Here is a 57409-nt window from a genome sequence, read left to right as displayed (position 1 = left end):
AGGGGCCGATCAACTATGTCGGCACCATCTACAAGTACTACGTGGCCTATCGTTTCAGCTTGCCCCAGATCGAGGGCAAGGCCGCCGCTATCGAAGCGGCTCAACCCTGAGCCGGTTGACCGGCAGGGTCGCCTGCACGGTCGGCAACTGCCAGCTACCGTCCCTGTGTTGCAGGAACCAGTGGGCGGGGCCGGTGGCGGGGATGAGATCTGGCTGGCTGAGCTGGCCCAGATAGCGCAACATCGGGGTATCATGCAGTTCCATCAGCAACTCCTTGTTGGATATGTGAAGAGGCTCGCCAGCGTTATGACACCCGGCCATGACAGCAGGATGACACCATGATCTCCGGATCCTTTGCCCTGATCGATGATCCACTGCTGGCACTCAAGGTGCGCTGCCACTGGATCCGCCATGCCCGTGAGCGGATCCAGGCGCAGTACTACAGCTGGGAGGAGGACAGCAGCGGCAAGCTGCTGCTGAGCGAGCTGCTCCACGCCGCCCGGCGCGGCGTCAAGGTGCAGCTGCTGGTGGATGATCTCTATGCCGGTGACAACCGCTTTCTGGAGATGGTGGCTCACTACCCGGGGATCGAGGTGCGGCTGTTCAACCCCTTCTGGCTGCGGGGCTGGCGCCCGCTGGCACTGCTGCTGGAGGGGCTGCTCAGCTTTCGCCGCATCAACCACCGGATGCACAACAAGCTGCTGCTGGTGGATGGCAAGCTGGCGCTGATTGGCGGGCGCAACATCGGCGATCGCTACTTCGGTCTGGATCCGCAGGCCCCCTTCGTGGATCTCGATCTCGCCTGTCAGGGTGGCCTGTGCCAGCAGATGGCGCAGGGGTTCGAGCAGTTCTGGCACAGCCGCTGGAGCCACCCCATCCGCCATCTGCTACGCCGTGAGCTGCTGCCCGCCGAAATTCAGGTGGTCAACGACTTCCTGTTCACCATGACGGATCCGGCGGTGGCAAGGGTCTACGATCTGCCAGCGGAGCTGTTTGATGAGGCTGACGTGCCGCTGCAGTGGCACGAGGGGCGGGCCGAGGTGTGGTTCGATCGTCCCGGCAAGGGGCTGATCTCCCGTCCCACCACCGCTCGCCAGCTGTGGCGCCAGTTGGCAAATAGTCCCCACCGCTTGGCGTTGGTCACCCCTTACCTCATTCTCACCCGTGGATTTCGCCATCGTCTGGCGCGACTGCGCCAGCAGGGGGTCGCCATCGACATTCTCACCAACTCGCTGGCCAGCACCGATGTGCCACTGGTCTATGGCGCCTATCAGCGTTATCTCGGCTGGTTGCTGCGCCAAGGGATCCGGGTCGCCGAGTTTGACCATGGCCACGGCAGCCTGCACGCCAAGCTGATCCTGCTAGGGGAGGAGCGGGCGCTGTTTGGCAGCCTCAACCTCGATCCCCGCTCGCTGTTTCTCAATACCGAACTGATGCTGCATCTGCACTGCCCGTCGATCTGCGAGGCACTGCGAACGTGGTTGGCTCGCTGGCAGAATCAGGCTGGCGGATCACCGCGCAAACCCGAGGGGTGGTCAAGGCGGCTGATAGCCCGCCTGAGCGACTGGTTGCCGCTGCGCCGCTGGTTGTGAGGCGGCCATTTTTTGTGCGAGATCTCGCAAAGCCTTGTAAGTCATTGCAGATGGCCCTTGCGGGTGAATAACCATCACTGAGGCTATCTAGCTGTTTTATAACAATTTAGTAGTGATGATAAGGCTGTTTTTTGTACTCGGATGTGAATGGAATGGGCATAAAAACGTTTTTTATTTTGTTTTTCTGCGTAATATTTCAGTTGCAAGGACAAACACGGCGGCTTGTCTGCCGTGTGGATGAGGGTTGTTACGGGTAGCTGGCCACTTGCATCGCAGCAATTGGCACACACTTCAGATGGGTCGCGAACTATCGGAAAGTGAAACAGAGACCCGGCGTGGCCGGACTCCAATATGGAACATGCTATTTGCGAGGGGGTGACATGGACATGTCACCCCACTTTTTTTGGCAGCTCGCCACCGTTTAGCTTTTTCCATGACTACCGCCTCTCGCAAAAGCCGCAGAGGGCAAGGCAATAAAAAAGAGGGCCGCAATCGCGGCCCTCTGTCTCATTTGCTCGGCGGATTAACCGGCCTTGACGCTGCGGCGACGCTGCAACCAGACGATCACCCCGAACAGCAGGAAGCCCGGGATCCACATCCACTCTTTGGTCCAGCGTTCGGTCGGCGCCTTGACGGTGAGGATCTCCTGATCGAACTCCAGCCCCATGGTGGCGGCCGGGCTGCCAAAGGCAACGTTGTCGATCAGCGTCTTGCCATCCTGCTCATAGAGGCTCAGCCCCAGATTGGCCAGCCGCTCCTCGCCATTTTCCCCATCCGGTACGGCGACCAGCAGGGTGAACTTGCGTGGCTTGCCCACCGCATCTTCACCGAGGATCCGCAGCCGCAGGGTGCTCTCCGCCTCCACTGCACCCATGGTTTGGGCCAGTTGGGCAGGCGGGCTCTCGCGATAGGGATCGTGCACCATGTCCATCCAGAAACCCGGGCGGAACAGGGTGAAGGCAACCAGCAGCAGCAGCACGCTCTCGTACCAGCGGCTCTTCACCAGGAACCAGCCCTGGGTAGCGGCGGCGAAGATCAGCATGGCGATGGTCGCCACCATGAAGATCAGCACCCCGTGGGCGAAGTCCACGTCGATCAGCAGCAGATCGGTGTTGAAGATGAACAGGAACGGCAGCGCTGCGGTACGCAAGCTGTAGTAGAAGGCGGTGATCCCGGTCTTGATGGGATCGCCCTTGGAGACGGCGGCGGCTGCGAAGGAGGCCAGCCCCACCGGCGGCGTTACATCCGCCATGATGCCGAAGTAGAAGACGAACAGGTGCACCGCGATCAGCGGCACGATCAGCCCATTCTGCTGCCCCAGCGTCACCACCACCGGCGCCAGCAGGCTGGATACCACAATGTAGTTGGCCGTGGTCGGCAGCCCCATACCGAGAATAAGGCTCAGCAGGGCGGTCAGCAGCAGCATCAGCAGCAGGTTGCCCATGGAGAGGAACTCCACCAGATCCGCCAGCACCAGACCAACCCCGGTCTGGGAGACCGCACCCACGATAATCCCCGCAGTGGCGGTGGCAATGCCGATACCGATCATGTTGCGGGCACCGGCGACCAGCCCTTCCCGCAGATCCACTACGCCGTCAGCGACGGTGCCATAGTCGTGCTTGCCGTCCTTGCGCAACCAGTTGAGTAGCGGGCGCTGGGTCAGCAGGATGATCACCAGCATCACGGTACCCCAGAAGGCCGACAGCCCCGGCGAGAGGCGCTCCACCATCAGGCACCACACCAGTACCACCACCGGCAGCATGAAGTGCAGGCCGGAGAGCAACACGGCACGGGTATCGGGCAGCTCGGTGAGCGGCGGCTTGTCAGGATCTTCCGCCGCCAGCGGTTCGTTGCTGGCGGCGATCTTCAGCAGTCCCAGATAGGCCAGCGCCAGCAGCAGGCTGATCCCCGGCAGGGCGAAGTCACCCAGCACAGGTTTGAGCCAGCCGAGGCCATAGTAGACCGCCAGCGACAGGCCGCTGATCAGGGCCGCGCCAAAGGCAAAGCCGGTCAGCCGGCGCAGCCAGGGCTTGGGCTGATGGCCACCGATGGGCTGCATGCCCAGTTTCAGCGCCTCCAAATGGACGATATAGAGCAGCGCGATATAGGAGATGGTGGCAGGCAGGAAGGCGTGCTTGATGATCTCCACATAGGGAATGCCCACATACTCCACCATCAGGAAGGCGGCCGCTCCCATCACTGGCGGCATGATCTGGCCGTTGACCGAGGAGGCCACCTCGACCGCCCCCGCTTTCTCGGCGCTGAAGCCGACCTTCTTCATCATCGGAATGGTGAAAGTGCCGGTGGTCACCACGTTGGCAATCGACGAGCCGGAGATCAGACCGGTCAGGCCGGAGGCGACCACTGCCGCCTTGGCCGGGCCGCCGCGCAGATGGCCGAGCAGGCTGAAGGCGAGTTGGATAAAGTAGTGACCGGCACCGGCCCGCTCCAGCAGGGCGCCGAACAGCACGAACAGGAACACGAAGCTGGTGGAAACGCCGAGGGCGATGCCGAACACCCCTTCGGTGGTGATCCACTGGTGGTTGGCCAGCGCGGTGAAGCTCACCCCGCGGTGGGCCAGCAGCCCCGGCATCCAGGGGCCAGCCAGGCTGTAGACCAGAAAGGCGATGGCGATGACCGCCAGTGCCGGCCCCAGCGCGCGGCGCGCAGCTTCCAGCAGCAGCGGGAGGCCGATGCAGGCGGTCACCAGATCGGCGGTGGTGAGGGTGCCGGGACGCAGGGCCAGCGCTTCGTACATCACGAACAGGTAAGACGCGGCACCAGCAGCAATCAGGCCGAGAGCGATATCGCCGAGGGGCACCCGATCTCGCGGCGAAGAGCGAAATGCCGGGAACACCAGAAAAGCGAGCAACAGGGCAAAGGTGAGGTGAATGGAGCGGGTTTCGGTGTCATTGAGGACGCCAAAGCCCACCATGAAGGGGAGTGGTGAGGCGATCCAGAGCTGGAACAGCGACCAGGCCAGCGCCAGGGCGGTGATGATCCAGCCCAGCGGGCCTAACGGCAGACGAGCGCCCACATCCTGGGCGATCAGTTCCTCGGTAGAAAGTTGGTTATCTTGCATAGGGTTAACTTGTGCCAGCGAGTACAACAAGAGCGACACCCGCCTCCGCAATCAGGCGGCAGACGGGTGTCGAGGAGAGTGACAAAGGCCCCGGGGCCAGAAATCAGAGCCAGCCGCGCTCTTTGTAGTAGCGGGCAGCCCCTTCATGCAGCGGTGCAGAGAGACCCACCTTGATCATGTCGGCCTCTTTCAGGTCGGCAAAGGCAGGGTGCAGGCGCTTGAAGCGATCCAGGTTGTCGAACACCGATTTGACCAGCTGATAGACCACTTCCGGATCGGCCTTGGCGCTGGTGGAGAGCACCGCTTTGCCACCGATGGACGGGGTCGGCTTGTCGCTGCCCTTGTAGATGCCGCCCGGGATCTCGGCCTTGCTGTAGTAGCTCTTCTCGGCCAGCAGCTTGTCGATCTCTGCGCCGGTCACCGGTACCAGCACCGCATCTGTGGTGGTGGAGGCTTCCTGAATGGCACCGTTCGGGTGACCTACGAAGTAGCTCATGGCGTCGATGTTGTTGTCACCGAGGGCTGAGGCCTGTTCAGCCGGTTTCAGCTCGGAGACCAGACCGAAGTCACCCTTCTTCCAGCCCTTGACCGCCATGATCTCTTCCATGGTGTCACGCTGGCCGGAGCCCGGGTTGCCGATGTTGACGCGCTTGCCCTTCAGATCGTCGAAGCTGGCAATCTTGGCATCGCGGCGAGCCAGGATGGTGAACACCTCGCTCTGCAGGGAGAAGACGGCGCGCATATCGTCCATGGCCCCTTCGGCCTGGAACGGTGGCAGCCCTTTCATCGCCTTGAACTGGTGGTCGGACTGCATGATGCCGAAGTTGAATTCGCCGCTACGGATGCCGTTGACGTTGGCAACACCGCCGCCACTGGCCGGGGCATTGCACTTGATTTGGTGATCGGCTGCGCCGCGATTGAGGAAGCGGCAGATGGACTGGCCCGCCACGTAGTAGACGCCGGTCTGACCGCCAGTGCCTATGGTCACGAAGCGCTCCTGCGCTTGTACCTGACCACCGAATGAGACACCGACCAGAGCCGCCGACAGGGCGCACGCCAAGGTTAATCCTTTCATCTATTCCATCCTTTTCATTGATTTATCTCACCCGTTCCACGGGTGAATGTGCGGTCAAGTCCCGTTCTGCGTCGGGCTTGCCGATAGGGCCTCATGCGAGGAATGGTCGGGCTGTTACCCCCTCCCAAAAAAAGCCACCATCATCCTGCGGTGAGATAACCGGCGTCCTGCCAGCAGAAGATAATTTGGCCCCTGAGGGGCCAAATAAAAAGCGATAACGACTTCGATTAAGCACATTACGCCAACATAAATCAAACAAAACGGCAAAAAGGCAGCGTTAAATATCGAAAAGTTTGATGTCGATCATCAATTTCTTGATCCTGGATTAATTTTGCGGGCAGGGCGCGGAACGTATGGGGAGAGTCTTATGCGGCCCTTGCATGGCAAGGGCCGGAGTCATGATGGATCAGTTGGCCGGGGTGGCCAGATCCAGGATAAAGGCGTATTCCAGCGCGATATCTTCGTAGGCTTTGAAGCGGCCCGACTTGCCGCCGTGGCCGGCGTCCATGTCGGTATTGAGTAACAACTTGTTATCATCCGTCTTCAGCTCGCGCAGCTTGGCGACCCACTTGGCGGGCTCCCAATACTGCACTTGCGAGTCGTGCAGCCCGGTGGTGACCAGCAGGTTGGGGTAGGCTTGCGCCTTCACCTGATCGTAGGGGCTATAAGCCTTCATGTAGTCGTAGTAGCGCTTCTGGTTCGGATTGCCCCACTCGTCATACTCCCCGGTGGTGAGGGGAATCGACTCGTCCAGCATGGTGGTGACCACATCGACGAACGGCACCTGCGCTACCACGCCGCGATAGAGCTGGGGCGCCTGATTGATGACGGCCCCCATCAGCAGACCACCGGCACTGCCGCCCATGGCGTAGACCTGCTCTTTGGCGCCATAACCCTGGGCGACCAGCGCTTCGGTGACATCAATGAAATCATTAAAGGTGTTCTGTTTTTTCAGCAGTTTGCCATCTTCGTACCAGTGACGGCCCAACTCTTCGCCACCGCGGATATGGGCGATGGCGTAGACGAAGCCGCGGTCCAGCAGGCTCAGTCGCGAGCTGCTGAAGTCGGGGTCCATGCTGGCGCCGTAGGAGCCGTAGCCATAGACCAGCAGCGGATTCTTGGGCGCATCGGCCTGCTCTTTCTTGAACTTGTCCTTGCGATAGACCAGCGACACCGGCACCGATACGCCGTCACGGGCGGTGACCCAGAGCCGCTCGCTGGCGTACTGATCGGCCTTGAAGCCTGCCACCGGCTGCTGCTTGAGCAGGGTGCGCTTGCCGCTCGTCATATCCAGCTCATAGGTGGATGAGGGGGTGGTCATGGAGGAGTAGCCGTAGCGCAGGGTGCTGGTATCGGGCTCGGGGTTGTAGGCGAGCCAGGTGACATAGGCAGGGTCGTCGAAGGCAATCTCCTTCTCGTCACCGCTCTGCCAGTTGATCTGGCGCAGTCGGGTCAGCCCCTTGCTGCGCTCTTCCAGAACCAGCCAATCCTTGAACAGGGCGTAGCTTTCGAGCAGCACGTCCGGATTGGGGGCAATGACCGCCTTCCAGCGATCGACCGGGCTCTCTTTGGTCTCATAGAGGCCGAAGTTCTTGCCGTCCTTGTTGGAGCGGACATAGAAGCGGCCACGGTAGTGATCCAGGCTGTATTCGTGATCCACCTGACGGGGCAGAAACAGCCGTGGCCGCTGACTCGGCACGTTGGCATCGATCAGCCGCACTTCGCCGGTGGTGGTGCTGGAGAGGGCGATGACGATGAAATCTTCCGAGGTGGTGGCGTAGAGGCTGACGTAGAAGGAGTCATCCTTCTCCTCGTAGACCAGCTGATCCTTGGCCGGATCGCTGCCAAGCTCGTGGCGATAGACCTGATAGGGCAGCAGGGTCTGCGGGTGCTTGCGCACGTAGAAGACGGTCTTGTTATCGTTGGCCCACACCAGATTGCCGGAGGTGTTTTCCAGCTTGTCGGTGGCCCACTGGCCGCTCTCCAGATCGAGGAACTGGATCTGGTATTGACGACGGGAGAGGAGATCTTCCGCCACTGCCAGCCAGCGGTTGTTGCGGCTCACCTCAAGGGCGCCGAGGGCGTAGAACTCGTGCCCTTCAGCCCGCAGGTTGCTGTCGAGCAGCAGGCTAGCCTGCTCTTCACCGAGCTTGGTGCGGGAGTAGATACCGTACTCCTTGCCCGGCTCATAGCGGGTCTGGTAGCGGTAGCCGTTCTTCACATAGGGCACCGACTCATCCTGCTGGGGAATGCGGGCGACCATCTCCTTGTAAAGCTGTTCGCGCAATGGCTGGGTCGGTTTGAGCATGGCCTCGGTGTAGGCGTTCTCGGCCTCAAGGTATTGCAATACTTCCGGCGCCTGACGCTGGTCGTCGCGCAGCCAGTAGTAGTTGTCGGTGCGGGTATCCCCGTGCTTTTTCAGGGTGTGGGGATGTTTGGCGGCCACGGGCGGCTGGATTGGATGTTCGCTTGTCAGCATGGCGGGCTCTTCATTGGCATAAGTGGGGGGGAGAACTGTCAGAAAGGCTAGCAGCAGAACTCCTCGGGAAAAGGTAAACATGTCGCATCCTTGGCGCTGGAAAGGGTTGGTTGACCTGAGCATCGGCTCCATGAATTGGCGTTAAATCTGCCCCTTGTTGCCGGTGGTTGCAAGCAATCCCTTGTTATTGCAAGAAATGTAATCAAAAAAAGCCGCTATCTCGCGATAGCGGCTCTCTTTCTGGCCATGAGCGGCAAAAGTCCGTTCAGGTGTGCCTCACATGATATGGGAGTGCCCTCTCATGACCAGTTTTCGTCAGCCGGGGTAGCTCGACCAGCGGTTGGTCGCGCCCTCGTTGCTGATACTCAGTACCTCATAGGGATGGCCCGGAATATCCATGCCCGGCGCACTCTGGGGCATGCCCGGAATGGTCAGGCCACGGATTGCCGGTTTTTCCCTGAGCAGCTTCTGCACATCGGCGGCCGGTACATGCCCCTCGATCACATAGCCATTTACGATACCGGTATGGCAAGAGGCCAGTTCCGGCGCGATACCGTATTGCTGCTTCACTGCGCCGAGCTGTTCGGTTTCGATGACTTCCAGTTCGAAGCCATTCTGTTCCATGTGCTCGTTCCAGCTTTGGCAGCAGCCACAATATTTGGATTTGTAGACGGTCATCTTCTCGGCCGCGAGGGCCGAAAAGCTGACGGTACCGACCAGCATGGCCAGTAACAGGGGTTTGTACATCACTCACCTCAGATTTAAAGAAAAGATGCCCGATATGGGATGGCTTTCAGATCTGGGGGCGAGGGGGACGTTCGAGCCGCTCGCGCGGGGCGTCCGGCATATAGAGAGAGGGGGAAGAAAAATCGGGGGTATCCGGTTCCAGCACGGCGACCGTCAGGCTGTCGCTGCTTACCAGCGTCATCGAGAGGGCGGTGGTAAAGCTGCCGCAGGGCATCGCTTTTTCCAGAGTACGCTCGCTTTGGCTGCAGTGAGGGGTCAGGGTGCAGAGGTCGGTTGCGGCCCGGCTGCCAAACGACATCAACACCAGCACCAGACTCCACAAGGGGAGCCAGCGACGGGCGTGAGCAAGTTGGCGACGGGTGAGTACCATGGAATGACTCGAAAAGAACAAGAGGCACATGGTAACCCTGTGCCCCGGGGGAGGGTCAAGCCCTCCCCATGGTGTCAGTTAGCGCAGATTAAGGTTGCTGACGGGTGGCTGCCAGCACGATCTCGCGCACGCAGACGTTGGCAGGCTGGTTCCAGGCGTAGAGCACGGCATCGGCGATCACTTCTGGCGCAATGACGCCGCCCATCTGATCTTTCCAGTCGTGGTAACCGGCCTTGATGTTCTCGTCAGTGGTATGGCTGAGCAGTTCGGTCTCGACCGCACCCGGGGCAATGGTCACCATCCGCACGCCGACATCGGCCACCTCTTCCCGGATGTTCTCGGTCAGGGCGTGCACGGCGAACTTGGTGGCGCAGTAGGCGGCATGGTTCGGGAAGGTCTTGCGACCGGCGATGGAGCTGATGTTGATGATGGTGCCGCTGCGGCGCTCCTTCATGCCCGCCAGTACCGCATGGACGCCGTTCAGCACCCCCATCACGTTGATGTTGAGCATCTGCTGCCACTCGGCGGGATCCTGCACATCGGCCTGACCCAGCAGCATGACGCCGGCGTTGTTGACCATGCAGCCCACCGGGCCAAATTTGGCTTCCGCTTGCTGGACGGCGGCCTTCATGGCGGCGGTGTCGGTTACATCGACCCCGATGCAGAGGGTATTGGGCAGGTTCAGAGCCTGCATCGGCTCGACCCGACGGGCCAGCAGCAGCAGCGGATGACCGGCAGCAGAGAAGGCTCGGGCGATGGCGGCACCGATCCCAGCGGAGGCGCCGGTGATCACGACGAGAGATTTGGACATGGGTCTTTCCTTCTGATTCAAGAGTCGGTTTGAGCAAACAGGTGGCTGGCCAGCACGGAACCCAATCACTATAGTCACTGCATCTATAAGTGATAAATATTGTTTTCCGCTGGTTATCATCTGAAAAAACTATGGTTGGGCTTATGCTGGATCTGAGATTGCTGCGTTTCTTCATCGCCATCTATGAAGAGAAGAACATCACGGTGGCCGCCGAACGCTGCCACGTTAGCCAGCCTTCCCTCTCGGCGGGGCTGCGCCAGCTGGAAGAGGCGCTCGGTGACAGCCTGTTTGTCCGGGGCAAGAAGGGGGTGGTGGCGAAAGACCCGGCTCACTATCTCTATCCCCACGCGGTCAAGCTGGTGGAGGAGGCGCGCCGTCTGCCGGAGCTGTTTCGCCAGAAAGCGACGCGTGCGCGGCTCAATATCGCCATCATGCCGGACTTGAGTCGCCGCCGGGTGGCCGGGCTGCTGCAGCAAGTACAGAGCGTGTTGCCGCAGCTGGATCTGACCCTCTCCGACTACACCACGCCCGCCGACTGCCGTTTGACGCTGGATGCCTTGCGGCGGGAGGACGAGATCTTCCTGCCGCTATGGGAGGAGGATTACGTGCTCTGCGTGCCGGTTGATCATCCCCTGGCGAGTCGCGAAAGGATCGAGCTGGCCGAGCTGCAACATTATGATTTTATTGAGTGCCCGCCCTGCGAAGCCCATCAGCAGACCATCGGCCTGTTGGCCTGTGACCGCCTTACCCTCAATCTGGTGGCCAAGGCGCAGAGCAAGGGGCTGGTGATGGCGCTGGTGCTGGCGGGGGTTGGCATCAGTTTTCTGCCGGACGGGCTGGTGGAGGATGAGGCGGGGCTCTGTACCCTGCCAGTGAGCGGGCCGCGGATGTTTCGCCGGATCGGGCTCTGCTATCCCGCCCACCAGACGTTGAATCCGGCGCTGCGGGAGTTGATCCCCGAGTTGGCAGGCTATGGCGCTTCCTGATAAGGTCGCTTTCCTGTGCACCTTTACGATGCAGCTCCTTAGACACCCCTTTTCTGTTTACCGCGCCTTGCGCAGCAAGGCTTTGTTCGGGTGATGTGGTCATGAAACGCATTCTGGTTATTTTTTCCCATCCCGCTCTGCAGAGCTCGCGGGCCAACAAGCAGCTGCTGCAGGCGATTGAGGGGCTGGAGGGGGTCACGGTTCACGACCTCTACCAGCACTATCCCGACATGTTCATCGATGTGAAGCGGGAGCAGGCGCTGCTGTCGGAGCACGACATCATCGTCTTTCAGCACCCGTTTTACTGGTACTCCTGCCCGGCCATCATGAAAGAGTGGATGGATCTGGTGCTGGAGTATGGCTACGCCTACGGCCCCGAAGCCCACGCCCTCAAGGGCAAGCAGTGGCTGAGCGCCATCACCACCGGCGGGGCACCGGAGTCCTACTGCAGCGAGGGTTACAACAGCCGACCGCTGCTCGATTTTTTGCTGCCATTTCAACAGGCTGCCAGATTATGCGGCATGAACTGGCTGCCCCCCTTCGTGCTGCACTCCTTTCACAAGATCAAGGATCCCGCCGCCCTGCGCCGCTGTGGTCAGGATTATCGCCAGCTGCTGTGCGCCCTGCGTGACGATCAGCTGACCCCGGATCAGTTGGCCGGGCGTCCTTATCTACGCGACTTGCTGGAGGTACTCTGATGAAACACGGGCAGCTTGTTGGCCGAGCTTATAAGCCGGATCAGACGTTCACACGGAGGGCTGACTGATGGGCCACGGGATCCTGTTTGATGCCTTTATCTACCTCTCTGCCGCCGTCATCGCGGTACCACTGGCCAAACGCTGGGGGCTGGGCTCGGTGCTCGGCTATCTGCTGGCGGGGATCATTATCGGCCCCTTTCTGCTGGGGCTGGTAGGTGAGCAGAAGGATGTGATGCACTTCGCCGAGTTTGGTGTGGTGCTGATGCTGTTTCTGGTCGGGCTGGAGTTGCGTCCGGCCCTCTTGTGGCAGCTGAAGGGGCCGATCCTCGGCACCGGCGGCCTGCAGGTGCTGCTCACCACGGCGGCGCTGACCGGCGTAGCGCACCTGATCGGTCTGCCGCTGCAACAGGGGCTGGCCATCGGCCTGATCCTGGCGCTCTCCTCCACCGCCATCGTGCTGCAGAGCCTGCAGGAGCGCAAGCTGATGCTGAGCGAGAGTGGTCGCTCCGCCTTTGCGGTGCTGCTGTTTCAGGATATTGCGGTCATTCCGATCTTGGCGCTGTTGCCGCTGCTGGCTATCGCGCCGGTGGCCAGCAATGGCAGCGCCGAGCTGGCAGGTTGGCAGCATGGTCTGCTGGTGGTCGCGGCCATCTCCGGCATCGTGCTGGGTGGCCACTATCTGATGCGGCCGGTGTTTCGTGCCATCGCCCAGTCCCATATGCGGGAGATCTTCGTCGCCGCCGCCCTGCTGCTGGTGATCGCTATCGCTGTGCTGATGGAGTCGGTGGGGCTTTCGCCTGCACTTGGCTCCTTCCTCGCCGGTGTGGTGCTGGCCGACAGCGAATATCGCCATGAGCTGGAAGCGGACATAGAGCCGTTCAAGGGGCTGCTGCTCGGCCTGTTCTTTATGTCGGTGGGGGCGGGGATCGACTTCGGGCTGTTTGCCGAACACCCCTTCCTGATACCCACTCTGGTGGTTGGCCTGATGGTGCTCAAATGGCTGGTGTTGATGGCACTCGGTTTCATCATCCGCATCTCGCCGAGTCAACGCTGGACCTTCGCGCTGGCGCTCGCACAGGGCGGTGAGTTTGCCTTCGTGCTCTTCTCGTTTGCCGCCCAGAACCGGGTGCTGCCCGGCGAGACCATCTCGCTGCTGACGCTGGTGGTGGCGCTCTCGATGGCGCTCACCCCGCTGCTGCTGATCCTCAACGACCGGGTGATCCAGCCTTGGTTCGATTACCGTAACCAGAGCGACGCGCCGCAGCATGAGCAGCCGGAGCTGGTGGAGCATCCGGTGATCATCGCGGGCTTCGGCCGCTTCGGCCAGATCGTGGGGCGTCTGCTGCATGGTCACGGCATCGGTACCACCATCCTCGAGCAGGATGCCAGCCAGATAGAGACCCTGCGCAAGTATGGCTATCAGGTCTTTTATGGCGATGCCACCCGGATCGATCTGCTCCATGCAGCCGGGGCGCACAAGGCGAAGCTGCTGGTGCTCTCCATCAACGATCCGGCCACCTCGCTGGCGGTGATCGAGATGGTGCAGAAGCACTTCCCGCACCTGAAGATCCTGGCGCGAGCGTTGGATCGACCCCATGCCCACGAGATCCTGCGGCACGGGGTCGAGAGCGTGCACCGGGAAACCCTGGGCTCTGCGGTCGATCTGGGGGTGGAAGCCCTGACCCAGCTTGGGTTTAGGGCCAACCAGGCCTGGCGGGCGGGGCAGACCTTCAAGCAGCACGATAACTGGCTGTTGCGCGAGCAGGTCAACTATCTGGACGACGAACACACTTATATCAACAAGAGCCTGCAATACCGGGAGATCCTCTCCGATCTGTTGCAAGACGACGAGGAGGGGCAGGAGCGTATCCATGCCCACAACTGGAACAGCGGGCTACCCGACGACGACAAGGAAGCAAAATGATTGCCTATTACCCCATGTTCAAACACCTGCATATGACGCTGGCGCTGGTCAGTCTGCTGCTCTTTATCTATCGCTGGAGTCTGGCGCTGGCCGGCAGCGATCGGTTGCAGCAGAAGTGGCTGAAGATCCTGCCCCATATCAACGACACCTTGCTGCTGCTGTTTGGCGTGCTGCTGGCGGTGACCTTGCAGCTGAGCCCGGGCCAGCAGCCCTGGCTGATGGCCAAGCTGATTGCACTGGTGATCTATATCGGTCTGGGTGTGATGGCACTCAAGCGCCCGGCCCGCGGTCAGAAGCTGGTGGCCGGTGTGGCGGCGCTGGCGGTGTTCGGATACATGATCGGTGCGGCTATCACCAAGTCGGCCTGGTCGTGGCTGATGTAAACAGGGGAGGGGGAGGCTAGTCTCCCTCTTTCGAGATAATATTCTGATTAATTATTTATTCATGGAATGTTTAACTGCCATTGGAGTGGCGTGTAGAACTTTAATTTGATGCTTTTCTTGCTAATTTAAGCCTGTGTTGACCCCGATTTGTTCTTTTTTGTGATGTAAAATCAATTACATATCGACGTTTGTATGAAAATGGCGACAGTTGTCGCAGCAAAACTTGCGACATAGACTGTCGCAAGTCACGACTAGCATACAGTCAACGCTAAACCAGTGAAGGCATGCACCATGAGTAAGAAGCTGTTACGACAACTGACCTTGGCGCGTTGCATCCCGCACCGCCCTTACAAGCTGACCGCCAGCCAACTCCAGGTAAAACTGGAAGAGGAAGGTATCCACGTCAGTCTGCGTACCGTGCAGCGGGACCTGGAGGAGATGTCCGGCATGGGACTGTTCGACCTCACCTCGGACGAGCGCAGCAAACCCCATGGCTGGTGCTTCGAGCGCCACGGCCTCAACGACTTTGCCAATATCATGCCGCTCTCGCTGGCGGTGGCCCTGAAAACCTGGAGTGATCAGGCGAGCCAACTGTTGCCTGCGAGTGTACTGACCGAATTGAACCCGCTGGTCGACAAGGCGAGCCAGGTGATCCGCGACAGCCAGAGTGAACTGGCCGAGCGCTGGCTGGAGAGTGTCCACCAGTCGCCGCGCCCGTTTGCCGGCAACCCGGAGATCCGCCGTAGCACCCTGATCCGCGATGCGCTCTGGCGTGGCCGTAAGTTCAGCGCCGAGATCCAGCGCGTGATCAAAGAGCGCACCGTGTGGCTCTGCTATGACCGGATCAACCCGCTCGGCATTCTCAATCAGCCGGATGGCCCGATCCTGCTCTGCACCCTGTCCGAGCTGGATCCCAAGGTATACGGCATCCCGTTTGACCATATCAAGAATGTGGAGCTGACCAACTTCAGCGCCACCCAGCCGAAGGATTTCAATATCCAAAGGCTGATCCGCGATCAGGGCTATCAGGACGTGAGTGGCCCGATCCGCTTCGTCGGTCGGATCGATGCCAACAGCCAGTCGCTGGTGGATAACCAGATCCCCGGCAACAATCCGCGCATGACTCGCTATGACAAGCGCAGCGTGGTGGTCGAGACAGAAGTGCAAGACACCCCGGAGTTTCGCAGCTGGTTGAACAACATCAGCGGTGAACTGGAGGTGCTGGCGCCGGAATCGCTGCGCAAGGCCTATCTCAATCCGGCCAACCGCTTGAGCTGATTAAAAAATGGCAATGTTGAAGAGTCGAGCCTGGTCTCGGCTCTTTTTTTTGCTGTTTTTTTAAGCATATTTATTCAACTAATTTTTAAGTCTTAACGACAGGATTGAACCGTTTTCCTGCCCCGTTTTTGGGGGTGAAAGCCGTGTAAGAGATCTGCCATAGCTACTGTAAGAGGCTGGCGCGTCAAGCCGTACGTGAAGCCATGCCAGAATGATCGAGCTTTCCCGTGAAACTAAATAAGATACTGATTTTAAAGCCTTAGTTTTTAAGTTCATTTTTGGGAATGGGATCGCCATCAGATCTTTCTCGGAGAGTGGCTCTTGTTCGAGCCGCACATTTCCTTACTATGGGTCTCACAAGGACGGAGCTGGTCCGGCAGGATGCAGGGCAGCGCATAAAGATGGAATAGTCCGCTGGATGTGGACAAGGGACACCTCAGGATGAGCTCGATAGTCAGGATGATTATCGTCACGGATGAATAAAGGAACACCGCGGGATGCGGCAGGACACTCTCGGGATGGGAGCAGAACGAACGGAACCTCGTTCTTCAGGATGAACAGGATCTCGCAGGATGCGAGAAGGAATACTTCAGGATGAAGTGAGATAGCCAGGATGGTTATCGGTCAGGATGACGCAAGGAACCCCCACAGGATGTGGTAACGGACACCTCCAGGATGGAGACAGTGAAGCAGTTCCGGATGAATTGCCAGGCCAGGAGCGCCGCAGGACACGCCAACGGATTGGAAAGGGGATATTCCAAAGGATTAGGATAACGTCAGGGATTGCAGGGAGCATTGCAGTTCTAAGGACAGGACGACACGACTCTAGGGGACGGCTACCGCCGTCCCCTTTTCTTTTATGGTTTGCCGGAGAGATTGCCGCGTTGGGCGGCGTTGACGATCTCTTGCAGCCGCTGACGAATGTCGACCATGCCAAACACGCCAAAGATCAGCACAGTGACAAACTCGGATTTGGTGACCGCGAAGTAGCGTTTGCAAGCTGCCTTGATCATGCTGGCCTGCAACCAGTGCAGCAGCGCGACGATCACGCCGCAGACTGGCAGAAAGCCGTTGAGTTTGCCCGGCAGCGGGGCAATCAGGCTCACCAGTACGCCAAACCAGAAAAACAGTACCAGCCCCATCGCCAGCAGATTAAAGACTCGCTTCATTGTTTACCTCCCGCAGATAGAGTTGATAGCAGACCTGACCGGCCTGCTTGTCTTTGAGCAACTGCCAGCTAGCAGGCAGCGCCAGATCGGCCATCTCTTTTTCCCGCTCCAGATAGATCAGGGCATCCGGTGCCAGCCAGCCGCGCTGCTCCAACAGCTCGCAAACTTGCGGCAGCAGCTCGCGGCGAAACGGCGGATCGAGAAACACCAGATCGAAGGGGGTGGCAGGGCCTTGCAGCCAGCTCACTGCATCTGACTGGATAACTTGGCCCTGGCTGCTACCAAGTGCGGCCAGATTCTTCTTGATCTGGTCGGCGGCACTTTTGTCCATCTCGATCAGGGTCACTTGCTCGGCATAGCGTGACAGCGCCTCCAGCCCCAGTCCACCGCTGCCAGCAAACAGGTCGAGGCAACGGGTACCGCGGATATGGGGGGCCAGCCAGTTAAAGATGGTCTCCTTGACGCGATCCGTGGTGGGTCTGAGCCCCTCCACATCCTTGACCGGCAATTTACGACCTCGCCACTGGCCGCTGATGATTCTCACAAAGCCCGATTTTCCTTGCGGGGCGGGACTTTGGCTCGGGTTGCTACGGCTGGATTTCACTCTGGGCATCGCGTTTCATCGTCAGAAAATAAAGTGGTAGTATAAGGCGGTTCATTTTTATTCCGACCCGCCAAGGGACGGCTATCTTAGCAGTCAGCCAACGAAGTGAGTATTTTTTAGATGGCAAAAGGTTTGTTTTCCTGGCTCGGTTTCGGCCGCAAGAAAGAAGAGGCTGAGGTTGTCCAACCACAGACACCCCAAGCCACCCCCGTTACCGTTGAGCCCGAGGTCGCTACTACCCCTGCTCCCGATACCACGCCGGCTGTTGCACCAGAAGTGCCCGCCAGCGCGCAACATAGCGTTCTGCATGATGATTGCTGTCTGCCGACCGAGCTGGATGACCATGGCCCGCTGGTGGTGGAGGAGTGTGCCTCCGACCTGGAGCCGGTGATTGTCAACGAAGCGCTGATCGCCGAAGAAGAGCGTGCTGCCGAAGCCGCTCGTATCGCTGTTGAAGAGCAAGCTACCGAAGCTGCCCGTATCGCTGCTGAAGCGCAGGCTGCCGAAGCTGCTCGTATTGCTGCGCAAGCACAGGCTGCCGAAGCTGCTCGTATTGCCGCGCAAGCGCAGGCTGCCGAAGCCGCTCGTATTGCTGCGCAAGCACAGGCTGCCGAAGCTGCTCGTATTGCCGCAGAAGCGCAAGCCGCCGAAGCTGCTCGTATTGCCGCACAAGCGCAGGCCGCCGAAGCTGCCCGTATTGCCGCGCAAGCTCAGGCTGCTGAAGAGGCCCGTATCGCCAAAGAGGCCCAGCGAGCGGAAGATCTGCGGCTGGTAGCCGAGATGGAGGCTGAGGCCGCCGCGCTGGCTGCTCTGCCGCTGGCCGCTGCAGTGGATGATGACACTCAGGACAAGCCGCAGCGGGAGGGCTTTTTTGCCCGCCTCAAGCGCAGTCTGGTTCGCACCAAGGAGAACATAGGTTCCGGTTTTATCGGTCTGTTCCGTGGCAAGAAGATCGATGATGAGCTGTTTGAAGAGCTGGAGACCCAGCTGCTGACGGCAGATCTTGGCGTGGATACCACCCGTCGTATCATCGATGGCCTGATTCAACATGCTGATCGCAAGCAACTCAAGGATGCCGAGGCGCTCTACGGCCTGCTCAAGCAGGACATGGGGGCCATGCTGGCCAAGGTCGAGCAGCCATTGGTGATCGATACCAGCAAGAAGCCTTACGTGATCCTGATGGTCGGTGTGAACGGGGTCGGCAAGACTACCACCATCGGCAAGCTAGCCAAGCAGTTCCAGGCGGAAGGCAAGAGCGTGATGCTGGCGGCGGGTGACACCTTCCGTGCCGCTGCGGTCGAGCAGCTGCAGGTATGGGGTCAGCGCAACAACATTCCTGTGATTGCCCAGCATACCGGTGCTGATTCCGCTTCCGTCATTTATGACGCCATCGAGGCCGCCCGCTCCCGTGGTGCCGATGTGCTGATTGCCGACACCGCCGGTCGCCTGCAGAACAAGAGCAACCTGATGGAAGAGCTCAAGAAAGTGGTGCGGGTGATGAAGAAGCTGGATGAAGAGGCGCCCCACGAGATCATGCTGACTCTGGATGCAGGCACCGGCCAGAACGCCCTGAGCCAGGCCAAGCTGTTCAGCGAGGCGGTGGGTCTGGACGGGATCACGCTGACCAAGCTGGATGGTACAGCCAAGGGTGGCGTCATCTTCGCGGTGGCCGACAAGTTCCAGATCCCGATCCGTTATATCGGGGTGGGTGAGGGGATCGATGATCTGCGCCCCTTTGTGGCGAACGACTTTATCGAAGCGCTGTTCAGTCGTGATGAATAAGTCCGGTCGCGATGAGTAAGTGTCCCATACCCCGACTTCGGTCGGGGTTTGTCACTATTGGGTTTTTGGATGTCGTTTCGACAAAGGTGGCAAGATGGTTGGCTGTGTATCAGCCATTTCATCAAGGCCCAGTGCCGGCGGCGATGAGCCAGCGCGCCATACTTCGATCCTGGCCGGGGTTGGTCAATATCAGGGAACCGTTATGATTCGTTTTGATAAGGTCAGCAAGGTATACAGCGGTGGCCATCAGGCGCTGCAAAAGGTCAGCTTTCACCTGCAGAAGGGAGAGATGGCCTTTCTGACCGGACACTCGGGGGCGGGCAAGAGTACCCTGCTCAAACTGATCAGCGTGATGGAGCGTCCGACCGATGGCCGGGTGTTCTTTCATGGCGACGATGTCAGCCATATCCAGCGCAGCCAGATCCCCTATGTGCGTCGCCAGATCGGGATGATCTTTCAGGATCACCGGCTGCTGATGGATCGCACCGTGTTCGACAACGTGGCACTGCCGCTGGTGATCGATGGCTATAGCCACGCCGACATCAACAAGCGGGTCGCAGCGGCGCTGGACAAGGTGGGGTTGCTGGGCAAGGAGCGTTACCAGCCACGCCAGCTCTCCGGCGGTGAGCAGCAGCGGGTCGGTATCGCCCGTGCCATCGTCAACAAGCCGCCCCTGCTGTTGGCGGATGAACCGACCGGTAATCTGGATCCCCAGCTTTCCATGGACATCATGCGGTTATTTCAGGAGTTCAACAATTTTGGGGTATCGGTGTTGATCGCCACTCACGATCTGGGATTGATTGCCCGTATGCGTTACCGCACCCTGACCCTCAAGGCGGGTCGTATGTATTCAGCCGGGGAGCAGCTCTGATGGCTATCGTTCGACATAAACAACCGCCACTGCGCCGTCTGATGATGTATGGGGTTGACCACGTGCGCCAGGCATTTGCCAGTCTGGGGGAGTTGTGGCGCAATCCACTCGCCTCCCTGATGACCCTTGCGGTACTGGGGGTCAGTCTGGCGCTGCCCTCCTGCTTCCATGTGCTGCTGAAAAACGCCGAGGTGGTGGAGGGGAGCTGGCAGACCAGCTCCCAGATCTCCCTCTATCTGCGCAAGGATCTGCCGGAGCAGAGCATTCTCGATCTGCAGCAGCGGATTTTGCTCTACCCCGAAGTGGACTCGGTCACCTATCTGAGCCGGGACGATGCGTTGCGGGAGTTTCGCGAGATTTCCGGCTTTGGCGATGCCCTCGACTACCTCGACAGCAACCCGCTGCCACCTGTGCTGAGCGTGATCCCGGATCCGCGCTGGCAGAACCCGGAAGGGGCCGCCGAGTTGCTCGGCAAGCTCAACAACGAGGTGGGGGTCGAGCAAGGCAAGCTGGATCTGCAGTGGTTGACCCGTCTGCAGGGGATCATGAACTTGCTACGCCATACCATTACCGGTATCGCGGTGCTGTTGCTCTCCGCCGTGCTGCTGATCGTCGGCAACACCCTGCGCCTTAATATCCTTAACCAGCGCTCCGAGATTGAGGTGCTTAAACTGATTGGGGCGACCGATTCCTTCATCCATCGCCCTTTCCTTTATACCGGTATCTGGTTTGGCATCATTGGCGGCATGCTGGCCTGGTGGCTCACCGAAGTGATGGTGATCTGGAGTGAAGGGGTGGTGAAGGAGCTGGCCGGTTTGTATAACAGTAACTTCCGGTTGGTCGGTATGGGGGCGGTAGACGGGATCAATCTAATCTTGCTGGGTGCCCTGCTGGGGTTGATCGCCTCCTGGTTTTCGGTCCATCGCCACATTCGCGATATCGAACCATCTTGATTGATTTATCATCAAAGTAAATCACTGGATTTTGAGAAGCGGATCAAGTAAAAGAGGGGCCGTTTCTGGCTTGGCCCCCATTGTCAGAGTATTCTGAATGACAATGATCTTCCGGATCTTTGCTAGATCCGTTGAACCTTCTGATTTATAAGCAGTCTATTAAAGCTGAAGCATTTATACGAGTGTGGCCCCTCTGCCTTGCTCGTCAGACTTGGCAAGCATGTGAAGGTTGCGAGCTCCGCAACAATGGACTTAGCATGCTACTTTTCGGGGGTCCTTCATTGTGACCCCCTTTTTTTGACTGTTCATTCATGATTCATCCTGCAGGCCTAAGATAACCCGGTCTTAAACTGGGTCGGTATCTTTGATACAGGCCGCAGAATGGCATCCGGTCGGTAGACAGACCCTCTCAGGGTGTTAGACTGATTCGATTGAAAAGTAAGAGGTAACAGATGGGAACTTCATTGCAGCGCACCATGGCCCTGATTCCGCAAGGTAGTCTGGAAGGCTATACCCAGGCAGTAAATTCTATTCCGGTGCTAAGCGCAGAGGAAGAGCGTGAGCTGGCTGAGCGTTTGCAGCAGGATGGCGATCTCGAGGCTGCTCGTCAGCTGATTATGTCGCACCTGCGCTTTGTCGTTCATGTTGCCAAGAGTTATGCCGGTTACGGCCTGCCCCAGGCCGATCTGGTACAGGAAGGCAACATCGGCCTGATGAAGGCGGTCAAGCGCTTCGACCCGACGGTCGGCGTGCGTCTGGTCTCCTTTGCCGTGCACTGGATCAAGGCCGAAATCCACGAATATGTGCTGCGCAACTGGCGCATGGTCAAGGTGGCCACCACCAAGGCCCAGCGCAAGCTCTTCTTCAACCTGCGCAAATCCAAAAAGCGTCTGGGCTGGCTGAATCACGAAGAGGTTCAGGCCGTGGCTGCCGATCTTGGTGTCTCTGCTGCTGACGTGACCGAGATGGAAGGGCGGATGGCCAACTACGATCAGGCGTTCGATCTGGTTGGTGATGATGAAGAGGAGGGCGGTTTCTCGCCGGTTCACTATCTGGAGGACAAATCCTCCGATCTGGCCGCGACCATCGAGAACGATAACTGGGACGATCACGCGACCCGTCGCCTGAGCTCGGCCCTCGCCACGCTGGATGAGCGCAGCCAGCACATCATCCGCGCCCGCTGGCTCGATGATGACAGCAAGACCACCCTGCAGGAGCTGGCCGATACCTACGGCGTCTCCGCCGAGCGAGTGCGTCAGCTTGAGAAAAACGCGCTCAAGAAGCTGAAAGATGCCATGGAAGCCTGATGCTTCCTCGCTGAAAACAGGGCCTGATGGCCCTGTTTTTGTTTCTGTCGCCGGTAATCGAGGCTTGCCCTGATAACCCTTGGGTGTGTTATGTTGCCGCAACTGCCACATTAGGGAGAGCAGAAGTGAAACTGTTGAACGACCTGTTTACCAACAACCGTGAGTGGGCCGAACGGATCAAGGCCGAAGATCCCGCCTTCTTTGCCACCCTTTCTGCCCAGCAGGCCCCCGAATACCTCTGGATCGGCTGCTCCGACAGCCGGGTCCCCGCCAACCAGCTGATGGGCCTGCTGCCGGGGGATGTCTTCGTCCACCGCAACGTCGCTAATCTGGTGGTGCATACCGATTTCAACTGCCTCTCCGTGCTGCAATACGCGGTGGAAGTGCTCAAGGTGAAGCACATCATCGTCTGCGGTCACTACGGTTGCGGCGGCGTCAAGGCTGCGATGCAGAACCAGGAGCTGGGTCTCATCGACAACTGGCTGCGCAACATCAAGGATGTCTACTTCAAGTATGGCGAGCAGCTTGAAGCTATTGAGGATGAGCACGAGCGCTTCGACTACCTGTGCGAGCTGAACGTGGCCGAGCAGGTGGCTAACGTCTGCCACACCACCATCATCCAGAACGCCTGGCGCAAGGGGCAGGAGCTGGCGGTGCATGGCTGGATCTACGGGATCAAGGATGGCTTGCTGCACGATCTCGATCTCTGCATCAGCGGGCCGGATCAGATCCCCGACGTCTATCGCGCCTGGCCGGACATGCGTCCGCCCCATCGCCGGCGCTAGGGAGCTTCATGGTGGCGCCAGCCCTCTATCTGCAGATCAAGCAGCACATTCTGGATCGGATCCGCGAACGCCACTATCAGGCGGGGGACAGGATCCCGACCGAAGCGGCCTTGTGCGAGCAGTTCACCGTGAGCCGGATGACGGTCAACCGGGCGCTGCGGGAACTGATGGCGGAAGGGTGGCTGGTGCGTACCGCCGGTTCTGGCAGCTTCGTGGCGGACAGGCGCACCGAGTCGCCGCTGCTGGCCATTCGCAACATTGCCGACGAGATCGCCGAGCGCGGCGGCGAGTACAGCGCCCGGGTGATCCGGCTGCAGCGGCTGGCCGCCGACGAGAAGGTGGCGGTGCAGCTGGGGCTGCGGGTTGGCGCCCCAATCTTTCACAGCCTGATTGTCCATCAGGCCGATGGCGAGCCGTTGCAACTGGAGGAGCGCTTCGTCGATGCCGGGCGCTTGCCAGGCTATGGCGAGCAGGATTTTACCCAACAGACCCCCAACCGCTATCTGATGGATGTCTGCCCCCTCTCCGAGATGGAGCACGTGGTGGAAGCCGTGTTGCCGAGCGCCGGTGAGGCAGGATTGTTGCAGATCCGCGTAGATTCCCCTTGCCTGTTGTTGCACCGGCGCACCTGGTCGGAGGGGCATCTGGTCTCCTACGCCCGTTTGCTCTCCCCCGGTTCTCGCTACAAGCTCAGCTCCAAGACTCAGCTAGAGTAAATGTCTATACAGCTCGATTTTTCAAAGCCCACCTCTTGGTGGGCTTTTTTGTGCTTAAACTCTAAGTTTGATGCTGTTATCAGGATGTGAACTCCGCTCTTTCTTTCATCATAGAGATCGACTATAAGGATATGTATATACATTTGAGGTCGCTATGAACAAGGAACTGTTGAACTGCGAGCGGGTCTGGCTCAACGTGACGCCCGCCACCCTGAATGACGAACTGGCCGACTACGGCCTGTTGCCGCTCCATGCCATCGGCGTAAAGGGAGGCAAGATCCATGCACTGGTGCCGATGGTCGAGCTGAAGGGGCCCCATCCCGCCCACTGGCAGGATATGCAGGGCAAGCTGGTCACTCCCGGTCTTATCGATTGCCACACCCATCTGGTCTTTGCCGGCAGTCGCGCCGAGGAGTTCGAGCTGCGCCAGCAGGGGGTGCCCTACGCCGAGATCGCCCGTCGGGGCGGCGGCATCATCAGCACGGTGCGCGCTACCCGTGAGGCCTGCGAGGAGAAGCTGTTCGAGCTGGCACTACCGAGGGTGAAATCCCTGATCCGGGAAGGGGTCACCACGGTGGAGATCAAGTCCGGCTATGGCCTGACGCTGGATGACGAACTCAAGATGCTGCGGGTGGCCCGCCGACTGGGAGAGGCGCTGCCGATCCGGGTCAAGACCACTTTGCTGGCGGCCCATGCGGTGCCGCCGGAGTATCGCGACGATCCCGACAGCTGGGTCGAGATCATCTGTCAGGAGATCATTCCGGCGGCGGCCGAGGCGGGTTTGGCCGATGCGGTGGATGTCTTCTGCGAGCACATCGGCTTCTCGCTGGCCCAGACCGAACAGGTCTATCTGGCTGCGGATCAGTACGGCCTGCCGGTGAAAGGGCACATGGATCAGCTCTCCAATCTGGGGGGCAGCACTCTGGCCGCTAACTTTGGCGCCCTCTCGGTGGATCATCTGGAGTATCTGGATCCGGAAGGGATCCTGGCGCTGGCCCACCGTGGGGTGGTCGCCACCCTTCTACCTACTGCCTTTTACTTCCTCAAAGAGACCAAGTTGCCCCCCGTCGCTGCCCTGCGCAAGGCGGGCGTGCCGATAGCGGTCTCTTCCGACATCAACCCGGGTACGGCCCCCATCGTCTCGCTGCGGATGGCGATGAACATGGCTTGCACCCTGTTTGGCCTGACGCCGGTGGAGGCGATGGTCGGGGTGACCCGCCACGCCGCCAAAGCGCTCGGCGAGCAGGCACGCCTTGGTCAGCTCAAGGTGGGCATGGCGGCAGATTTTCTGATCTGGCACTGCGCCCATCCCGCTGAAATCAGCTATCTGGTCGGCGTCGATCAGCTGGCAGGCCGCATCTTCAATGGTGAGGAGAGCCTCCATGGATAAGTTCAACACGGTCGATATGTCGCTCTGGCAGGGGCGGCAGGATCCGGAAGATGGTGAACTGGCCCTGCGCTGGCACGACAAGGTGCAGCCCTGGGCTGCCGGGGCACAAGAGGCTGCCGGGGCACCAGAGGCGGCCGGTGTAGTGCTGGTCGGTTTTGCCTGTGACGAAGGGGTGCGCCGCAACAAGGGGCGCATTGGTGCCGCCGGTGCGCCGCAGGCGGTGCGCAAGCTGCTGGCCAACACCGCCTGGCACCTGAATCGCCCCGTCTACGATGGCGGGGATGTGGTTTGCCCTGATGGCGATCTCGATGCCGCCCACGGCCGTCTTGCCGAGCAGGTCGCCACTGCGCTCGATCTGGGCCACTTCCCGCTGGTGCTGGGGGGTGGCCACGAGGTGGCCTTCGGCAGCTGGAGCGGCCTTAACCGTCATCTGGGTGGTAGTGGCAAGGTTGGCATCATCAATTTCGACGCCCACTTCGATCTGCGGATGACGCTGGAACTGGCAAGCTCCGGCACCCCTTTCTTCCAGATCGCCGAGCAGTGCGCCGCTCAGGGCACGCCGTTTCACTACGCCTGCCTCGGGGTGGCCGAGACCGCCAATACCCGGGCCTTGTTTGCCCGTGCCAAGGCGCTGGGAGTGTGGCATGTGCTAGACGAGGCGATGACTCAGACTGAGTTGCCAGCCTTGCTAAGCGGGCTGGATGCCTTTATCGCCCAGTGCGAGCACCTCTACCTCACCATCGATCTCGATGTGCTGCCCGGCTCCGTGATGCCGGGAGTGAGCGCTCCCGCCGCCCGTGGCGTGGAGCTGGCGGTGATCGAACCGCTGATCGCCCATATCCGGGCCAGTGGCAAGCTCCGGCTTGCCGATCTGGCCGAGCTTAACCCTACGCTGGATCAGGACAACCGCAGTGCCCGCGTGGCCGCGCGACTGGTTCATCTGTTGACCCGTTAACCCTTTGGCCGCACGTCGCCGAGGGCACCCTATTGATACAACAAGGAGTGTGTATGTCTGTGCAACAGCAGGATCCCCGTACTGATTCCAGAACTGACCCAAACCGCGTGATCCGCGCCCCGCGCGGCACCTCGCTGACCGCCAAGAGCTGGCTCACCGAGGCGCCGCTGCGGATGCTGATGAACAATTTGGATCCCGAGGTGGCCGAGCATCCCCAGTCGCTGGTGGTCTATGGCGGCATCGGCCGCGCCGCCCGCAACTGGGCCTGTTTTGACAAGATCGTCGAGGTGCTGACCCGGCTTGAGGAGGATCAGACCCTGCTGGTGCAATCCGGCAAGCCGGTCGGGGTGTTCCAGACCCACAAGGATGCGCCGCGGGTGCTGATCGCCAACTCCAATCTGGTACCGCATTGGGCCAACTGGGAGCACTTCAACGAGCTCGATAAGAAGGGCCTGATGATGTACGGCCAGATGACCGCCGGTTCCTGGATCTACATCGGCACTCAGGGGATCGTGCAGGGCACCTACGAGACCTTTTTCGCGGTGGCCAACCAGCACTTCAACGGCGAACCCAAGGGGCGCTGGATCCTGACCGGTGGTCTCGGCGGCATGGGCGGCGCCCAGCCACTGGCGGCCACCATGGCCGGCTTCTCGATGATCGCCGTGGAGTGCGACGAGACCCGCATCGATTTTCGCCTCAAGACCCGCTATGTGGACAAGAAGGCCCACACGCTGGACGAGGCGCTGGCCATGGTCGAGGAAGCTAAACGCAGCGGCACTGCGGTTTCCGTCGGCCTGCTCGGCAACGCTGCCGACGTCTTCGCCGAGCTGGTGGCTCGTGGCATCACGCCGGACGTGGTGACCGACCAGACCTCTGCTCACGACCCGATCCACGGTTACCTGCCCCAGGGCTGGAGCGTGGCAAAGTGGCGCGAGCTGCAACAGAGCGCCCCGCAGGAGGTAAATCTGGCCGCCCGCCGCTCCATGGCCCGTCAGGTGGAGGCGATGCTGACCCTGCAAGCCCGCGGCGCCGCTACGCTGGATTACGGCAACAACATCCGCCAGATGGCGCTGGAGGAGGGGGTGAAAAACGCCTTCGACTTCCCCGGCTTCGTCCCGGCCTATATCCGCCCGCTGTTCTGCGAGGGGATCGGTCCGTTCCGCTGGGTGGCGCTCTCCGGCGATCCGGAAGATATCTACAAGACAGATCAGAAGGTGAAAGAGCTGATCCCCGACGATCCTCACCTGCACAACTGGCTCGACATGGCCCGCGAGCGCATCGCGTTTCAGGGGCTGCCGGCGCGGATCTGCTGGGTCGGGGTCAAGGATCGGGTGCGGCTCGGTCTGGCCTTCAACGAGATGGTGAAAAACGGCGAGTTGAAAGCCCCCATCGTCATTGGCCGCGACCACTTGGATTCCGGCTCGGTGGCGAGCCCGAACCGCGAGACCGAGGCGATGATGGATGGCTCCGATGCAGTCTCCGACTGGCCGCTGCTCAACGCTCTGCTCAATACCGCCGGTGGCGCGACCTGGGTGTCGCTGCACCACGGCGGCGGGGTGGGTATGGGTTTCTCCCAGCACTCCGGTGTGGTGATCGTCTGCGACGGCTCCGATGATGCGGCTCGCCGCGTGGGTCGGGTGCTGCGCAACGATCCGGCCACCGGCGTGATGCGCCATGCGGATGCGGGCTACGAGATTGCCATCAACTGTGCCCACGAGGCGAAACTGGATCTGCCGATGTTAGGCGGCGCCAACGGTGTCAAAGGAAAGGTGTAACACCATGTTTGAATTGACTATTACCCCGGGTGAGCTGGATCTCGCCACCCTGCGCCGCGTCAGCCGCGAGCCGGTACATATTTCACTGGATCCGGCCGCCCTGCCGGGGATCCACGCCTCCGCTGCGGTGGTCACCAAGGTGATCGAGCAGAACCGGGTGGTGTACGGCATCAACACCGGCTTTGGCCTGTTGGCCAACACCCGCATTCCGGTGGAGCAACTGGACGAATTGCAGCGTTCCATCGTGCTCTCTCATGCGGCAGGGATTGGCACCTATATGGATGATGCCACCGTGCGGCTGATGATGGTGCTCAAGCTCAACTCGCTGGCGCGGGGCTTCTCCGGCATCCGGCTGGCGGTGCTGGAGGCGCTGATCCGGCTTATCAATGCAGAGGTCTATCCGGTGGTGCCGAAGAAGGGCTCCGTCGGTGCCTCCGGCGATCTGGCGCCGCTGGCCCACATGAGCTGCCTGCTGATCGGTGAAGGCAAGGCGCGCCACAAGGGCGAGCTGATCGACGCCGCCACGGCCCTGAAAATTGCCGGACTTGAGCCCATCGCGCTGGCGCCGAAAGAGGGACTGGCGCTGCTCAACGGCACCCAGGCTAGCACGGCGTTCGCGCTGGAAGGGCTGTTCCACGCCGAAGATCTGTTTGCCGGTGCCATCACCATCGGCGCCATGAGTGTGGAGGCCGCCCTTGGCAGCCGCCGTCCGTTCGATGCCCGCATCCATGCGGTGCGCGGTCAGCGTGGCCAGATCGATGCGGCCGCCTGCTATCGCCACCTGCTGGTGGATGGTAGCGAGATCGGCATGTCCCATCACAACTGCGAGAAGGTGCAGGATCCCTACTCACTGCGCTGCCAGCCGCAGGTGATGGGGGCTTGTCTGGCCCAGATCCGCCACGCCGCCGAGGTGCTGGTGTGCGAGGCCAATGCGGTCTCCGACAACCCGCTGGTGTTTGCCGATGACGAGGAGATCCTCTCTGGCGGCAACTTCCACGCCGAGCCGGTGGCCTTCGCCGCCGACAATCTGGCGCTGGCCATCGCCGAAATCGGCTCGCTGTCAGAGCGGCGGATGGCGCTGCTGATCGACTCGCGCATGTCCGGTTTGCCCGCGTTTCTGGTCAACAATGGCGGGGTCAACTCCGGCTTTATGATCGCTCAGGTCACCTCGGCGGCGCTCGCCTCCGAGAACAAGAGCCTGGCCCATCCTGCCTCGGTAGACAGCCTGCCCACCTCCGCCAATCAGGAGGATCACGTCTCCATGGCCACCTTCGCCGCTCGTCGGCTGGCAGACATGGCGGAGAACACCCGCGGCATTCTGGCTGTCGAACTGCTGGCGGCGGCACAGGGGCTCGATTTTCGCGCGCCGCTGCGCAGTACCGAGCTGATCGAGCTGGCCAAGGGACGGCTGCGGGGAGAGGTGAGCTTCTACGACAAGGACAGGTATTTTTCGCCGGATATCGAAGCGGCCGCCGCCATGCTGGGCCGTTCCAGCTACAACGATCTGATCCCGGCCGGGGTGCTGCCCAGCCTGTAAGCCTTGATCACCCTTCTCCCCTGGCGGGAGAAGGGGGGGATGAGGGGAAGCCGCTTCACTGGCGCCGGTGAGATCCGGGAGCAGATGACAAAAGACCGCCCAATCGGGCGGTCTTTGCGTTTCTGGTGTTGGCTGGATGTGGTTATTCGTGCTCGAACATCAGGAATAGATAGACGACGAACAGCACCGGGATAGGTGCTTGCGCCTGTTATTCGTGTTCGAACATCAGGAACAGGTAGACCACGAACAACACCAGATGGGTCGCGCCATGGAGCACATTGGTGCGGCCACTGCTAAAGGTCACTTTACAGACCATGAGAGTGGTGACCAGCAACACCATGTCGGCGGCGGAGAGCCCGAGGCGCACCTCCTGCCCCATGATGGCGCCGATAAGAAGTACCGCCGGTACAGTGAGGGCAATGGTAGCCAGCACAGAGCCGAAGTAGAGGTTCATTGCCCGCTGCAACTGGTTGTTGAAGGCGGCCTTGATGGCACCAACGGCTTCGGGCGCCAGCACGATACAGGCCACGATAAAGCCACCCAGTGCCGCAGGGGCCTGCATCACATGTACCCCGTAGTTGATGGGGATGGCCAGCGTCTTGGCCAGCAGGATCACCACCACCAGATAAACGAGTAGCAGCAGGGTGTGATAGACGTTGCTCTGCAGCGGGCCGTGGTGCTCTTCGTAATCCTCGTGATCGCTGTCGACGAAGAAGTGGCTGTGGCTGCGGGTCTGGATCAGCAAAAAGACCCCGTAGAGCAGGACTGAAATGATGATCAGCATCCATGACATGGGGCTCGACATGCTGCCGACCGTGCCGCCCCGGGTGAAGTTGGGCAGCACCAGACAGAGCAGCGCCAGCGGGATGATGGCCACCAGATAGGATTTGACCCCGTCCAGATTGAAGCTCTGGGTGTGGTAGCGCCAGCCGCCAAACAGCAGGGTGAACCCCACCAGCCCGGTGCTCACCAGCATTACCACCGCAAACATGGTATCGCGGGCCATGGTGGGATTGGGCTCGCCGGTCAGCATCACCGAGGAGATCATCACTACCTCCAGCGAAATGACCGACAGGGTGAGGATCAGGGTGCCGAAGGGTTCGCCCAGCTTGATGGCAAGGGCGTCGGAGTGGCGCACCACCGAGAAGATGGCCCAGGTAACGACGGCCAGCAGAGCCAGCGAGACCGGAAGATAAATCGCGAGCGGAGTTGTCTCTGTCAGCAGGTCGCTGCCCAGGGTCTTGAAAAAGAGCAGGGTCAGCAGGCCAACGGGCAGGGCAATCTCTTGCCGGATAAATGTCTTCATAGGCAATGGTTCTCTTCTGGGGGTCTGAGCGACCGGATGACATAAACAGGCTGCGTAGTTATCGGTTGCGCGATAACCAGCCCCTTATGATAAAGGCAGTGACCCCCATCCGGGCAGATCATTTTGTTGCGGAATGTAAATGAGCGGTTGAAGGGGTTGGGTCGCTCTCCCCGATAGGGATAGGTATCGGGCCCGTGCAGGGGTAGCATGGCGAGGTAGCGGTCGTTGCGGCAATCCTGCCGCTGTGGCTGCTATCCCCGCGATAAGGGTGCTTATGTCAGCGGTTCGTCTGCGTTACCACACCATCGAATTTGGTGAGCTGGATATCCATCTGCGCACATTGCGCGACAATCAGCAGTTCTCCGACGATGGGGGTGAGGCAGAGGCACTCGGCATCTCCTCGGCCTTCTGGCCGCTGTTCGGGATTGTCTGGGACTCTGGCCGGGTGCTGGCCAGCCAGATGGTGTGTCAGGAGGTGACAGGACTGCGGATTCTGGAGGTGGGATGCGGCATCGGCCTGGCCAGTCTGGTGCTCAACCACCGTCATGCCGACATCACAGCCACCGACTATCACCCCGAGGCGGGCGCCTTTCTGGCCCGGAATGTGTTGCTCAATCAGGGGGCCGAGATCCCCTTCACCCGTACCGGTTGGGCCGATGCCGCCACGGATCTGGGTCGTTTCGATCTGATCATCGGCAGCGACTTGCTCTACGAGCGCGGCCATGTGGAGATGCTGGCGGCCTTTATCGAGCAGCATGCCAACTCAAGCTGCAAGGTGATCCTGGTGGATCCGGGTCGCGGTCAGCAGGGGCGCTTTACCCGGCTGATGGCCGGGCTGGGCTACCGGCACAGCCAGCACCAGCCTGATGATGTCGAGCAGCTTGCCCAGCCGTTTCGCGGTCAGATCCTGCAATATCTGCGCTAGCTGGCCTCGCGGTATTGCTGCTGCCACTCCTGTTGCCAGCTGGGCAACATCTTGAAAGGCATGGGCTTGCCGAAGAAGTAGCCCTGGATCAGATAGACGCCGTGCTGGCTCAGATAGTCGACTTGCAGCTGGCTCTCGACCCCTTCGGCGATCATCTCCATGCCGGACTCCCGACCAAAGACGATGATGGCATCCAGCACGCTGCGCTTGAGGTCGTTGGTGCCTATGGTATCGACGAACATCTTGTCGATCTTGATCTGGCGGATCCCCAGGCTCTGCAGGTAGGCAAAGCCGCCGTAACCGGTACCGAAATCATCTAGCTTGAAGTGATAGCCCATCTGCTGCAGCAGGGTGATCTCGTCGGTAGCCGCCTTGATGTCGTGGATCGGTTTGCGTTCGGTCAGCTCAAAGGTGAGCTGGTCAGGGGAGGGGTTATGGTGTTTTGCCAGCAGCTGGCGCAGTAGTGGTTGTTCGATATGGGTGGCGACCAGATTGACGCTGACCCACTGCTCCGGCGCCAGCAGCGGCAGGTCGCTGATCACCTGCTCCAGCAACTGCTCGGTCATCGGCAGGATCAGCCCCTGTTCCTCTGCATAGTCAATAAAGGAACCCGGAGGAATTAACTCGTTTCCACGTTGCCAGCGCAGCAGGGCCTCAAAGCCAACAACCTGGCGAGTTTGGCTATTCACCACTGGTTGGTAAAAAGGCACAAATTCCCGCTTGGCTAGCCCCGTTTGCAGTAGCCCCTTGAGGGAGCGCCGATAGTTGCGCAGTAGCCAGTACGCGGCACTGAGCAGGGTGCCTAGCACTATGCCGGACCAGAGGCCGTAGTGATTGAGCTGGTCATGGGCATATTGCTCCAGCGCCTTTCCCGCCCAGACTGTCTGTCTGGTGAGCTCGCTCGGATCGTAGAAACTCAGGCTGCGGCTGCCCTCTTCGTGCTTGATGGCCTTGTCGCCACGGGGAAAGTTGATGGTCTTTGCATTGGGAGCCTGCCGGCTGAACTCCAGATAGAAGCAGTTGGCACAAGGGCCTTTTAGCTTCGAGTGACCCCAGCTGTTGTCCAGCACCCAGTAGGCGAGGTTGCCGCCGGATTGGTAGTAGGCCACCAGCTCCTGCTCGGTATTGAATTTGGCCACAGTGGCAGTAATCCCCAGTTTTCCGTACTTCTGCCCGTTGTTTTGGGCATCTTTGAGCATCGTAATCCCCACTCCCAGACTGGAGCAGCTGGTACCGGAGGCGAGCTCCAGCCCCTGCAAACGGATATGGGTGCGGTAGAACCGGGGATCGCGCAGCAGCATCATGTCCTTGGCACCACAGTCGAATTTAAACTGTGCCAGCTGCTTGCTGATGTCTTCATTCAGATCTTTGTGGCGTTCTGCCATAGCCCCCTTGATCTCGGAGACTTTCTGCTCCAGCAGGTGATAGGCCATCGGTTTGGCAAACCACAGGCCGAGCGACTGGCTACCCACGATAGGCAGGGCGAACAGCAACAGAGAGATCCAGACGGGAGATATGCGCAAAGGGAGTACCTGCCAGTTTCATAAGACACAGTTGGAGATTGTCATCATAATGGATTAGTACAATCAATTTGAATCAGAGTTATCAAACTGATTGGATGGCCTGTTATTTATTTGATTTGTAATGATTTTTATTATTTTCACGCAAGATTCAATCGCTGACCTGTCATAAATGACAATTGCTCGGCTTATCCGAACTGGATTAAAGTGACAGTGCGGTTTGACTCACCGTGTGTTCAATACTCCTGTATCTGTTTTTTTATCAGTAGCACAGAGTGTTAGTTTTGATATGAGTGTTCCTTTTGGTCCCCTTTGAGGGACCATTTTTCTGTCAGCTATCTCCCTTGGTACCGCATCAGTACCGCATCACCTCCCCCCATTCTTGGTATTCTCACCGTGCTTTGGTTATGCTGCCCGCTTAAATTGCAGAAGCGGGATCTTCATCCATAGCTGCGGTGCTGACGTCGCTGCTAGCATGAGGTCACATGGATGGTACCGGGCATACGGAAAGGTGCATGAAACTCACAACACAGCTTGTCTCCTTTATCACCCTGTGCGTGATTGCCGCCATGGCAACCGTGCTGATTGGCGGGGTGTTCAGCTTTCGCCAGCTGGGCATGGAGTTGCAGCAAAAGAAGGTTGATGCGCTGGTCGAGGTGATCGACAAGCAGCTGGATGTGGCTCATGACATGGAGGATATGAGCCGTTGGCTGCCCACCCTGTTGCGAGCTGCCCATGTGGTGGAGCTGGAGGTTCGTCAGAACGACCAGCGGGTCTACTGGTTCCGCAACGTGCAGGATTCAGTCGATGAACAGCTGCTGCAGCCATACAGCCTGCCGTTGCCCCACCAGGCTGACATGCAGGCCAATTTCAAGCTGGAGCGCCCCTTCAAGGAGGCGGAGTACTCCATCAGGGCGATGTCCGGCATCTCGTTCGGCGTCTTTATCGTGGTGTTCGGTCTCTGGTACTCCATTCGCTGGCTGCGCCAGCAGTTGCGCGGTGCCGAGCTGTTGAGCATTCGCGCCCAGCTGATCCTCGATGACAAACTCTCCAAGCTGAATCATGACCCCGCCGAAGAGTGGCCAGTGGCCGCCAGTCAGGCCCTCGACCACCTGCTCGCCGAGCTGGCGGATGCTCGCAAGGAGCGCAGCCGCTTCGACAACTTTATCCGCAGCAACGCCTATGTCGACAAGATGACCGGTATCGGCAACCGGTTGTTTTTTGACAACCGGCTGGAGAGCGCCATCATGGAGGCGAGCGTGATGAGTGGTGGCGTGTTGCTGATCGATCTCGCTTGCCTTGAAGAGCTGGAGTCCGAGCCGCTCGAGCTGCAGAGCCGTGACCTGCTGTTGGAAGCGAGTGCCACCATTGGTGCTTTCGTGCGTAAACATAACGGTGCTCTGCAGGCCCGTTATGCCGGACAAGTGTTTGCCGTGTTGCTGCCCAATATGTCCGAAAGCGAAATGGTGGAGGGGGCGAACCAGCTGCTCAAGAGCCTGCAACGGCTGCACTGGCCACAGACAGTCAATCCCGAAACGGCAGTCTATCTAGGTGCCGTCTGTTATCAGGCCGAAGATAGCCTGCTCAAGGTACAAGAGGAAGCTGAGCTGGCCCTCAAGAGCGCCCGCCTGCAGGGCCACAATGGCTGGTTCCTCTATGAGAAGCAGTTGAATGAGGAGCAGAGCAGCAAGGGCTCGGTGCGCTGGCGCACCCTGATCAGCCGTCGCCTGGAAGAGCAGGGCATCGAGTTCTATAGCCAGCCGATCCAGCAGGATCGGGACCAGGTGGTGCTGCAGCAGGAGTTGCTGACCTATCTCCATGACGAGCAGGGACGGGCACTGCAGGCGGGGATTTTCATGCCGATGGCGGAGAAGGTGGGGCTGTTGTTGCCACTGGATCGCTGGGTGGCAGAGCAGACCCTGCTCTTGCTGCGTCAGGGTTCAGAGCAGAGTTGTCCCATCAGCCTGACCCTGAGTGCCCAGAGCCTGCTCAACCGCGAGTTTCAGCGCTGGCTGTTCTTCGCCCTGTTCCAGCTGCCCCGTAGCACCAACGAGCGGTTGGTTCTGCAGTTGTCAGAATCCCAGGTCACTCGCCATTTTGAGGCGCTCAAACGGCCGCTGCGCTCCCTGCGGATGCTCGGTTGTCGGCTGGCCATCGATCACGCTGGTCAGGATGTGGTGAGCACCCAGTACATCAAAGAGTTTGAAATTAACTTCCTCAAACTGCATCCCAGCCTGGTGCGGGAGATCCATCTCCGTCAGGTGAACCAGATGGCGGTGCGCAGTCTAGTAGGGGGCTGTGCCAATACCGGCACCCGGGTGCTGGCGGTGGGAGTGGAGAGTGGCGACGAGTGGAAGATGCTGCGCCACCTCGGAGTACATGCTGGTCAGGGCCCCTGGTTTGCTCCGCCTCAGCGGCTGTTCATTGAGCCAGCCTGAGCCTGAAAAGAGGGTTGCGGCTTAGAGGCGGCCTTGCTCTTTCAAGCCCGCCAATCCCTGCATGCCGCCGGTGTGGATAAAGACGATCTTGCTGCCGGGGGCGATGCGGCCTGCCGCCAATTCGCGAAAAAGCCCCCACATCGCCTTGCCGCTGTAGATGGGCTCAAGGGGCAGGCCGGTTTGGGCGCTGAAATCCTGCACCCACAGCCAGAGGGCCGGGCTGAATTTGGCGTAGCCACCATCGTGGTGATCCAGCGCGATCCGCCAGCCGGGTATAGTGGTGGCCGCAGGATGAAGGCGGCACACCTCGTCGGCGATAAAGCCACCTCCCTTGAGCACGGCAATGGCGAGGATCTGTTCTTGTTGTCGCTTGCCTGCAATCAGCCCTGCCAGGGTGCCGCCGCTGGCGCAGGGCAGTACCCAGAGATCCGGCGAAAATGGCACTTCACTGACCAGTTCAGCGACACCGGGGATGGCCAGCGGGCTGCTGCCCCCTTCCGGCACGATCAGGGTGTCGCTGGCAGCAAATTGGGCTAGCCAGTCGGGATCCTGCCGTCGCCGGTAACTCTGGCGGTCAACGAAAACGAGATCCATGCCCCAGCACTTGGCATCCTGCAGGGTAGAGTTACTGACGGCATAGGATTCGCCCCGTATGATACCGGTAGTGCGAAGACCAGCTTGGCACCCTGCCGCCGCCAAGGCGTGGATATGATTGGAGTAGGCGCCGCCAAACGACAGCAGATGCTGCTTGCCCTGCGCTTTGGCGTGCAGCAGATGATGTTTGAGCTTGCGCCACTTGTTGCCTGATATGGTTGGATGGATCAGGTCATCCCGCTTGCACCAGAGCTCGACACCATAGCGGTGCAGCAAGGGGTGATGGAGGCGTTGCAGGGGCGAGGGCAGGTTCGCGGTGTCATCTGACTCAGCTGGGAAGTTGGCTTGCAATGGTGAGTCCGTCTTTTATATGGAAGCTAATTTGCTGTTTATGTTAATATTTCACACATTTAACCACTATTGATGGGCGAGCTTACATGAAACAACTGTTCAGGCGATCGACGCCAAGCCGCCAGGTGGGGCTGTTGCTGGCCAATGACAGGATCATGCTGGCAGCGGTGGGCAATTCCCCCGTTTTTGCGACTCGTTCTATTAACGGCCCACAGGAGTGGGCTGTTGCCATCAATGAGCTGTTCAGTCGTCATGGGCTGGCCAAGTCTAAGGTGCGGGTAGCCCTCGCCGCCAGCCTTTATCAACAGATCCAGATCGACAAGCCTGCCGTACCCGATGCCGAGATGGCGGGGGCACTCCCCTGGGCGGTAAAAGATTATGTCAGCGAGCCGGTGCTGCAACTGGCAATGGATTATGTCGATTTGCCCACCCCGCCTGCCGGTCGTCCGCGCATCAATGTGATCTGCCTGCCCAAGAGCCGGGTGCAACTGCTGGCCGATGCCATCAATGGTATTGCCACCCTGCAATCCATCATTAGCGACGAGTTGGCACTGACCTCTCTTTATGAGGCGGACGAGACCGTGCGCATGCTGCTGTGGCAGCCCAAGGGGCAGGATCTGCAACTACTGGTCTTCCATCAGGGGGGGCTCTGCTTCTCCCGCCAGCTGCGCGGTTTTACCAGCCTGACCGGGGAGCATGAGCCGGACAGCATGCTGCTCGACTCGCTGGCGCTGGAGATCCAGCGCTCCCTCGACTATCTGGCGGGTCAGCTCAAATTGCCCGAGTTGGGGCAGATGCAGTTTGCCGTCGCCTCACCCTTTATCGGCACCCTTTCCCACCACATGCAGCAGACCTTCGGCTTTGCCGTCTCCGCCATGGCCAACAAAGCGGTGCTGGCCGGGGTCGAGTACCTGTCGGCCTATGCCGCCGCCATCGGGGAGGATGCGTGATGAAACGTCAGATAAACCTCTATGGCGCCGAGTTTCGCCCTAAACGGCAGTGGGCCAGCCTCAATCAGATGGCGCTGGTATGGGGCTGCGCGCTGCTGCTGATCTTGCTGGCCGGTGTCGGTTACAGCTGGCAGCAGCAACAGGTCAGCCGGGCGCTGGCGCAGCGCAATGTCGAACTGGATCTCAAACGCGGCGAGGCCCAGCGACTGGACGCCGAGTTGGCGCGTCATCAGGCGGATCCCCGCTTGCAGCAGCAACTCACCAACCAGCAGGATGAGCTGACCGCCAAGCAGGGCCTGATGCGCCAGCTGGGCAGCCTGACCCTGCAAAAATCTCAGGGCTACGCCAGCCTGATGGCGGACTTGTCCCGTATTCGCAACAGCAACCTCTCGTTGCAGCGTATTGAAATCAACGAAGGACGGATCAACCTCTCCGGCTTTGCTGGCCGCAGTCAGGATGTGCCGGCCTGGGTCAACCGCTTCAAGCAGACCCCGAGTCTGGTGGGCAAGGAGTTTGGTGAACTGACCCTGAGTCGTGACAAGGAGGGTCGTCTGACCTTCCAGTTGAGCGGCATCGCGCGGGAGAAACCCTGATGAACCTGAAAGCACAATGGCAAGCATGGGGCCAGCGGATCGCCGTGTTGAGCCAGCGGGAGCGGGTGTTAATGCTGCTGACCGGTCTGGTGTTGCTGGGTGCTGCCGGATTTTATGGTTGGCTCGATGACGCCGATATCCGTTTGCAACAGGATCGCATCGCCCTGAGCGCCGCCGAGCGCGACCTCGAAATCATGACGCTGGAAAACCTCGGCAAGCAGGCCCGGCTTAAGCGGGATCCCAACCAGGGGGTTCACGACCAGTTGGCGCAGGTGGCGGTCGATCTGGCCCGGGTCGATGGTGAGCTCAAGGCCCAGACCGTGGATCTGATCCCGGCCCACGAGATGCCGCTGGTGCTGGAGGCGTTGCTCTCCCGCTCCGCCAATCTTCATATGCTGGCCCTCAGTTCGCTGGAGCCGACCCCGCTGATGGCGGGAGAGCAGCAGGTCAATCTCTATAAACATGGTATCCGGCTGCAACTGGAAGGCGGCTATTTCGATGTTTATCAATATCTTAAAGCGCTAGAAGCCTTGCCGCGCCACTTCTACTGGAAGCAGTTCGACTATCAGGTCAAGGCCTATCCCGGCGCTGTGGTGGAGATGGAGATCTACACCCTGAGTACCAGCAAGGAGTTTATCCGTGGCTAGAGTGTTTGCATTGTGCTGTTGCCTGTTCAGCGTGCTGGTACAGGCGGAGCCGGTCGAGGTATTGCAGGATCCCACTGCGCCGCTGGCGGATGTGGCGGTCGGTGCCAGAGCGACTGGCGAGAGCAGTGCCGGGTTGCCGAAGCTGCAGAGCGTCATACTGGGTAATGGCCCGGCACTGGCAGTGCTCAATGGCAAGAGTTATCGGGTCGGGCAGCAGGTGGATGGCTATATGCTGCTGGCTATCAATGCCGATGCCGTGGTGCTGGAAAAGGCGGGAAAACGCCATACGGTGGCACTGTTTGCCAGCAAGATCCGGGTTTGAATCGGTGTTGCCTCCTGCGAGGTGAGCCTGTTTTATCGAGTTTAATTGCAAGTCAGGGTGCCCTAATTACATGAAAACACACCGTCTCTGTCTGATCACCGTGGCCATGATGGCCGCGGGCTGTACCACGTATCAGCACCCCGAGCCGACCCAGGCCAAGGATGCCCTCAAACAGGCCATGAACGAACAGCAGAAGCAGGCTGCCCCTCTGACGACTCTGCCCAAATCAGTGCAGAGCGAATTGCTGCAACTGAACCGGCCCCAGATGCCGGTTGGCATGCCTGAGAAGCGGCTGCGGATTGCGGCCAATGATGTGGAAGCGGTGGAGTTTTTCGGTTCCCTGTTCAAGGGCTCCCGTTACAGCGTGGCAGTCCATCCCGGGGTTGCCGGGCTGGTGTCGGTCGAGCTCAAGGATGTGACCCTGCCGGAAGTACTGGCGGTGGTGGGTGACATGTATGGCTTCGATGTGCAGCGCAAGGGCAATATATTCCATATCTATCCGGCTGGCCTGCGCACCGAGACCATCCCGGTCAACTACCTGATGATGTCCCGTCGTGGTCTCTCCCGCACCTCGGTCAGCACCGGTGGGGTGACCGCCAATGACAGCAACAACGGCAGCAATAACGGCAGTCTCGATAACTCATCGAACAACAGCAGTACCAACAGCTCCTCCAGCAGCAGCTCGGGCAGTGACAACAGCAACGGCACCCGGATCGAGACTGACACCAACAGCGACTACTGGACCGATCTGCGCGACTCCCTGCAGACCCTGATCGGCAGCGGTGACGGCCGCGCGGTGATCACCAGTCCGCAGGCGGGTCTGGTCACCATCCGCGCCTATCCGAAAGAGCTTAAAGCGGTTCGTGAGTTCCTCACCCAGTCCGAAAGCCACCTCAAGCGTCAGGTGGTGCTGGAGGCGCGGATCATCGAAGTGGCCCTCAATGAAGGCTACGAGCAAGGTGTGGACTGGAGTGGTCTCTCTGCCAGCTGGGATGGCGGCAAGGGGATCACCGGTGGCGGCTCGGCGGCCAATTCCCAGTTGCCCACCACACCTAACCAGATTTTCAGCGCACTGGGTGGCGGTGCCGGCTTCAAGATCTCTGACGGCAACTTTAACGTGGCGGTCAACCTGCTCAAGACCCAGGGCGATGTAAACACCCTCTCCAGCCCGCGTGTTACGGCGACTAACAACCAGAAGGCGGTGATTAAAGTTGGTACCGACGAATATTTTGTCACCAACGCATCGACTTCTACCACCACGTCCACAGGGGCCGAGCCTATCGTGACCCCCAATGTGGAGTTGACTCCCTTCTTCTCAGGCATCGCGCTGGATGTGACGCCGCAGATCGATGAAGAGGGGCGGGTGCTGCTGCATATCCACCCTTCTGTTATCGATACCGAAGAGCAGAAGAAGATTATCAAAGTCGGTACGGCCGAGCCGCTGGAGCTGCCGCTCGCCAAGAGCTCGATCCGCGAGTCCGATACCGTGGTGCAGGCCAATAACGGCGACATCATCGTCATCGGCGGCCTGATGAAGACCGACAAGCAGGAGATCGTCAGCAAGGTGCCGCTGTTGGGTGACATCCCCTGGATTGGCGAGGCCTTTACCAACCGCCGTGAAAGCACCAAGAAGGTGGAGTTGGTGATCATGCTCAAACCCACCGTGGTGGAGAAAGATACCTGGCAGAATGAGCTGAAACGATCCTCCGATCTGCTCGACAAGTGGTATCCGGCCAAGGGCTAAGCCATGACACACGACGCGGTCGCCCTTATCCCGAACGGCCTGTGCTGCCTTGCCAGCACCGGCTGCTTGCTCGCCGTGGCAGGTGATGTCTCATGTACCTGAGCCACTTCGGCCTGCAGGAGGCGCCGTTCAGCCTTACCCCCAATACCGGCTTCTACTACGGCCTGCCGCCTCACGAAGAGGCGCTGCAGGTGCTCAACTGGGCGCTGGCGCAGGGGGAGGGGTTTATCAAGGTGACCGGCGAGGTGGGCACCGGCAAGACCCTGCTCTGCCGCAAGTTGCTAAGCGAACTGGGCTCGGAAGCGTGTCCGGTGCGGCTCGCCTGGTTGCCCAATCCCCACCTCACCCCGGCCGAACTGCGTATCGCGCTGGCGCTGGAGTTGGGCTTGGCGGTGCGGGATCAGAGCGAACTGGATCTCACCGATCGGATCCATCGCCACCTGATCAGCCTGCATCAGCAGGGCAGTCGGGTGGTGGTGCTTATTGACGAGGCGCAGGCGCTGCCGGACGAAACCCTGGAGGCGATCCGCCTGTTTGGCAATCTCGAGACCGAGTCGAGCAAGCTGCTGCAGATCGTGCTGTTCGGCCAACCGGAGCTGGATGCCAGACTGGCCAAGCCGCACCTGCGCCAACTACGCCAGCGGATTGGCTTCTCTTACTGCCTGCGTCCGCTGCGTTTTGACGAGACCCGCGCCTATCTGGAGCACAGATTGCAGGTCTCCGGTTATCGCGGTGCGCCGCTGTTTGCCAGCAGCGCCATGCGCAGGTTGTGGCGGGCATCGCGCGGCATCCCGAGACTGATCAATGTGCTGGCGCAGAAGTGTCTGATGCTGGCCTACGGTCAGGGGGCGCGCCAGATCGACAGCCGGCTGGTGCGGCTCGCCATTCGTGATACCGAAGATGCCAGCCGCCTTGCGCCGTGGCGCTGGTGGCCGTTGTTACTGCTGCTGGGGTGTGCCCTGGCTTATGGAGTCTGGCCATGAGTGTAATCAACCAGATGCTCAAAGATCTGGATCAGCGCCAGCAAGGATCCGATGGTGTTGCCGTCTATATTGCCCCTGCACGCCAGCAGGGATGGTGGATGTTGCTGCTGACCCTGATCTGCGGGTTGGCGCTGGGGATCCTCGGTTGGCGAACCTGGATCTACTGGCAGCAGACCCATTTCGTTGCGGCAACCAGCGCAGTGGTCGCCCCCGATGTGGTGACGCGGGTCGCCGCGCCGGTTAGTCAGCCCGAGCCGGTCGAGGTGGCCGCAGCCCTGCCATTGCCACGTCACGAGGCTATCGCTGACGACGTGGCCGACGAAGATCAAGATGCTGTGTATCAAGATACAGGGGATGACGAGAGCGAGTTGGCTGATGGGGCACCTTTCGATGCCTCCAGTGATGTCGATGAGTCTGAACCTAGCGCTGAAGAGCTGCAGCCCGAGCTCTACGCCGAACTGGCGGCAGAGCAGCAAGCGGTCGCCGCTGCCCCGCGCAAACCGAGTGTATTGAAGATTGAGACGGTAGAGCTGTCGGCCAAAGAGCTGGCGGCACTGGCGGAGCGCAAGGCAACCACCGCCATGGCCAAGGGTAGCCTGCGCGATGCCCAGGATAACTACTATCAGGTGCTGGCCCACGACCCTTATAGCCAGGGTGCGCGCGAGCAGTTGGCCGGCTTGCTCTATGGCGAGGGCCGCCTGACCGAGGCCCGTCAGCTGCTGGAGGAGGGGATCCGCCTCAACCCGCAACAGCCTGATTTTCGCCTGCTGCTGGCCCGCCTTGCCATCAGCGAGGGACAACAACAACAGGCCCTTGGCTGGTTATCCGGTTATCAGCCGGATCTGGCCAGCAACATGGACTATTACGCCACTTGGGCCGGGCTGACTCAGGAGCTGGGCCAGAATGCAGATGCGGCGACGCTCTACGTGAAGCTGTTGCATCAGCAGCCGGATCAGGGCCGCTGGTGGCTTGGCCTTGGCGTGGCCGAGGATGGTCAGGGCCACAGTCAGCGGGCGCTTGATGCTTATCGCAATGCCTTGCTGCACGGCAACCTCGGCGAGGCGTCAACCAGCTGGCTGGAACAACGTATTGGCCAACTAGCCCCGTGATAAATCGCAGGTTCGATTAGCGAAGCGGGCTTGGTGGCGGGTTTTGAATCACATTTATCGGAGTAGTAATGGCACAACCCAGACTGAAAATGCGCCTCGGCGACCTGCTGGTACAAGAGCAGATCATCTCTGATGATCAGCTGCAGCTTGCCCTGCAGCAGCGTCAGACCGGTCGCAAGCTGGGCTCGACCCTGATTGACCTCGGTTTTATCAGCGAAGTGCAGTTGCTGCAGTTCTTGGCTCGTCAGCTGAATGTGCCCTTCTTCGATCTCAACAACCTCACCATCGATGCCGCCGCAGTGCCGCTGCTGCCTGAAGTGCAGGCGCGCCGTTATAGGGCGCTGGCAGTCAACCTCACCGACGACCGGGTGACTGTGGCCATGTCGGATCCTGCGGATCTGAGCGCACTGGATGCCATTGCCGCCTTGCTCAGCCCGCGCATCATGGTGCTGGCGGTAGCACGGGAAGGGCAACTGCTGGAGTACTTCGACCGCCTCTATCGCCGTACCCGCGAGATCGAGAGCTTCGCCGAACAGCTGCAGGAGGAGTATCAGGACTCCGGTTTCGAGCTGGGCTCCAGCAATCTGGGCGCCAATGACGAGGGGGAGGCGACGGTGGCCAAGCTGCTGCGCTCCCTGTTCGAAGATGCGGTGCAGGTGGGGGCCTCGGATATCCACATCGAACCGGACGAAAAGGTGCTGCGCATTCGCCAGCGGATCGACGGTATCCTCCACGAAAATATCCTCAACGAGGTGCGCATTGCCCAGGCGCTGGTGCTGCGTCTCAAGCTGGTGGCCGGGCTCGATATCTCCGAGAAGCGCTTGCCGCAAGATGGCCGCTTCAACATGAAGGTGCGTGGCCGTGATGTGGATGTGCGGATGTCCACCATGCCGGTGCAGTATGGCGAGTCGGTGGTAATGCGTCTGCTGGATCAATCCTCCGGCATCCTGTCACTGACTGACAGTGGCATGCCGCCGGATATCCTGACCCGTTTTCGCCGTCAGCTGCACCGTCCTCACGGTATGATCCTGGTGACCGGCCCGACCGGTAGCGGCAAGACCACCACCCTCTATGGTGCGCTCTCCGAGCTCAACCAGGCCAGCAACAAGATCATCACGGTGGAAGATCCGGTGGAGTATCGCCTCTCCCGCGTCAATCAGGTGCAGGTCAACCCCAAGATCGGTCTCACCTTTTCTCAGGTGCTGCGCTCCACCCTGCGTCAGGATCCGGACATCCTGCTGGTGGGGGAGATGCGGGACAACGAAACCGTGGAGATTGGCCTGCGCGGCGCCATCACCGGTCACCTGGTGCTGACCACCTTGCACACCAACGATGCCATCACCAGTGCCCTGCGCCTGATCGACATGGGCGCGCCGGGTTATCTGGTAGCGAGTGCGCTGCGCGCTGTGGTCGCACAGCGGCTGGTGCGGCGGGTGTGTGAGCACTGCGTCGAGGAGAGTGCGCCGGACGAAGGGCAGGCCACCTGGCTCACCGTGCTCTCTGGCGAAGCGCCGGGCCAGCACACGTATCACAAGGGCCGTGGCTGCCAGAGCTGCAACTTTACCGGCTATTCTGGCCGGATCGGGGTGTACGAACTGCTGGAGCTGGATCAACCGATGATGGATGCCCTGCGCCGTAACGATGCAGAAGGATTTGCCAAGGCGGCGCGTCAGCACGAACACTTCCGCCCGCTGGCGCTGACGGCGCTCGATTATGCCCGCCAGGGGATCACCTCGGTGGACGAGGTGCTGCGACTGGCCGAGGATCTGGGGTAAGCCATGACTCACTTCATTGCCAACACCTGCTATGGCTGCCATGACGCTAGCGCGCTGTGGGGCAGGTACATCTTATGAGTTCCTTTGCCTACAAGGGTCGTGACAGTCAGGGCAATGCCACCAGTGGCGTCGTTGAGGCGGCCAACGAGATGGCCGCTGCCGAACAGTTGATGCGCCGTGGGGTGATGCCGACCGAGCTTAAACCGGGCAAGGCCAAATCCGCCGCCATCGACTGGTCACTGCTGCTGGAAGGGGGCGTCAAGCTGGACGAGCTGGTGATCTTCAGCCGCCAGATGTATGCCCTGACCCGGGCCGGGATCCCGATCCTGCGCGCCATCGCCGGATTGGAGGAGAGTTCCCACAGCAAGCCGCTCAAGCGGGCACTCCATTCACTGGGGGAGGATCTGGGTAACGGTCGGCCACTGTCGAGCTCGATGCAGGCTCACCCCAAGGTGTTTAATAGCCTGTTTGTCGCCATCATCCATGTGGGTGAGAACACCGGTCAGCTGGAAGAGGCCTTCTTGCAGCTTGCCACCTATTTCGAGCTGGAGCTGGAGACCCGCAAGCGGATCAAGACCGCCATGCGCTACCCCAGTTTCGTGATGATCGCCATCGGCATCGCCATGGTGATCCTCAATATCATGGTGATCCCGGTGTTTGCCGGTATGTTCGCCAAATTCGGGGTGGAGTTACCGCTGGCGACCCGCATCCTGCTCGCCACTTCTCACTTTTTCGTCAACTACTGGTGGCTGCTGCTCGCCATGCTGGCGGGGATGGTGTTTAGCTGGCGTCGCTGGGTTGCCACTACCAAGGGCAAGCTGACCTGGCACAGATGGCAACTCAAATTGCCGATTGTCGGCACCATCATAGAGCGTTCCCTGCTGGCCCGGTTTGCCCGCAGTTTTTCCATGATGCTTAAAGCCGGCGTCCCGCTGAATACCGCCTTGACCCTGGTGGCCGATGCAGTGGATAACGCCTTTATGGCTGGCAAGGTGCGGGACATGCGCGCCGGTATCGAACGGGGCGAGAGCCTGCTGCGCACCGCCGGTAGCAGCGGCTTGTTTACCCCGCTGGTGATGCAGATGATTTCGGTAGGGGAAGAGACAGGTCAGGTCGATGATCTGTTGCACGAGGCGGCCGAGTATTACGAGCGGGAGGTGGATTATGACCTCAAGAGCCTTACCGCCCGCATCGAGCCGATCCTGATCGGGATCGTGGCAGTGATGGTGTTGATCCTGGCGCTCGGCATCTTTACGCCAATGTGGGACATGATGCGCGCGGTTCGCGGCAAGTAATCTTGCTGGAGCTGGATATCTTTACGTCCCAGTGGTGGAACATGATGAGAGCCGTAAGAGGCAAGTAACTCGGCATCTTCACACCTGAGTGGTGGGACATGATGAGGGCCGTAATAGGCAAGTAACTCGATATCTTCATGTCCCGGTGGTGGGGCATGATGCGTGCCCTCAGAGGAAAGTGACACCCTAAGCGTGGGTTTGGGAAGCAAAGGACGAAATGAGCAGACAGACGCAGCAAGATGATCGCTGGCTGGCGGGATATCGGCAGATTGCCGTTGTGATCTTGCTGCTGGTGATCGTCGCAACCCTGGTGCGCAGCTATCAGAGCAACCGGGAGGAGGCGCAGCAGCTCACCCTCACCCTGCTGGGAGAGCAGTTTGCCGAACGGGCACAGCGTTTGCACGGACGTTGGCTTGATGAGCGGCGTCCACCAGTGCTGCATGTGGTGGGAAAGGGGTGGCAGTTTGACGCCCGCGGTTGGCCCCTGGGGCTAGTGCCACTGCAATCCCCTTCGGAAAATTGCCGCCAGTTGTGGCTGGCGCTGGTGGGGGAGACGGACAGCGGCTTGCCTCCGCTGCAGTTTCTGGCCCGCCCCGATGGCAGCGGTTGCGAGATAGGTTGGGATAGCTATTGGCTTTTTTATCAATTTGCTGACGGACGAGTGATAAAAAAGCCTTGAATGAAGCTAATCATATGGTCCAAGTACATGATTTTTTTAGGCCAGCATGGAATAATGCCGGCCCTTACCAAGGGAGCATGTCAATGAAACCAATGGCACCATCAATGCCACAGAACGGGATGATGAGAGACGCATCAGGCTTCTCCCTGATTGAGCTGGTGATCGTGATCGTGATCCTGGGGATCCTGGCGGTAACCGCGTTGCCCCGTTTTCTCGATGTGACAGATGAAGCGAAAAAGGCCAGTGTGGAAGGGGTTTCCGGCGGTTTTGCTACCGGTGTCTCGCTGGTGCGGGCCCAGTGGGAAGCTGAGGGGCGAGCCAAGCAGGACAGCCTCAATACCGTGCTCTATGATGGCAGCCGTTTCTATTTGACCACGCCGACCGACAGCCAGATCAGCAATGGCGAACTGTCCCCCGGTTATCCGATGGATAGCGCCGCCAGCGGCACACCGGATGTGGACCCGACCAATCTGACCGCAGATCGTTGTCTCAATATTTGGGAGGGGTTACTGCAAAACCCGCCCAAGGCTACGGCCAGCTTCAATGAAGTGCGCGGTAGCGGGAATGACCTGAAATACTATGCCACAGTGAGCAGTAATGGCCTGAGTTCGGTCTGCCGCTACTATCTGGTCAATAGTCTGAGTAAGGGCAGTGATGGCAAGTATCAGGATCCGCAAGGCAAAACTGATGCATTTATGAGTTTCAGTTACCGTCCGGCCTCCGGTCAGGTGACCACCAATATTAATTAACAGAGGAAAGTGAAATGAAAAAACAGGCGGGTTTTACCCTGATCGAACTGGTTATCGTGATTATCATTCTGGGTATTCTGGCAGTTACTGCTGCACCCAAGTTCCTGAATCTGCAGGATGATGCTCGTAAGTCTGCAGCGCAGGGTGTTCAATCTGCACTGCAGAGTGCTGCCAATCTGGTTTATAGCAAGGCCGCTTTAGAAGGTCTTGAGGCATCGTCTTCTGCTGTATCTGTTGCTGGAACTACAGTTCAGGCTATTTATGGTTATCCGACTGCTGCGACAGTTAAAAATGCACTTACATTGGATGGCTGGTCTGTTTCTCCTGCGACTCCTACAGGAAGCACTGCAGATTTTTATCCTGATAATACAAAGGGTAACTCTTGTTATGTGACCTATACGCAGGCTGCTGATAAAGATACTCCTTTCAAGGTTAAATTGGCGGATACCTGTAAGTAAGCGTGCAAGCGAGGCTTCGGCCTCGCTTTCTCTTTTCACTGATGAGAACCTCCATGCCTGCAACCAAGGGCTTTACCCTGATTGAACTGGTACTGGTGATCCTGTTAATCGGGATTCTGGCCGCCTTTGCCGTGCCCAAATGGCTGGGCAAAGGCGGCTTTGAAACTCAAACCGTGCGTGACGAGCTGCTGACCCGGCTGCGGTTGGTACAGACCGTCAATATGCACGAACCGGCCAATCGTTGTACCTCACTGCTTGTTGAAGCGGGCCAATTTGGCCACAGCACAGAGTCCCCCTGTGACAATCCTGCGGCCATATCGAGTTGGAATCCCAATCAGCTCACCCGTGGTCGTCCAGTGACTCTTTCTGCCGGGATCACCCTCTCCTGGAACAATGGCAATACTCCTTTTGTTATCCGCTTTGATCAGATGGGGCGGCCGCTGGGCCCCTGTGCGACGGGTTGTACCCTGCAAGTAACCGATGGCCGTGAGACTAGCCGCATCAAGATTGAATCCGAGGGGTTTATCCATGAGATCCCTTAAGCGCGGTTTTACCCTGATTGAGTTGATCGTCGGCATAGTGCTGCTGGCGGTAGCCTTGACCGGAATTTTGGGGTTGTTGATCAATCAGGCGCCGCAGGCGGTGGATCCGGTGCAACAGGTGCGTGCCGCCCAACTGGCCCAGCGCCTCTCCGGTGAGATCCTGCAAAAGTCGTTTGATGAACAGTCGGATCATAACGGTGGTCGCTATCGCTGTGGCGAGACCTTCAATGGCCAGTTTTACGGGGACTGCAGTTGCCCTGTGGGTGTGGCTTGTACCCAGCAGCCTCCTGCTCCAGCCATCACCGGTTGGCAAGCCAGCGCTTATGGCCCAGATAGTGGTGAAGCGGCACCCTACACCTTTAATGATGTGGATGATTTTGATACTGCAGGCAGCTGGCAACAGGCCAGCTGGTTTACGCAAACCAGCGTGGTGACGAATAACGACGATGAGTATCGCAACTATCAGGTGAGGATCTCCGTCACGCCAGATAACCTGTTTGGAAGCTCGGGCCTTAAGGCGGAGTCTATCGGCAAGCGGATCCTGTTGCAGGTAAAGCTGCCGGATGGGAGCGTGCTCGACTTCTCCTTTTACCGGGGGAACTACTGATGGATCGCTCCGCTGTCGGGTGTTGCCTGCCTGCCCGAATGTCTGCTCCTGCAGCTACTTCCGACGTCCGATTACGCCTACCGGCTAATCGCACCTGCGCCAAACTGGGGCGTAGCCGGGGTTTTACCCTGGTTGAGCTGGTGATGGTAATCCTGCTGCTCGGCATCATGGCGACCTTTACCAGCCAGTTTATCGGTATCGGCACCCAGATTTATGGTGATGCCAGCAGCCGTGAGCAGCTGATGAGCGACGCCCGCTTCGCCATGGAGCGGCTTAACCGCGAACTGCGTGATGCGGTGCCGGGCTCGGAGCGGATCGAGACGACTGGCGGGACATGGGACGACACCGGTGCCTGTTTGCGGTTCTGGCCCATCAGCACCTCCAGCCGCTATCTGGCACTTAACCGCGCCATGTCGGGGAGCACGGCCACCCTTGAGCTGGTGATGGCGACCCCGGCTTCTGCTGCCAATCCGCTGGATGTGGATGCCACCGCCGTCAAAAAAGATGATCAGCTGATCGTCTTCCCCGTGCCGGACAAAAAAGTCGGTTCGCTCACGGCAGGCTGCGATTATGGCCGCTGCGTAGCCAAGGTCACGGATGTGCTGACGCCCGTATCCGGAGCGCAAACCATCCGCTATACCAGCACCGAGAGTCTGACTGGCCTCTCTCCAGGCAGCCGGGTCTACTTTGCCAACCAGCAGGTACGTTACTGTGTGGAAGGAAACACGCTGACCCGTGCCACTGCCCCCATTGGAGCATCCTTACCTGCACAGGGCGTGTTGATGGCGGATTCCCTTCGTATTGGCACCTTCTATCGGGAAACCTCGGCGTTTAACGCCGAAGGGGAGTTTGGTATGCGCTTTGTGTTCGAGCGCAAGGGGGAGTCGGTCACCTTCAACCACAAGATAGAGGTGTTCAATGTGCCCTGATCTACAGGCTTTCGGACGGATGCGAGGCAGCGCCTTGATGATCGCTCTGTTTGTGATTGTGGTGATGGCCCTGCTGGCGGCAGCTATGGGCCGTTTTCTGGTCGATAGCGGCGAGAAAAATACGGTGGAGGTGCGCAGCGTGCGTGCCCTGCTGGCTGCCCAAAGCGGGCTTGAAGTAGCGTTGTACCAGCTTTTTCCCAACCGACCGACCACGCCACCTGCGGCTCGATGCAGCTTGGTGCAGGCCTCGCGTCAGTTTAGCGAACTTGGGTTGACGGGCTGCCAGGTGGAGGTCAGCTGCAGGGAGATCGCGGTGACCTATAACAACCAGCCAAGCACAGGCTATCGGCTACAGAGTATTGGTCAATGTGGCACTGCTAATCCCAACAGCGCCAACCCCGATTTTGCAGTAAGCAGAACCCTGATGGCCGAAGCTTATGATGGAGCTAAATGATGAAATCTAGCCTTCACTTATTACTACTAAAAGCTGTTGCTATTAGTTTAACTACATTCAATGCTTACGCTTTTGATATTGATATAAATAAAGTTTTTCCTGCTGTTGTACAAGGTCACCAAGGTGGAAATAATACTGTATGTAGCGGTGTTAATAATGATGGGCTGGTTCAGTATGGCACTGCTAAAATATATGGTACCAATGCAGATTCGCTGAAATTTTGCACTATAAATGATTACCCACCTAATGATGGGTGTGATGATTTAAAAGGAGGCAGGATAACGTGTAAGTTAACGTCTCCTCCCGTGACAGCTCAAGGGATTAGTATAGAAGGTGGGAATAGCTTTAAATATACGTCATTACCGGAAAATAATGTTGAGTGTAATGGTGGTAGTGTGATAATTGGTGATGGTGAAAATAACTTTGGCCAAGTAAGCATAAATGGTGGTTGCAAAGATTTCAGCATTTTGCCAAAAGAAAAAGAGGTGTTCATTAACGTCCTTAATGTAAATAAAGATATAACATTAGGGCCTGGGGATTACTGGATTGAACAACTTAACCTGTCTGCTGGAAAGGCTGTCAAATTAATTGGTGATGTTAGAGTTTTTGTAAAAAACAATTTTGATATCAATGGTTTTTTTAATTCAGATGCGAACGGAACAGCTTCGGAACGCTCATTGCTATTGTTTGGTTACTCTGATGTGAAACCAAACTCCAATTCAGCGCTTACTGGCTACGTATATTCTGCTGGTGCCGTGGTGATAAATTCAAACTCGGTAATAAATGGGCGAGTCACAAGTGAAAGCCTGACAATGAATAGTAATGGCATCATAAGAGATACCGTACAGAAATTTGAACCTGAGTTGCAATGTTTTAACGATGATTTTAATTCATTAGCACTCAAGCCTGAATGGGTAGTTAAAACCAGTAAAGGTACATTTTCCCCTTCTATTCAAGAAGGGCGCTTGCGTTTAACAGAAGATAAAAATGATCAAGCCACCTCATTGACCTACCTGAAATTATTTCCTGCGGCTAATAACCTGGTAACGGTAGAGTTCGATCATTCCGCTTATGGTGGTACTGGTGCAGATGGTATTGCCATGGTGTTGTCAGACGCCAAGATAACCCCTCAGCCGGGTGCATTTGGTGGACCGCTGGGGTATGGCCATAAAGGCAGTACTGCACCCGGATTCGCAGGTGGCTGGTTGGGTGTCGGCATTGATGAATTTGGTAACTTTTCTGCTGAAGGCGGTAGTAATAATCAACCTAGCCGCAAGAATTCAATTGCTATTCGAGGCTCGGGCTCCGGTACGACTGGATATCGGTATCTGTATGGTTCAGCAACTCTGAGCCCTCCGATACACAATGGTAAAGGTTACCCTACCTTCCCACATCGCTATCGCTTGACTGTTGATTCCCGTTCGGGAAATAAAACCATGGTTTCGCTGGAGAGAAATGTCGGTGCTGGCTATGCAGCTGTGTCTGGCATTTCATCATTTGATGCCATTAAGGAACCTGGGCAGTCCCCTATACCCGAAAACTTTTATTTGTCGTTCACTGGTTCAACGGGTGGTTCAAACAACAAACATGACATCGACAACGTAAAGATATGTGCTTTGAAAGTGAACCCTGTCGGGGTTCAGGTGCATCATTTTGAGTTTTCCCATTCAGGGCAGGGAATTACGTGTCAACCAGAAGAAGTTACGATTAAAGCCTGTGCCAATGCAGATTGCTCGCAATTGATGTCAGAAACGGTGACGGCGGCACTTACTCCCCATCCTATTACGAATGGTGGCTGGTCGTCAGGCAGTGGTTTAAATAATGTCAACAATGGCATTGTGACCATTACTAATGGTGCCACCAAAGTGATGTTGAGTAATTATTCGGCCAATTCAATCACTATGGGGGTGTCAAGTTCGACTCCGCCACTGCGGCCACAGAGTGATACCTTGTGTCGATCTGGTTCATTAGGGCCCGCGAAACAATATTGCACGCTCCCGTTTGCCGATGCTGCACTGCGTTTCAATGTGCCCACCTTCTATGCCGGTGCCTCGGGTGTTACCTCGATCCGCGCTATCAAATCAAACGATGCGGGGGCGACCAAGGTATGTGTGCCATTACTGACCGGTAATCAGACCCTCCAATTTGCATCGACCAAGGTCGTCTCTGAGGTCAGTAGTGCCGTGCCGATGGTCAATAGCACAGCTGTCGCACCATCGGGAAGCGTTATCGTGCCGTTTAATGGAGATGGTGTTGGTCAGCTGACAGTGCAATACCCGGATGCGGGCGTGCTGCGGTTGGACGCTACTTTCCAAAAAAGCGATGCCACAGGTACCCTCAAGCTGATTGGCAGCGACACGTTTGCGGTGTTGCCAAGTTCTATTCTATTGCGAGGTCAGGACCAACCTGCTTGTAGTGGAGCAGATGATACAAGCTATATGGCCAACTGTGGCGTGTATAGCAAGGCTGGTGCAGAGTTCACGCTGCAGGCCCAGGCGCTTAATCAACTGGGGGACCTTACCCCCGGTTTTGGCGCGACAAATTTGGCCGTGCAATGGGCGAGGCTGGCCCCACTAACAGGCGTGAATGGCACAGTGTCACCGGCCTTGTTATCTATCTCTAAAGGCGTGAGTAGCACGATAGCAAAGTGGGATGAAGTGGGGGTGCTCAAGGCGGGTATTACTGATTTTGTGCCCTATCCAGGTTATCAGGACGAGACGCCCCAGTTGAAGGTGCCATTGCGCTGGAGTGAACCCATCGGCCGTTTTGTGCCTTGGGATTACAGGTTGAGTGGTGGTTTTATTACGCCAGCCTGCAATGCCTTCACATATATGAGTCAACCCTTTGCCAGCGGTTTTGTCATCACTGCGCGCAATCTGCAGCAAGGAACGACACAGAACTATCAGGGGGCGTTCGCTAAAGGGGTTGCTGAGATGGTGGCGGCCAATGCTCTGGATGGGGTTGCGCGTGACAAGCGTATTACACTATCTCCCTCGCTCAGCTGGGCAAGTGGTATTGCGAGCGTTAATCAGCAGTCACCTTTCGGGCTGAATACCCGCTTTGATCGTGCTGCTAGTCCAGAGGCACCGTTCGCTTCGTTGAGCTTTGGTATCAAAGTCGATGATAAGGATGGCAGTAACACGCGCTTAGCGACGCCGAATATGAATGCGGCTGTAGCAGGAGCCTGCGTTGGGGCTAGTTGTGATGCCGTGCGGCTGGGCACTCAAAAACTGTTGTATGGCCGCCTTTTGGCAGGGACTGAGGCCGGTGTTGCGTCGGCACCGCTGGCCATTCCACAGCGGATGCAATATTACGACGGGGGCAACTGGCTGCTGAATAAGGAAGACCAATGTACCCAGCTCTCTTTGGCCAATCAGGGGTTCACTTTCATCAACCCGAGCCAGACCTTTGATGCGGCGACCCGCGAGTTGAATCTGGGGGCGGGTCGCAAGATCAAGCTGGGGTTGGGAAGCTCGGCACCGGGTGGTGATGCTGCGCTGGCGAAAGACGGGGAGATCCTGTTCCACTTTGCCAAGCCGGATATCTCGGTACGCATCCCCTACAAGGTCGATTTGGCAAAACAGCCATCTTCGCCGACGTGGTTGTCTGAACCGGCGAGTGTCAATGAGAGTAATCTGAAAGGGGAGGCCATTTTCGGCTCCAGCCGTGGTAATGACAGAATTATTTATCGACGTGAAGTGATGCAGTAACGGAGATGGGGGGATGGATCTTCCGGATCTTACCCCCTATCTCCTTGTTTATTAGCGTTTGTAAGCCCGCGGCAGTGAGTGATGACTCGCACTTTTGTCGCGACTGATTGACTGGCGACAGTTTGAGCGCTTGCCCATTGGGGTGGGCATTGGTAAAGTTAGCCGGTTTTCTGCACCTCCAAATTCTTAGGATTTCCCGTAGCCATGTTTAAAAAGCTCAGAGGCGTTTTTTCCAACGATCTGTCGATCGATTTGGGAACTGCCAACACCCTGATCTATGTAAAAGATCAAGGGATCGTCCTTAACGAACCCTCAGTTGTCGCCATTCGCACAGAGCGCGGGAACGCCAAATCGGTCGCTGCTGTCGGTCATGCCGCCAAGCAGATGCTGGGCCGTACCCCAGGCAACATCTCTGCCATCCGCCCGATGAAAGATGGCGTGATCGCTGATTTCTACGTGACCGAGAAGATGCTGCAGCACTTCATCAAGCAGGTTCACGACAATAACTATTTCCGCCCCAGCCCCCGTGTGCTGGTGTGCGTGCCGTGTGGTTCCACTCAGGTCGAGCGTCGCGCCATCAAGGAGTCCGCGCTGGGCGCCGGTGCCCGCGAGGTCTACCTGATCGATGAGCCTATGGCTGCTGCTATCGGTGCTGGCCTGCCAGTCTCCGAAGCAACCGGTTCCATGGTGGTTGATATCGGTGGTGGTACCACTGAAGTGGCCATCATCTCCCTGAACGGTGTGGTTTACTCCCAGTCCGTCCGTATCGGTGGCGACAAGTTTGATGAAGCTATCATCAGCTACGTCCGTCGCAACTACGGCAGCCTGATCGGTGAAGCCACTGCCGAGCGGATCAAGCACGAGATCGGTTCCGCCTATCCGGGTGAAGAGGTGCGCGAGATTGAAGTGCGTGGCCGTAACCTGGCTGAAGGTGTACCGCGCAGCTTTACCCTCAACTCCAACGAGATCCTGGAAGCGCTGCAAGAGCCGCTGTCCGGTATCGTCGCTGCTGTCATGGTGGCGCTGGAGCAGTCACCGCCGGAACTGGCGTCCGACATCTCCGAGCGCGGCATGGTGCTGACCGGTGGTGGCGCACTGCTCAAAGACATCGACCGTCTGCTGATGGAAGAAACCGGCATTCCTGTTGTCGTTGCTGAAGATCCCCTCACCTGTGTGGCCCGAGGTGGCGGCAAGGCGCTGGAGCTGATTGATATGCACGGTGGCGACCTGTTCCACTACGAATAAGACCCAAAGCCGGCCAGCGTGCCGGCTCTTTTTTGACGACCCATGAAACCCATTTTTGGTAGAGGCCCTTCGCTTCAGTTACGGTTGTTTCTCGCCGTCATCATCTCCATCGCTGCCATCGTCGCGGATTCCCGCTTCGGTGTGTTTACCCACGTCCGCGTCTACCTCAGTTCGTTAGTCAGTCCCCTGCAATACATGGCCAATGCGCCCGGTACCCTGCTCGACACCATGTCGACCCAGGTGCAGACCCGTGCCGATCTCATCGAACAGACCAAGCTGCAGGAACAACAGCTGTTCACCCTGCGTTCCCGTTTGCTCAAGATGGATCATCTGGAGCACGAGAACCAGCGGCTGCGCGAGCTGCTCGGTTCGCCGGTGCATAAAGAGTCCCGCAAGATGGTGGCCGAGCTGCTGTCGGTGGATTCCGATCCTTTTAGTCATCAGGTGCTGATCAACAAAGGTGCGCTGAATGGCGTCTATAACGGTCAGGCGGTGATCACTGATCAGGGGGTGATTGGTCAGGTGCTCCATGTGGGCTCCACCACCAGTCGCGTGCTGCTGATCACCGACTCCAGCCACGGCATTCCGGTGCGGGTGCTGCGTAACGACTTGCGCGCCATCGCCTCCGGCAGTGGCGAGCTCGACACGCTGGAGCTGCGCAACCTGCCGCGCAACACCGATATTCAGGTGGGTGATCTGCTGGTGACCTCGGGTCTTGGCGGCCGTTTCCCGGAAGGGTATCCGGTGGCGACCGTGACTCGCTCCGAGTATGTGGAGGGCAAGCCCTTCGCCCAGGTCGAAGCCAAGCCGCTGGTGGAGCTGGATCGCTTGCGTTACTTGCTGCTGCTGTGGACCGACAAGAATCCTGAAGTGCATGATGAGGTTGGTGAAGCTGCCGCGCCGGCTGCGTCCGCCGCAGGAGCGACGCGCTGATGCTACAACCCGCCAGTGGCAGGATCTGGATCTGGATTTCGATCCTGCTGGCCTTGAGCCTGTCGATCCTGCCGCTTCCTTTCGAATTTGATCCCTTCCGTCCGGACTGGTTGGCCATGGTGCTGATCTACTGGGCGCTGGCTTTGCCCCATCGCACCAACGTTGGTACCGCCTGGGTAGCTGGTCTGCTGCTGGATGTGCTGCTTGGCAGCACCCTCGGTGTGCGGGCGATGGCGATGGCCATCACCACCTATCTGGCAGCCTTCCAGTTCCAGAAGATCCGCAACTTCTCCCTCTGGCAGCAGGCCCTGATCATCGGTGGCCTCTCACTGGTGGGCAAGATGACGATATTCTGGGCCGAGCACCTGTTCAGCCAGGCCAGCCTGAATCTTGCCTATTTCTGGTCGACGTTGACGACGATGTTAATATGGCCCTGGGTGTTTCTGGTGCTGCGCAATCTGCGGCGCCGCTTCAACATTAGGTAAAAATGAACAAAAACAACGAACCACAACTCTATCTCGCCTCGGCTTCTCCCCGCCGCCGTGAGCTGCTGACCCAGCTTGGCTACCGCTTTGAGGTATTGAAACTGGATGTGCCCGAGCAGCGGGAAGAGGGTGAAAAGGCGCAGGATTATGTCTGCCGCCTCGCCCGTGACAAGGCCACCGCCGGTGTCGCCGCCGCACCGACGGCTTTACCTGTGCTCGGTGCCGACACTATTGTGGTACTGGGGGATCGGGTGCTGGAAAAGCCCTCCGATCTGCTGGACGCCAAAGATATGCTGGAGGCACTCTCCGGCAAGGTCCATCAAGTGATGACGGCGGTGGCGCTGGCCAGCAAGGACCGTTGTGACGTTCGTCTGGTCAGCACCAATGTGGCGTTTCGCAAACTGGACGAGGCCGAGATCGAGGCCTACTGGCAGACCGGTGAGCCCTGTGACAAGGCCGGGGCTTATGGCATTCAGGGCATTGCCGGCAAGTTTGTCAGCCGTATCGAGGGGAGCTATAGCGCCGTGGTCGGCCTGCCCCTGCTGGAGACGGACCTGTTGATCAAGCATCATCTGGAACAGCTCAAATAATTTCCCGTCAGCTGTGCTCTGCTGCGTTTCCCTTGCGCGCGTTGTACCGGATTGGCTCTATAGAATTCAAAACTGGAACAGGCAAGGTTACTTATGTCAGTAGAACTGCTGGTTAACGTTACTCCCTCTGAAACCCGGGTTGCGCTGGTCGAAAACGGCCTGCTGCAGGAAGTGCATGTCGAGCGTCAGGCCAAGCGCGGCATTGTG

Annotated in this window: 53 protein-coding genes (2 of these 53 cut by a window edge); 41 read left to right on the top strand and 12 right to left on the bottom strand. The window is 58.9% G+C overall.

Going from position 1 to position 57409, the window contains the following annotated elements; all coding sequences use genetic code 11:
• A protein-coding gene (locus tag BN1135_RS06430) for an MltF family protein (protein WP_082186743.1) crosses the window boundary here: on the top strand, window positions 1–110 show its 3' end. Its footprint begins 1312 nt before the window's first position; 110 of the gene's 1422 nt are visible here — the last part of the coding sequence; its start codon lies beyond the left edge, outside the window; it ends in the stop codon at window positions 108–110.
• Here the strand turns inward: BN1135_RS06430 and BN1135_RS21985 are convergent.
• Window positions 88–264 (bottom strand): hypothetical protein, encoded by a 177-nt coding sequence (locus BN1135_RS21985; RefSeq protein ID WP_175479101.1) that lies wholly within the window; start codon window positions 262–264, stop codon window positions 88–90. The two genes, BN1135_RS06430 and BN1135_RS21985, sit on opposite strands and share 23 nt — an antisense overlap.
• A gap of 74 nt (window positions 265–338) precedes the next feature.
• On the opposite strand from BN1135_RS21985, the gene BN1135_RS06425 reads away from it, so the two are divergent.
• Complete coding sequence (locus BN1135_RS06425; RefSeq protein ID WP_042019732.1) at window positions 339–1592, top strand: phospholipase D-like domain-containing protein; 1254 nt, start codon at window positions 339–341, stop codon at window positions 1590–1592.
• Between the two features lie 523 nt (window positions 1593–2115).
• On the opposite strand, the gene BN1135_RS06420 is transcribed toward BN1135_RS06425, so the two are convergent.
• The 6 genes from BN1135_RS06420 to BN1135_RS06395 form a co-directional block, all read right to left on the bottom strand.
• A complete protein-coding gene (locus BN1135_RS06420) occupies window positions 2116–4674 on the bottom strand; it encodes a TRAP transporter permease (RefSeq protein WP_042019730.1) in 2559 nt (852 codons plus the stop codon).
• 103 nt (window positions 4675–4777) lie between these two features.
• Window positions 4778–5749 carry a TAXI family TRAP transporter solute-binding subunit gene (locus BN1135_RS06415; protein WP_042019728.1) on the bottom strand — a complete coding sequence of 324 codons (972 nt, stop codon included), beginning with the start codon at window positions 5747–5749 and terminating at the stop codon, window positions 4778–4780.
• A 406-nt stretch (window positions 5750–6155) separates the two neighbouring features.
• On the bottom strand, window positions 6156–8309 hold the full coding sequence (locus BN1135_RS06410) for a S9 family peptidase (RefSeq protein WP_042019727.1): 2154 nt from the start codon (window positions 8307–8309) through the stop codon (window positions 6156–6158).
• A gap of 234 nt (window positions 8310–8543) precedes the next feature.
• Window positions 8544–8975, bottom strand: a complete 432-nt coding sequence (locus BN1135_RS06405) for a DUF411 domain-containing protein (RefSeq protein ID WP_042019725.1) — start codon at window positions 8973–8975, stop codon at window positions 8544–8546.
• Between the two features lie 46 nt (window positions 8976–9021).
• A complete protein-coding gene (locus BN1135_RS06400) occupies window positions 9022–9345 on the bottom strand; it encodes a hypothetical protein (protein WP_042019723.1) in 324 nt (107 codons plus the stop codon).
• 88 nt (window positions 9346–9433) lie between these two features.
• The gene (locus BN1135_RS06395) at window positions 9434–10156 is read right to left on the bottom strand and encodes an SDR family oxidoreductase (RefSeq protein WP_042019720.1); all 723 of its coding nucleotides are present in this window, start codon (window positions 10154–10156) and stop codon (window positions 9434–9436) included.
• Window positions 10157–10299: 143 nt separating this feature from the next.
• On the opposite strand from BN1135_RS06395, the gene BN1135_RS06390 reads away from it, so the two are divergent.
• From BN1135_RS06390 to BN1135_RS06370, 5 genes are all read left to right on the top strand, one after another.
• A complete protein-coding gene (locus BN1135_RS06390; RefSeq protein ID WP_042019718.1) occupies window positions 10300–11142 on the top strand; it encodes a LysR family transcriptional regulator in 843 nt (280 codons plus the stop codon).
• Between the two features lie 101 nt (window positions 11143–11243).
• Window positions 11244–11840 carry a glutathione-regulated potassium-efflux system oxidoreductase KefF gene (gene kefF / locus BN1135_RS06385; protein ID WP_042019716.1) on the top strand — a complete coding sequence of 199 codons (597 nt, stop codon included), beginning with the start codon at window positions 11244–11246 and terminating at the stop codon, window positions 11838–11840.
• Window positions 11841–11907: 67 nt separating this feature from the next.
• Complete coding sequence (locus BN1135_RS06380; protein WP_042019714.1) at window positions 11908–13764, top strand: monovalent cation:proton antiporter-2 (CPA2) family protein; 1857 nt, start codon at window positions 11908–11910, stop codon at window positions 13762–13764.
• On the top strand, window positions 13761–14147 hold the full coding sequence (locus BN1135_RS06375; RefSeq protein WP_042019713.1) for a SirB2 family protein: 387 nt from the start codon (window positions 13761–13763) through the stop codon (window positions 14145–14147). The genes BN1135_RS06380 and BN1135_RS06375 overlap by 4 nt, the downstream gene beginning before the upstream one ends.
• Window positions 14148–14438: 291 nt before the next feature.
• The gene (locus tag BN1135_RS06370) at window positions 14439–15425 is read left to right on the top strand and encodes a helix-turn-helix transcriptional regulator (RefSeq protein WP_042019711.1); all 987 of its coding nucleotides are present in this window, start codon (window positions 14439–14441) and stop codon (window positions 15423–15425) included.
• Between the two features lie 857 nt (window positions 15426–16282).
• Here the strand turns inward: BN1135_RS06370 and BN1135_RS06365 are convergent.
• Together BN1135_RS06365 and rsmD are read right to left on the bottom strand one after the other, a co-directional pair.
• Window positions 16283–16594: a DUF1145 domain-containing protein gene (locus BN1135_RS06365; protein ID WP_042019708.1), complete on the bottom strand. Its 312-nt coding sequence runs from the start codon at window positions 16592–16594 to the stop codon at window positions 16283–16285.
• The gene (gene rsmD, locus BN1135_RS06360; protein WP_042019706.1) at window positions 16578–17207 is read right to left on the bottom strand and encodes a 16S rRNA (guanine(966)-N(2))-methyltransferase RsmD; all 630 of its coding nucleotides are present in this window, start codon (window positions 17205–17207) and stop codon (window positions 16578–16580) included. Before rsmD ends, BN1135_RS06365 begins: the two co-directional genes overlap by 17 nt.
• Window positions 17208–17318: 111 nt before the next feature.
• On the opposite strand from rsmD, the gene ftsY reads away from it, so the two are divergent.
• The 10 genes from ftsY (at window position 17319) to hutH (ending at window position 29269) form a co-directional block, all read left to right on the top strand.
• The gene (gene ftsY / locus BN1135_RS06355; protein WP_042019705.1) at window positions 17319–18980 is read left to right on the top strand and encodes a signal recognition particle-docking protein FtsY; all 1662 of its coding nucleotides are present in this window, start codon (window positions 17319–17321) and stop codon (window positions 18978–18980) included.
• A 202-nt stretch (window positions 18981–19182) separates the two neighbouring features.
• Window positions 19183–19851: a cell division ATP-binding protein FtsE gene (gene ftsE / locus BN1135_RS06350; protein ID WP_042019703.1), complete on the top strand. Its 669-nt coding sequence runs from the start codon at window positions 19183–19185 to the stop codon at window positions 19849–19851.
• Window positions 19851–20804, top strand: a complete 954-nt coding sequence (gene ftsX / locus BN1135_RS06345; protein ID WP_042019701.1) for a permease-like cell division protein FtsX — start codon at window positions 19851–19853, stop codon at window positions 20802–20804. The genes ftsE and ftsX overlap by 1 nt, the downstream gene beginning before the upstream one ends.
• A 452-nt stretch (window positions 20805–21256) precedes the next feature.
• Window positions 21257–22111: an RNA polymerase sigma factor RpoH gene (gene rpoH, locus BN1135_RS06340; protein WP_042019699.1), complete on the top strand. Its 855-nt coding sequence runs from the start codon at window positions 21257–21259 to the stop codon at window positions 22109–22111.
• A gap of 125 nt (window positions 22112–22236) precedes the next feature.
• On the top strand, window positions 22237–22896 hold the full coding sequence (can, locus tag BN1135_RS06335) for a carbonate dehydratase (RefSeq protein WP_042019698.1): 660 nt from the start codon (window positions 22237–22239) through the stop codon (window positions 22894–22896).
• An 11-nt stretch (window positions 22897–22907) separates the two neighbouring features.
• Complete coding sequence (gene hutC, locus BN1135_RS06330) at window positions 22908–23612, top strand: histidine utilization repressor (protein ID WP_042019768.1); 705 nt, start codon at window positions 22908–22910, stop codon at window positions 23610–23612.
• A gap of 154 nt (window positions 23613–23766) precedes the next feature.
• Window positions 23767–25002 (top strand): imidazolonepropionase, encoded by a 1236-nt coding sequence (hutI, locus tag BN1135_RS06325; protein ID WP_042019697.1) that lies wholly within the window; start codon window positions 23767–23769, stop codon window positions 25000–25002.
• Window positions 24995–25957 (top strand): formimidoylglutamase, encoded by a 963-nt coding sequence (hutG, locus tag BN1135_RS06320; protein ID WP_042019696.1) that lies wholly within the window; start codon window positions 24995–24997, stop codon window positions 25955–25957. Before hutI ends, hutG begins: the two co-directional genes overlap by 8 nt.
• Before the next feature lie 53 nt (window positions 25958–26010).
• Window positions 26011–27732, top strand: coding sequence for a urocanate hydratase (gene hutU, locus BN1135_RS06315; RefSeq protein WP_042019694.1), 1722 nt, complete (start codon window positions 26011–26013; stop codon window positions 27730–27732).
• A gap of 4 nt (window positions 27733–27736) precedes the next feature.
• Window positions 27737–29269 carry a histidine ammonia-lyase gene (gene hutH / locus BN1135_RS06310; RefSeq protein WP_042019693.1) on the top strand — a complete coding sequence of 511 codons (1533 nt, stop codon included), beginning with the start codon at window positions 27737–27739 and terminating at the stop codon, window positions 29267–29269.
• Window positions 29270–29477: 208 nt separating this feature from the next.
• Here hutH and BN1135_RS06305 read toward each other — a convergent pair whose 3' ends face one another.
• Window positions 29478–30575 (bottom strand): calcium:cation antiporter, encoded by a 1098-nt coding sequence (locus BN1135_RS06305; protein WP_042019692.1) that lies wholly within the window; start codon window positions 30573–30575, stop codon window positions 29478–29480.
• Between the two features lie 274 nt (window positions 30576–30849).
• Here BN1135_RS06305 and BN1135_RS06300 point away from each other — a divergent pair, with 274 nt between their 5' ends.
• Complete coding sequence (locus BN1135_RS06300) at window positions 30850–31500, top strand: class I SAM-dependent methyltransferase (RefSeq protein ID WP_042019691.1); 651 nt, start codon at window positions 30850–30852, stop codon at window positions 31498–31500.
• Here BN1135_RS06300 and BN1135_RS06295 read toward each other — a convergent pair.
• Window positions 31497–33023, bottom strand: a complete 1527-nt coding sequence (locus BN1135_RS06295) for an EAL domain-containing protein (protein WP_042019689.1) — start codon at window positions 33021–33023, stop codon at window positions 31497–31499. The two genes, BN1135_RS06300 and BN1135_RS06295, sit on opposite strands and share 4 nt — an antisense overlap.
• Window positions 33024–33535: 512 nt before the next feature.
• On the opposite strand from BN1135_RS06295, the gene BN1135_RS06290 reads away from it, so the two are divergent.
• Window positions 33536–35458, top strand: a complete 1923-nt coding sequence (locus BN1135_RS06290) for an EAL domain-containing protein (protein WP_042019687.1) — start codon at window positions 33536–33538, stop codon at window positions 35456–35458.
• Window positions 35459–35479: 21 nt separating this feature from the next.
• On the opposite strand, the gene BN1135_RS06285 is transcribed toward BN1135_RS06290, so the two are convergent.
• Entirely contained in the window at window positions 35480–36403 is a 924-nt protein-coding gene (locus BN1135_RS06285; RefSeq protein ID WP_042019685.1) for a 1-aminocyclopropane-1-carboxylate deaminase/D-cysteine desulfhydrase, read from the bottom strand.
• Between the two features lie 86 nt (window positions 36404–36489).
• Between BN1135_RS06285 and BN1135_RS06280 the strand changes: the two genes are divergently transcribed.
• The 22 genes from BN1135_RS06280 to rng all read left to right on the top strand — a co-directional run.
• Window positions 36490–37353, top strand: a complete 864-nt coding sequence (locus tag BN1135_RS06280; RefSeq protein WP_042019683.1) for a type IV pilus biogenesis protein PilM — start codon at window positions 36490–36492, stop codon at window positions 37351–37353.
• Window positions 37353–37946: a PilN domain-containing protein gene (locus BN1135_RS06275; protein ID WP_042019681.1), complete on the top strand. Its 594-nt coding sequence runs from the start codon at window positions 37353–37355 to the stop codon at window positions 37944–37946. The genes BN1135_RS06280 and BN1135_RS06275 overlap by 1 nt, the downstream gene beginning before the upstream one ends.
• Window positions 37946–38593, top strand: coding sequence for a hypothetical protein (locus tag BN1135_RS06270; protein WP_042019678.1), 648 nt, complete (start codon window positions 37946–37948; stop codon window positions 38591–38593). The genes BN1135_RS06275 and BN1135_RS06270 overlap by 1 nt, the downstream gene beginning before the upstream one ends.
• The gene (locus BN1135_RS06265; protein WP_042019675.1) at window positions 38586–38915 is read left to right on the top strand and encodes a SctD/MshK family protein; all 330 of its coding nucleotides are present in this window, start codon (window positions 38586–38588) and stop codon (window positions 38913–38915) included. Before BN1135_RS06270 ends, BN1135_RS06265 begins: the two co-directional genes overlap by 8 nt.
• A 70-nt stretch (window positions 38916–38985) precedes the next feature.
• On the top strand, window positions 38986–40659 hold the full coding sequence (gene mshL, locus BN1135_RS06260) for a pilus (MSHA type) biogenesis protein MshL (RefSeq protein ID WP_042019674.1): 1674 nt from the start codon (window positions 38986–38988) through the stop codon (window positions 40657–40659).
• A gap of 92 nt (window positions 40660–40751) precedes the next feature.
• The gene (locus tag BN1135_RS06255) at window positions 40752–41642 is read left to right on the top strand and encodes an ExeA family protein (RefSeq protein WP_042019673.1); all 891 of its coding nucleotides are present in this window, start codon (window positions 40752–40754) and stop codon (window positions 41640–41642) included.
• The gene (locus BN1135_RS06250) at window positions 41639–42751 is read left to right on the top strand and encodes a tetratricopeptide repeat protein (RefSeq protein WP_042019671.1); all 1113 of its coding nucleotides are present in this window, start codon (window positions 41639–41641) and stop codon (window positions 42749–42751) included. Before BN1135_RS06255 ends, BN1135_RS06250 begins: the two co-directional genes overlap by 4 nt.
• A gap of 68 nt (window positions 42752–42819) precedes the next feature.
• The gene (gene mshE / locus BN1135_RS06245; protein ID WP_042019670.1) at window positions 42820–44526 is read left to right on the top strand and encodes an MSHA fimbrial ATPase MshE; all 1707 of its coding nucleotides are present in this window, start codon (window positions 42820–42822) and stop codon (window positions 44524–44526) included.
• A gap of 74 nt (window positions 44527–44600) precedes the next feature.
• Window positions 44601–45821: a type II secretion system F family protein gene (locus tag BN1135_RS06240; protein WP_042019667.1), complete on the top strand. Its 1221-nt coding sequence runs from the start codon at window positions 44601–44603 to the stop codon at window positions 45819–45821.
• 217 nt (window positions 45822–46038) lie between these two features.
• The gene (locus BN1135_RS06235) at window positions 46039–46500 is read left to right on the top strand and encodes a hypothetical protein (protein WP_042019665.1); all 462 of its coding nucleotides are present in this window, start codon (window positions 46039–46041) and stop codon (window positions 46498–46500) included.
• Window positions 46501–46577: 77 nt separating this feature from the next.
• A complete protein-coding gene (locus BN1135_RS06230) occupies window positions 46578–47249 on the top strand; it encodes a prepilin-type N-terminal cleavage/methylation domain-containing protein (protein ID WP_042019662.1) in 672 nt (223 codons plus the stop codon).
• A gap of 14 nt (window positions 47250–47263) precedes the next feature.
• Window positions 47264–47707 (top strand): prepilin-type N-terminal cleavage/methylation domain-containing protein, encoded by a 444-nt coding sequence (locus BN1135_RS22615; RefSeq protein WP_042019661.1) that lies wholly within the window; start codon window positions 47264–47266, stop codon window positions 47705–47707.
• Window positions 47708–47760: 53 nt separating this feature from the next.
• Entirely contained in the window at window positions 47761–48249 is a 489-nt protein-coding gene (locus BN1135_RS06220; protein WP_042019659.1) for a prepilin-type N-terminal cleavage/methylation domain-containing protein, read from the top strand.
• Window positions 48236–48856 carry a type IV pilus modification PilV family protein gene (locus BN1135_RS06215; RefSeq protein ID WP_042019657.1) on the top strand — a complete coding sequence of 207 codons (621 nt, stop codon included), beginning with the start codon at window positions 48236–48238 and terminating at the stop codon, window positions 48854–48856. Before BN1135_RS06220 ends, BN1135_RS06215 begins: the two co-directional genes overlap by 14 nt.
• Window positions 48856–49785, top strand: coding sequence for a PilW family protein (locus tag BN1135_RS06210; protein WP_396027165.1), 930 nt, complete (start codon window positions 48856–48858; stop codon window positions 49783–49785). Before BN1135_RS06215 ends, BN1135_RS06210 begins: the two co-directional genes overlap by 1 nt.
• 37 nt (window positions 49786–49822) lie before the next feature.
• The gene (locus tag BN1135_RS06205; protein WP_139245154.1) at window positions 49823–50239 is read left to right on the top strand and encodes an MSHA biogenesis protein MshP; all 417 of its coding nucleotides are present in this window, start codon (window positions 49823–49825) and stop codon (window positions 50237–50239) included.
• Window positions 50236–53949, top strand: a complete 3714-nt coding sequence (locus BN1135_RS06200; RefSeq protein WP_223290101.1) for a DUF6701 domain-containing protein — start codon at window positions 50236–50238, stop codon at window positions 53947–53949. Before BN1135_RS06205 ends, BN1135_RS06200 begins: the two co-directional genes overlap by 4 nt.
• A gap of 204 nt (window positions 53950–54153) precedes the next feature.
• Window positions 54154–55194 carry a rod shape-determining protein gene (locus tag BN1135_RS06195; protein WP_042019651.1) on the top strand — a complete coding sequence of 347 codons (1041 nt, stop codon included), beginning with the start codon at window positions 54154–54156 and terminating at the stop codon, window positions 55192–55194.
• A 42-nt stretch (window positions 55195–55236) separates the two neighbouring features.
• Window positions 55237–56127 carry a rod shape-determining protein MreC gene (mreC, locus tag BN1135_RS06190; RefSeq protein WP_042019650.1) on the top strand — a complete coding sequence of 297 codons (891 nt, stop codon included), beginning with the start codon at window positions 55237–55239 and terminating at the stop codon, window positions 56125–56127.
• Entirely contained in the window at window positions 56127–56612 is a 486-nt protein-coding gene (gene mreD / locus BN1135_RS06185) for a rod shape-determining protein MreD (RefSeq protein ID WP_042019648.1), read from the top strand. Before mreC ends, mreD begins: the two co-directional genes overlap by 1 nt.
• Before the next feature lie 2 nt (window positions 56613–56614).
• Window positions 56615–57202 (top strand): Maf family protein, encoded by a 588-nt coding sequence (locus tag BN1135_RS06180; protein ID WP_042019646.1) that lies wholly within the window; start codon window positions 56615–56617, stop codon window positions 57200–57202.
• A 93-nt stretch (window positions 57203–57295) separates the two neighbouring features.
• Window positions 57296–57409, top strand: the beginning of a protein-coding gene (rng, locus tag BN1135_RS06175) for a ribonuclease G (RefSeq protein WP_042019644.1). It continues 1356 nt past the right edge of the window; 114 of the gene's 1470 nt are visible here — the first part of the coding sequence; it begins with the start codon at window positions 57296–57298; its stop codon lies off the right edge, out of view.

This window comes from Aeromonas sobria (genome assembly GCF_000820145.1).
In the GTDB taxonomy this organism is placed as follows: domain Bacteria; phylum Pseudomonadota; class Gammaproteobacteria; order Enterobacterales; family Aeromonadaceae; genus Aeromonas; species Aeromonas sobria.
Note: the sequence above shows the minus strand (reverse complement) of the source record. Positions and strands in the feature narration are given on the sequence as shown.

Excerpts from the sequence above, each read along its gene's own strand:
- BN1135_RS21985 (WP_175479101.1), bottom strand. The coding sequence starts at position 264 with ATGGAACTGCATGATACCCCGATGTTGCGCTATCTGGGCCAGCTCAGC.
- BN1135_RS06425 (WP_042019732.1), top strand. The coding sequence starts at position 339 with ATGATCTCCGGATCCTTTGCCCTGATCGATGATCCACTGCTGGCACTC.
- BN1135_RS06420 (WP_042019730.1), bottom strand. The coding sequence starts at position 4,674 with ATGCAAGATAACCAACTTTCTACCGAGGAACTGATCGCCCAGGATGTG.
- BN1135_RS06415 (WP_042019728.1), bottom strand. The coding sequence starts at position 5,749 with ATGAAAGGATTAACCTTGGCGTGCGCCCTGTCGGCGGCTCTGGTCGGT.
- BN1135_RS06410 (WP_042019727.1), bottom strand. The coding sequence starts at position 8,309 with ATGTTTACCTTTTCCCGAGGAGTTCTGCTGCTAGCCTTTCTGACAGTT.
- BN1135_RS06405 (WP_042019725.1), bottom strand. The coding sequence starts at position 8,975 with ATGTACAAACCCCTGTTACTGGCCATGCTGGTCGGTACCGTCAGCTTT.
- BN1135_RS06400 (WP_042019723.1), bottom strand. The coding sequence starts at position 9,345 with ATGGTACTCACCCGTCGCCAACTTGCTCACGCCCGTCGCTGGCTCCCC.
- BN1135_RS06395 (WP_042019720.1), bottom strand. The coding sequence starts at position 10,156 with ATGTCCAAATCTCTCGTCGTGATCACCGGCGCCTCCGCTGGGATCGGT.
- BN1135_RS06390 (WP_042019718.1), top strand. The coding sequence starts at position 10,300 with ATGCTGGATCTGAGATTGCTGCGTTTCTTCATCGCCATCTATGAAGAG.
- kefF (WP_042019716.1), top strand. The coding sequence starts at position 11,244 with ATGAAACGCATTCTGGTTATTTTTTCCCATCCCGCTCTGCAGAGCTCG.
- BN1135_RS06380 (WP_042019714.1), top strand. The coding sequence starts at position 11,908 with ATGGGCCACGGGATCCTGTTTGATGCCTTTATCTACCTCTCTGCCGCC.
- BN1135_RS06375 (WP_042019713.1), top strand. The coding sequence starts at position 13,761 with ATGATTGCCTATTACCCCATGTTCAAACACCTGCATATGACGCTGGCG.
- BN1135_RS06370 (WP_042019711.1), top strand. The coding sequence starts at position 14,439 with ATGAGTAAGAAGCTGTTACGACAACTGACCTTGGCGCGTTGCATCCCG.
- BN1135_RS06365 (WP_042019708.1), bottom strand. The coding sequence starts at position 16,594 with ATGAAGCGAGTCTTTAATCTGCTGGCGATGGGGCTGGTACTGTTTTTC.
- rsmD (WP_042019706.1), bottom strand. The coding sequence starts at position 17,207 with ATGCCCAGAGTGAAATCCAGCCGTAGCAACCCGAGCCAAAGTCCCGCC.
- ftsY (WP_042019705.1), top strand. The coding sequence starts at position 17,319 with ATGGCAAAAGGTTTGTTTTCCTGGCTCGGTTTCGGCCGCAAGAAAGAA.
- ftsE (WP_042019703.1), top strand. The coding sequence starts at position 19,183 with ATGATTCGTTTTGATAAGGTCAGCAAGGTATACAGCGGTGGCCATCAG.
- ftsX (WP_042019701.1), top strand. The coding sequence starts at position 19,851 with ATGGCTATCGTTCGACATAAACAACCGCCACTGCGCCGTCTGATGATG.
- rpoH (WP_042019699.1), top strand. The coding sequence starts at position 21,257 with ATGGGAACTTCATTGCAGCGCACCATGGCCCTGATTCCGCAAGGTAGT.
- hutI (WP_042019697.1), top strand. The coding sequence starts at position 23,767 with ATGAACAAGGAACTGTTGAACTGCGAGCGGGTCTGGCTCAACGTGACG.
- hutG (WP_042019696.1), top strand. The coding sequence starts at position 24,995 with ATGGATAAGTTCAACACGGTCGATATGTCGCTCTGGCAGGGGCGGCAG.
- hutU (WP_042019694.1), top strand. The coding sequence starts at position 26,011 with ATGTCTGTGCAACAGCAGGATCCCCGTACTGATTCCAGAACTGACCCA.
- hutH (WP_042019693.1), top strand. The coding sequence starts at position 27,737 with ATGTTTGAATTGACTATTACCCCGGGTGAGCTGGATCTCGCCACCCTG.
- BN1135_RS06305 (WP_042019692.1), bottom strand. The coding sequence starts at position 30,575 with ATGAAGACATTTATCCGGCAAGAGATTGCCCTGCCCGTTGGCCTGCTG.
- BN1135_RS06300 (WP_042019691.1), top strand. The coding sequence starts at position 30,850 with ATGTCAGCGGTTCGTCTGCGTTACCACACCATCGAATTTGGTGAGCTG.
- BN1135_RS06290 (WP_042019687.1), top strand. The coding sequence starts at position 33,536 with ATGAAACTCACAACACAGCTTGTCTCCTTTATCACCCTGTGCGTGATT.
- BN1135_RS06280 (WP_042019683.1), top strand. The coding sequence starts at position 36,490 with ATGAAACAACTGTTCAGGCGATCGACGCCAAGCCGCCAGGTGGGGCTG.
- BN1135_RS06275 (WP_042019681.1), top strand. The coding sequence starts at position 37,353 with ATGAAACGTCAGATAAACCTCTATGGCGCCGAGTTTCGCCCTAAACGG.
- BN1135_RS06270 (WP_042019678.1), top strand. The coding sequence starts at position 37,946 with ATGAACCTGAAAGCACAATGGCAAGCATGGGGCCAGCGGATCGCCGTG.
- mshL (WP_042019674.1), top strand. The coding sequence starts at position 38,986 with ATGAAAACACACCGTCTCTGTCTGATCACCGTGGCCATGATGGCCGCG.
- BN1135_RS06255 (WP_042019673.1), top strand. The coding sequence starts at position 40,752 with ATGTACCTGAGCCACTTCGGCCTGCAGGAGGCGCCGTTCAGCCTTACC.
- BN1135_RS06250 (WP_042019671.1), top strand. The coding sequence starts at position 41,639 with ATGAGTGTAATCAACCAGATGCTCAAAGATCTGGATCAGCGCCAGCAA.
- mshE (WP_042019670.1), top strand. The coding sequence starts at position 42,820 with ATGGCACAACCCAGACTGAAAATGCGCCTCGGCGACCTGCTGGTACAA.
- BN1135_RS06240 (WP_042019667.1), top strand. The coding sequence starts at position 44,601 with ATGAGTTCCTTTGCCTACAAGGGTCGTGACAGTCAGGGCAATGCCACC.
- BN1135_RS06235 (WP_042019665.1), top strand. The coding sequence starts at position 46,039 with ATGAGCAGACAGACGCAGCAAGATGATCGCTGGCTGGCGGGATATCGG.
- BN1135_RS06230 (WP_042019662.1), top strand. The coding sequence starts at position 46,578 with ATGTCAATGAAACCAATGGCACCATCAATGCCACAGAACGGGATGATG.
- BN1135_RS22615 (WP_042019661.1), top strand. The coding sequence starts at position 47,264 with ATGAAAAAACAGGCGGGTTTTACCCTGATCGAACTGGTTATCGTGATT.
- BN1135_RS06220 (WP_042019659.1), top strand. The coding sequence starts at position 47,761 with ATGCCTGCAACCAAGGGCTTTACCCTGATTGAACTGGTACTGGTGATC.
- BN1135_RS06215 (WP_042019657.1), top strand. The coding sequence starts at position 48,236 with ATGAGATCCCTTAAGCGCGGTTTTACCCTGATTGAGTTGATCGTCGGC.
- BN1135_RS06210 (WP_396027165.1), top strand. The coding sequence starts at position 48,856 with ATGGATCGCTCCGCTGTCGGGTGTTGCCTGCCTGCCCGAATGTCTGCT.
- BN1135_RS06205 (WP_139245154.1), top strand. The coding sequence starts at position 49,823 with ATGATCGCTCTGTTTGTGATTGTGGTGATGGCCCTGCTGGCGGCAGCT.
- BN1135_RS06200 (WP_223290101.1), top strand. The coding sequence starts at position 50,236 with ATGATGAAATCTAGCCTTCACTTATTACTACTAAAAGCTGTTGCTATT.
- BN1135_RS06195 (WP_042019651.1), top strand. The coding sequence starts at position 54,154 with ATGTTTAAAAAGCTCAGAGGCGTTTTTTCCAACGATCTGTCGATCGAT.
- mreC (WP_042019650.1), top strand. The coding sequence starts at position 55,237 with ATGAAACCCATTTTTGGTAGAGGCCCTTCGCTTCAGTTACGGTTGTTT.
- mreD (WP_042019648.1), top strand. The coding sequence starts at position 56,127 with ATGCTACAACCCGCCAGTGGCAGGATCTGGATCTGGATTTCGATCCTG.
- BN1135_RS06180 (WP_042019646.1), top strand. The coding sequence starts at position 56,615 with ATGAACAAAAACAACGAACCACAACTCTATCTCGCCTCGGCTTCTCCC.